Source organism: Streptomyces sp. ActVer (assembly GCF_027270795.1).
GTDB classification, from domain to species: Bacteria; Actinomycetota; Actinomycetes; order Streptomycetales; family Streptomycetaceae; genus Streptomyces; species Streptomyces umbrinus_A.
In genome coordinates this window covers 1-42,340 of the sequence record NZ_JAPWHT010000025.1, presented here as the reverse complement: position 1 = coordinate 42,340, position 42,340 = coordinate 1, and the positions used below count along the sequence as shown (strand labels likewise).

The window sequence follows — 42,340 nt, the reverse complement described above, 5'->3', positions numbered from 1 at the left end:
CTCTACCCCACCCCCGACCAGCACACCTACAGCCTCACGGCCTGATCAGGAACGTCCCTGCAAAAGAGCCACACCCATCTCCGCTTCCGAGCGGGGCCGCAGCCTCGGCTGGTGGATGCTGCGGCCGTCGGGATGGTCGGGGTAGTGCTCGTCGATGATCTGCGGAACACCCGGGGTGGAGAGGTGGTGGCGCCAAATCTCCGACAGATCACCGGAGTTGGTGCGGGCGGTGATGGAAAGTTCCTCGCCGACCACCCGGCACCACACCCTCGCGCCGGTATAACCCGGCGGGGTCGAGTAGCGCACCGAGTTGAAGCTGATGGTGCGGTCCGAGCCGACCAGCCTCTCCTCGCCCAGCGCGAGCGCGAGCGGCTCGATGGGCAGGATGTGCAGGGTGGTGCGTTCGATGTCCAGGCGGTCGGCGGGTATTTGCCCGGTCGCCCGGTGACGGCGCGAGTTCACCTCATCGCACCAGGTCAGGCAGGCATCGGCGAGCTCGGCGAAGGTGTCGTAGGCGGCCAGCAGATTCGCGCTGGTGGGCACCAGGTCGGCCTTCGCGATACGGACCGTGGCCTCCGCGCCGCCCTTCGATTCAGGATCATAAGGGACGCAGCTGACCACCTGGCAGCCGTAATGCCGGCCCGCGGCGACCATCTGCGGATGACGTACCGGGATCCCGGCGATGTGCTCGACGGTGACCGTCTTCGCGTTGTCGGTCAGGACATACGTCGGCGCTCCGCCGATCCGCCGCAGCGTGGTGTCCAGGCAGGCCACCAAAGTGCCCAACGTGCAGTCCCAGACCGGGATCACGACCCGGAACCGCGACCAGGACAGCCATGCGCAGAACAGCCAGGTCCGTCGGCCGCCGATCCGCGGGCCCTCGCCCCAGTCGAACTGCAGCCACCGGCCCGGCTCGGGAATCCACGGCCGATACGTCCGGCGTTTGCCCGCCTTCCACGCGCTCTTCGACGCGTTCACCGCCCGCCTCGTCGAACGCTCGCTGCCCCGATAGCCCATCTTCACGAGCTTCTCGTGGACCACATCGGCGCGGATCGTCGCCTTCGACTGCTCGACCCACTCCTCGACCTTCTCCCCGAACGCATCGATCATCTTCGGCCGCGGCTCTCGCTCATAAGGATTGCGCCCGCCGTTGCGGGCCTCGACATACCGCTTGACCGTCTTCGGGTCGTGCCCCGTCAAGGCCGCTGCCGACCAGACCGTCCCGGTCAGGTCGTACGCCTCAAGGATTTCCATAATCTCCGTGTCAGACTTCGTCACAGGACCTCTCCGGCCGGTAGCTGATGCGCGCAAACACCAGCAAACGGTCGGAGGGGTCTCCTCCAGTTAAGGAAGTGATCAGGAACACCACTGGTCAGACGGCCGCACACCTGGAATTCCGGGGCTCTTCCAAGATTTTCGTGAAGCCGGTCGTGCTTCTGTGCGCCGGTGACGCTCCGTCACTCGGTGGCGGACGCTCAACGGGTGTACTGAGCTGCTGAAGACGCTGTTGCCGCACCTCAACGGGGTGCTTGTGGAAGGTGTGGTGGTCGAGGAAGGTTTGCTACGCATCGTGGCGAGAAGTCGAGATGATCTCTCGGTCCCGTGCCCGGGGTGTCGGCTGGTTTCGGTGCGACGACACAGTCGGTACGGCCGTCTCCTCGCCGATGGTGCGATCGGCGGGCGATCGGTGGTCATTGCGCTGTCGGTGCGTCGGCTGTTCTGCGACAACGCCGGTTGCCCGCGCGTGACTTTCGCCGAGCAGGTGGCGGACTTGACCTTCCGGTACGGACGTCGGACGCCCGCCCTGCGTCGCATTCTGGAGGCGGTTGGGGTGGTGCTGGCGGGACTGCCTGGGGCCCGCATATCCTCGGTGCTATCTGCGCCGGTCAGCCGGACCACGATGTTGTCGCTGGTCATGGCTCTGCCTGAACCACCGGCCGGAACACCCCGGGTCCTTGGGGTCGATGATTTCGCCCTCAAGAAGGGGCACTGCTACGGCAGTGTCATCGTCGATTGCGAGAGCCACGCGCCGATCGACCTGCTGTCCGACCGGGACGCCGAGACCTTCGCAGCATGGCTCACCGAGCACCCGGGTGTGGAGATCATTTGCAGGGACAGAGCGACGGCATACGCCACTGCGGCCCGCGCCGCAGCCCCCGAAGCCCTGCAGGTCGCGGACCGCTTTCACCTGTGGAAGAACCTCTGCGAAGCCGTCGAGAAGGACATCTCCGCGCACCGATCCTGCCTGCTCAACGCCGCATTCAAGACTGAAGTTTCGGTCCCAGAGGCAGAACCCGAAGCAGAGGAGGCCGCGCCGGAGGGACGCCGTGAGATGCAGCGGCGGGAACGTCATGAGGCGGTCCACGCGCTCTACGACAAGGGGGTGGGCATCTGCACCATCGTCAAGGAGCTGAAGCTGGACTACAAGACGGTCCAGAAGTACGCGCTCGCTGCCCGCGTCGAAGACATACCCGTCAGCGACGGGCACCGTGACACCGCGATCCGCCCGTATCTCTCCTACCTGCACGAACGCTGGAACGAGGGTTGCACCGAAGCCAAGCAGCTCCACGCGGAACTCCGCGAGCAGGGCTATCTCGGCAGTGCCCGGACCGTCCGCCGTCATCTGCAACCACTCCGGGCTGCGGGCCGCAGCGCACCGCTGGTTCCCGACATCCCGACCGTCCGCCAGGCCACCAACCTTCTCACCCGCCACCCCGACACCCTCGACGCCGACCAGGCTCTCACCCGCAAACGGGTGCTGGGCTGCTGCCCCGAAATGGCCGAGGCCGCCGTCCACATCGAGGACTTCGCCAAGATGCTCACCCAGCTCGAAGGGCAACGCCTGCCGGACTGGATCGAAACGGTGCAGGCCAGCGCGTTGACCGCGCTCAGCGGCTTCGCCCGTAACCTGCGCAACGACCTCGACGCTGTCATCCGCGGACTGAGCACGACCTGGAGCTCAGGGGTAGTTGAGGGGCGCGTGACGGACATCAAGGCGATCAAACGGCAAATGGGAGGGCGCGCCGGACTTCCGCTGCTGAGAAAACGCGTCCTGCTCGTCGCCGCCAGTCGACGACCACACAGGGTGACGAGCATGACGGCCGCATAGCCGGCTCACGAAAATCTTGGAAGAGCCACTTTGCCACGGCCGCCGTCAAGGTGCGCCGTGAGTGTGTGCGAGGCCGATCGTGTAGGCGAATCCAGGACCGATCTCGTCCTCGGGAACCAACGGACGCAGCCAGGTGGGCTTGGAGCCACGCGGGGCCTGGACGAACAGGCGGGGCGCTACGGCTGGAGCGTCCATCCCCCCTTCGGCAGTCGGCTCGCGGTTGCCCCTTGTGTGATCAGCGACGAGCCTCCATTATCAGGAATCCTGATACTTTAAGTTTGTAGCGATAGGGTGTAGCCATGTCATTCAGGCCCAGGATCCAGGCCAGAGGGGTTCAGCTGTTGCTCGGCCGAATGATGAGCCGCGTGCACAAGGATCTGCGCTTCACCGACATCCCGAAGCGCACGGAATCCATCCGGGTGGAGACCGGCTCCGGACTGGTGACGTGCACCGTCTACCGCCCGTCGGCCGCCGCCGCAGCCCCTGCCCCCGTGTACGTCAACTTTCACGGCGGCGGGTTCGTGATCACCCGCCCCCAGCAGGACGACCACATCTGCCGCTACATAGCCGCCACGGCCGACTGCGTGGTGATCAACGTGGACTACGCCGTCGCCCCGCAGCGGCCGTACCCCGTACCCGTCACCCAGGCGTACGACGTCACCGCCTGGGTGGCCGAGAACGGCACCGGCAACAACTGGGACGGTTCGCGACTCGCCGTGGGCGGACACAGCGCCGGGGCCAACCTGACCGCCGCGGTCTGCCGCACCGCTCGGGACCGCGGCACCTTCACGCCCCGCCTCCAGATCATCGACTCGGCACCGCTCGACCAGCTCGCCGACCCGGCCACCAAGCAGTCACCCATCGTCAAGCCCCTGCTTACCCCTCAGCTCATGCGGGTCTTCACCGCTGCCTACGTCTCTGATCCTGCCGACCTGGCCCATCCGCTGGTGTCGCCCGGACTGGCCGACGACCTCGCCGGGCTGCCGCCCGCCCTGGTCATCACCGCGGAGAACGATCGCCTGCGCGACGAGGGCGATGCGTACGCCAAGGCCCTGGAAGCTGCCGGCGTTCCGGTCACCCACCGTTGCTTCGAGGGTGTCGACCACTACTTCACCCACACCGGCCCGGTACCGGCCGGGAAGGAAGCCATCGATCTGATGGCCACCACCCTGCGCACGGCACTCACCACCTGACCGCTGACAGGGGCCGACAGTCCTTGTCAACACGCTGCCTTGGTGACACCTATCGTGCTTCGGCTCACCACCGGACCACCGGACTCCACGAGTTCAACGTAACCCTGCCGCTGAGGTTCCTCGCGGCGACGGCCACGGTCCACGGGCGCTCGGCCCATCGCTCACACCTCCAGCACCAACCGCTCTCCTTCCGGTGCACGCGAGACGCAGGGCAGCATGGCGCCGGCCGCACGTTCGGTGGCCGTGAGCCGACGGTCACGGTGATCGACACGGCCATGCGCCACCCGCACCCGGCAGGTGCCGCAGAACCCCTGGCGGCAGGAGAACGGCAGGTCCGGCAGGGCCTCGTAGAGAACATCCAGGGCGGAGCGGTCGTACGGCACCGGCAGAACCCGGCCGGTTTCGCCCAGCTGAAGTTCGAAGGGACGGCCGTCCGTGATCGGGGCCGGGGCGAAACGCTCGAAATGCAGGGCTGACGCGCGGCTACCACCGAACGCGCGCCGAACGCCGTCGATCATGGGCGCGGGCCCGCAGCAGTACACCGCACCCGCCGCCGGACTCAAGCTCAGCAGTTCGGCTGCTTCGGGCACGCCGGACTCCTCGTCAGGACGGATGAAGACCCGGCCAGGGGCGGCGGCCGCGAGTTCGGCCAGCTCTGCCGCGAAGGGCATCGAGCCGCGGCTGCGGCCGGTGTGCACGAGCCTCCAGTCCAGCCCGCGCCGGGCGGCTTCCCGAGCCATCGGCAGGATCGGCGTGATTCCGATGCCGCCCGCGATGAGCAGGATGAACGCTTCGGCGGCGAAGGGGAAGGCGTTCCGGGGTTCGGTGACGGCGACCCGCATACCCTCTCCGAGGGCGTCGTGTACCTCGGCCGAGCCGCCTTGGCCGTTGGCGATGCGGCGCACCGCGATGCGGTACCGGTACCGGTCGGCAGGGTCGCCGCACAGTGAGTACTGCCGCTTGCGGCCGGAGGGCAGGTGCAGTTCGATGTGGGCGCCGGGCTGCCAGGGCGGGAGTATTGCCCCGTCGGGTGCTGCCAGCCGCAGGGAGACGACATCCTCGGCCTCCTGGTGCTTGGTGGCGACCACCAGTTCCCGGATCACGGGCATCTCGGTGGCCGGCGGGCGCCTGGGAAGAGTGCCGCGCCGCGCAAGGCGCGTGACCGCGTGGTCGCTGAAAGCCGCCAGCTTCTGCATGAAGGAGTCGCCGCGCGGCGTGCCGTACAGGTCCGGCGGCCGAGTAACGGGTGTGCTGATGTCCATGGGAGACCTTGCCGGTTGCTGGGTCATTGGGCAGCCGCTCGGGCAGCGGGGGACGCCGCCAGGTAGGCGACCGCCTGCTGGGTCGAGCCCTCCTGGGTCGGGTGGTAGCCGGGGCGGAAGTAACGCAGCACCGAGCGGGAGAACGAGCCCGGCGGGGGCAACAGGTCCTTGCGGGCCGCGGCCAGGTAGTCGCGGAAGCGGACCTTGACCCGGTCGTCGAGTTCGGGGTCGGCGCTCATCAGGAACCGGACTCCGCGGATCCACAGCCGGGTCAGCACCGGCGCGGTGACGAGCATGCCGACCACTCGGCGCCGGTACCGGGGATCGAGGTGCACCAGCAGGTCGAACGCGACCGAACGGTGTTCGACCTCCTCCGCGCCGTGCCAGCGGAACAGATCGAGCATCGCAGGGTCCGCGCCGGTCTGGTCCAGGTGCCCGTTGCTGAGAATCCAGTGACCCATGTACGCGGTGAAGTGCTCGAAGGCCGCTATGAGGGCGAGCCGCTGGAGCAGGTGCGCGTGTGCGGCGGCCGGCGTCAGCTCCGGCCGGTCCCCGAGCACCCTTCGGAAGATCCATTCGGACTGCAGGACGTACGGAGTGGGGTCCAGCCCCTTGGTGAGGAGGTGCTCCAGGACCTCCTGGTGCGCCTCGGCGTGCATCGCTTCCTGGCCGATGAAGCCGCGTACGTCCTCGCGTAGCCGGTCATCGGTGATCAGTGGCAGTGCCTGTTCGAAGGTGCGCACGAACCAGCGTTCGAGTTCGGGGAGCATGAGGTGGAGCACATCGAAGGTGTGGGTCGCGAAGGGCTCACCCGGCAGCCAGTGCAGCGGGGTGGTGCTCCAGTCGAAGGTGACGTCCCGGGGTTGCAGCACCAGGTCATGGTGGTCGATGGGTTCGGACCGACGCTCCGGGTGGGCATGTGCGGCTCGGAACATGACAGGTACCTCCATCAGCGATGGGTGTGGGGGAGGGGCGGTCAGGCAGTCGTCCAGTACCGCCGATGTGTCGGGCTGTCAGGTCGGGTGCGCGGTGTGGCCCGGATCGCGGCGGGAGCCGTCTTCGACGCGGAGGGCGAATTCCGCGATCCGGGTCGCGACCTCCTCGGGGTGGCTGAGCTGTACCCAGTGCCCGGCGTTGATCGGGCGTCGTTGTATCCGGCGCGTCCAGTGCTCCACTCCGTACGACAGGACCGGGGTGACGCAGAAGTCGCGGGTGGGGATGATGAGTTGAACCGGGACGGTGGTCCGCCGGTCCCGGGGACGCAGCAGGCGGGGCAGCATGTTGGCGCGATACAGCGCGATGCCCTTCACGGCGTCGCGGGCCAGCGTCGGCGCGGGGTAGGGGGTGGGGCCGGGCACGCCTTGGGAGCCGGTGAGGAAGGCGCGCCAGCGGTGTCCCAGTGCTCTCCAGGTCAGGGCGGGCAGCAGCGGGAGATGGAAGTAGGTGATGTACCAGGACCGTGCGGCCTGCCGCAGCATCTTCGGCAGGTCCGGATGCCGTGGCCGAAGGCGGGCCCGGATCAGGTGGCCGACGTGGTCCAGGCAGGGTCCGGAGATAGAGGTGAACGAGGCGATCCGCCCGGCCAGGCGGGTGCCGGTGACCGACTCCCAGGAGTGGATAGATCCCCAGTCGTGTCCGACCAGGTGCACCGGGCGGTCGGGGCTCACGGCGTCGAGAACCGCGTCCAGGTCGGCTTCCAGGCGGGACATCCGGTAGGCGCGCAGCCCCCTGGGCCGGTGGGAGGCGCCGGCTCCCCGCACGTCGAAGGCGGTGACGTGGAATTGGTCGGCCAGGCGCTCGGCGATCGGGCGCCACACGGCGCTGGTGTCCGGATAGCCGTGGACCAGCACCACCGCGGGAGCCGTGGACGCTCCCCATTGGTAGGCGGCCAACTCCCCGCCGTCCGCGGCGATCCGGCGGGCGGCCGGGCCGGTCACCGGTCACCACCGGCAGGGGTCAACTCGCCGTAGTTCAGACCGCCGTGGAAGAAGCTGGGCAGCACCGGCCACTGCCGTTTGAAGGGGGCCAGCTCCGAGGAGGGCAGGATCTGCAGCCAGCGCGGATCGCGTCGTCTGGGGTCGGCGAGGGTCTTCTCCTTGACCATGGAGTCGTACTGGTCGAGTGAGTCCTCCAGGGTGTTGGCGTTGGGCACCACCTCATGGCCGTGGAACGCGGCGTGGCGGCGAACCCCGGGGATGCGGGAGAGTTCGGGCTGCCAGTTGTCGGCCGAGATGCCGTTCTCGGAGGAGACCCACACTCCGTCGGGGGTGTTCAGCACCAGGGAGTGGTTGCCGTCCGTGTGGCCGGGGGTCCACAGCAGGCTGACGCCGACGCCGAGTTCGACATCGCCATCGAAGGCGGTGACGCGCTCGGCCGGTACCCCGTCCATGCCTCCGTCGACGTACCAGGCCCACTGCATCGGATGCACTGCTTCGAAGGTGCCTAGCTCCCTGCGGTGCACCAGCAGCCTGGCGCGCGGGAACAGGGCTTCGCGGGGTGCTCGTTCGCCGGGAATGATGCTGGTACTTCCCATGATCATGCGCACGTCCTGGACGTGCAGGTGGTCGAAGCTGACGTAGTCCACGTCCTCGGGTCGCAGACCGCAGGAGGGCAGGACGGTGTTCGGGTCGTGGTAGTAGCGGGCGAAGACGTGCTCGGTGAGGAAGTCCCCCGCCAGCCGCTTGAGCTGGGCGTAGAACGGCGCTTGAGTCGTTCCGGCGGCGACGGTCGGCTCCCACACCAGTGTTTTCGGCTCACCGTCGAAGCCGTCGAACTGCACGACGAGCATCCGGTTGACGATGCTCACGAACGGGTTGACGGCGAGCGCGGCGCCGTGGAAGCCGAACCGGGTCGGGTACGGGGCGGCGGCGATGTCGAAACTGCGGACGGCCTGGATGCGGCCCTGCTGGACGAACCGTTCACGGTAGGTGGCCGCGGCGCTGCGCACGGCGCGCAGCCGGTCACCGCGGGGCCATACGTCGTGGACACCTTCGAATTCGGGGATGGGACGCAAAGCGGCGGCGGCATGGGCCTTCTTCGCGCTGGGCGCCGGCTTGGGCGTGGTGGTCACGGGCTCATCCTTCGGGATGGCGGGCGGTCCGGGTGCGTTGCTCGTAGGCCGCGCGGACCGACCGGTCGGACAGGGCGGCGAGCTGGTCGGGGACAAGGAGGTGGTGCAGGGCGTCGCGGGCACGGCCCGGCAGCAGCGCGGCCAGCCGGGTCAGGGCGGCCACCTGGCGGGGAACGAAGACCTCGAACCGCGGGCGCAGCACGACGTCGAGCACCGCGTTGGCCACCTGATCCGTCGTCAGGCACCGGGTGGGGCCGGTCGCGGTGCCCACGGCCAGCTCGGTGTCCACGACGCCGGGCATCACCAGGGACACGTGCACGCCGGTGCCGCGCAGTTCGGCGCGGACGGCTGTGCTGTATCCGTGGAGGGCGTGCTTCGTCGCCGCGTAGGTCGCCTCGCCGGCCGGGGCGACCTTGCTGGCGGCGGAGGCGATGTTCACCACGTGCCCGCGACCGCGTTTCCGCATCCCTGGGATCACCAGTTTCATCCCGCGTAGTACGCCGTGGACGTTGACGTCGAACTGGCGCAGGGCGGCTTCCTCCGGTTCCTCCTCGAAGGGGCCCACCCACATGATTCCGGCGTTGTTGATCAGTACGTCGATCGGCCCCAGCTGGGTCTCGACGGTGCGCAGGAAGTCATTGAAGGAAGGAGTGTCGGTGACGTCGAGAGACAGCCCGAGCAGTCGGCCACCGGGACGCGCGCCGATGGCACCGGCCGTCTCCCTGGCAAGCTCCGCGTCGAGATCGCCGATCGCCACTGCGGCTCCGGCCGCGGCGAGCCGGGCTGCGACGGCACGCCCGATTCCGCGGCCCGCCCCGGTGACCGCGATCACTCGGCCGGTCAGCGGTTGTGTCCGGGGGAGCCTGTCGCGGTCTCTTCGGCTGAACGTGTACGGGTTCCTGGGCGGTGCTGCCACGGTCGAGCCCCTTTCTTGCTCTGAGCATGAGCGGAACGCCGAGCGGCCCCCACACATGTCTGACACGAAGCCATGTCAGATGAACTGACAAGCTAGAGTGTCAGTTCAGAGCACACCGGTGTCAACACCTCTGTGAAGGGGAAAAATGACCGGCACGCAGACCGCCGGGCGCCGCTACGGCGGACGCGATGCGGCGCAACGACAGCAGGAGCGCCGCACCCGCCTCATCCAGGCGGGCCTCGACATGTTCGGCACGGCCGGATACGCCTCAGCCTCCGTCAAGCAGGTGTGCTCCCATGCCGGACTGACCGAGCGCTACTTCTACGAGTCGTTCCGCGACCGCGAAGACCTACTCGCCGGGGTCTACAACGAACTGATCGCCACGATCACAGCCGAAACCGCGCAGGCTGCAGTCGCTGCCGCACCCGATGTCGACGCCCAACTGCGCGCCGGCCTCGAGGTGTTCATCCGCACACTGACCGGAGACGCCCGCAAGGCCCGCCTGGTACTCATCGAGGTCGTGGGCGCCAGCCCCCGCCTCGAAGTGCGCCGCCGTGAGGTCCTGCACGAATTCGCCGCACTGATCGCCGCCGTCGTCGCACCGCCCCCGGGATCGGAAGTCTCCTCCAACCGGCTCTCCATGACCACGATGAGCCTGGTCGGCGGAGTCAACGAACTCCTCGTGGACTGGACACTCGGCCACCAGAACGCCACCGTCGAAGAACTGATCGACCTGTGCTACACCCTGTTCATCGCGGCCTACCGAGCCATCAGCGATCAGTCCTGATCACGCGGGCCCGGATTCTTCAGGAGCTTCTGCACCGGACGGCAGCCCACACCCCTGCTCACCGGCCCGGCGCACTCGGCGGCCCTGGTTCGATCAGGCAGGCCGACGAGAAAGATTGCCCAGTGAATGCAGGTGCGGCGCACCTGCCGGCTATCGACTGTCGGACGGGTTCCATAGCCATCATCCATCCGGAAGCCGGCCTGGGTTTCGTCGGGCTTGACGACAGCGGTCCCGACGCCGGTCCGGCGGTGATCACCGGCTACAAGGCCGCCCGGAACCGGCCGCTGACGCGCGGGGAGAAGCTGTCCAACAAGGTCCTTGCCGCAGTACGGGGTCCGGTCGAGCACGGGTGCCCACCTGAAGAACTGGTGCGTACTCGGCACGGTACGCACCGACCCGAAGTCGGCGACCGCCCTGGTGAGGGCTCTGCTGGTCCTGACGAATCGTGAAGTCTCCCGGTGATCGACGATCTTCGCCGCAGCGTGACGGGCGCCGATGGTGCCGGGTCGCCGCCCGCCGCCGAGGGGGCGTTTTCTGACCCCGTCCTGTGCGTGAACCGGACCGATCCCCTGGCGTCGCCTCCTGCTCGACTACCCGCACAACGGCACACGGTAAGGTAGGTTATAGGTCGACCACTAACGCAGGAGTAAAAATGACAGTCAAGGAAGACGACGCCGCCCGCCGCGCCGCTGCCCAGCACGCCGTGGCCGAGCACCTGCGCCTCACCGCTGCCGGACACACCGAGGAGTGGGTGAAACTGTTCGCCCCGGACGCGGTGCTCGAGTTCCCGTACGCGCCGGCCGGCGTGCCCCAGCGGGTAACGGGGCGAGACGCACTGCGCGCGCACATGAGTAACTTTCCCGACACCTTTGACGTGGAGTTCGTCGACCTGGTGTTCCATGAGACGGTCGATCCGAGTCTGGTGATCGCCGAATTCCGCTCGAAGGGCACGGCGCTGCCGACCGGCAAGCCGTACGAACAGACGTGCATCTCCGTCGTCCGGACCGATGACGACGCGCGCATCACCCACTACCTGGACTACTGGAACCCGCTGGTGGCGATCGAGGCGCTCACGCCCCACGACGTGCCGTCCGGCTCCGACCGCAGCGTGGCTTTTGGAGGCTGAGAGGAGCCGTGTTTGACTGACGCCCATGCCTGCCGCCGGTACCAGCACGAAGAGCGACGAACGACGTCGGGCCATCGTGGCCGCCGCGGTCGACTGCTTCGCGCAAAAGGGTTTCTACGGTACGACGACGCACGAGATCGCAGACTGGGTCGGCATCTCTCAGCCGTATCTCTACCGCCTGTACCCGAACAAGGAAGCACTGTTCGCGGCGGTGGTCGACCACGTGTCCGTCGTCATGACCGACACGCTGGTCGCTCACTCGCCGACCTCGGGTGGGGCCGGGCCGGCGCCCGAGGCGGCATTGGACGCGGCGCGCGGCGCCTACGCCGCGCTCGTCGCGGACCGGAACATCCTGCGTTTCCTCATGCACGCGAACTGTGCCGCCGGCGAGCCGCTGGTGGAGCAGGCCGTGCGCCGGTGCTACGCCAAGCAGGTTGACACCGTTCGGCAGCTGCTGGGCGACGACGAGGCCGTGCGGCGCTGGTTCGGCGCCGGAATGCTCGACAACGTGGTGGCCGTGCTAGGTCTGGCCGACATCGATGAGCCGTGGGCGCACGTCCTCACCGCTCGATGACCCGACACTGGCAGTTCGGCGCCGACGGTCCCGAGTCCTCCTCGTAGGCCAACTCGGCCGATGGAACTCGGCTTCTTCAGCCGCGGGCGAGCTTCGTCCGGGTCAGCCTCCCGGGCGGGTATCGGGGCGACGGCCGCGGCGGCCTCCGCCGCGGCCCGGTCCTGCTCGGCCAGCCGGTTCAGGACCCGGCGATCACGAGCTCCTCTCTCTCGGCCTGGACCTCTTGCAGCTGCTTGGCCAACTGCGCAGCGAGCGTGTCCAGTTCACTGCGGCGAGCCGTGATCCGCTCCAGCTCCCTCATCCCCACCCTCCCACGCTCTCCCGGCGTACCGACCCGGCCCTGCCCGGCCACGGATCGTAGGAGCGGCACAGCGGTCGGCGCAGCACAAACCGAGGACCGCTCCGAACGACATGTCAGACGATCTTCGCCGTGGACACCGGCCGACGGCCAGCGCGAGTAGTTCTCCCGACCCTCACACCAGATCCGTGACCAGCAACTTCACGATGCACACCACTCAGTGGGCTGCCCACGGCGCGGTAGGCCGCTCGTGCCCGTCATCCTTTTGCCCACGCTCTCGAACGCCAGGCGGACGTCTTCCGTGCTCCGCGTCAAGGCGGTGGCGATCGCCTTCTCGCCCGGGAGGAGTCGGAAGAGGTACAGCTGCGTGACACCGGCACGCTTGGCAATCGCCTCGGCAGGGGTGTCGTAGTAGCCCTTGAGCGCCAACTCGCGATCGCGACGCGGAGATGGCGCTGTCGTGTTTCTCCTGCCTGCTCATCCGGCGCGTGCCGCCCTGCCGGCGGGCGCCGGTCAGCTCAACCTGAAGCAGGCTGGTGACGCGGCCCGGGAGCAGCTCCGTGCTTGAGCTTGCGCATTGGAAACCGACCGGTTTACAGTGAAATCAAGGGGAAACCGATCGGTTTCCCAGGCGAGTTCAGGAATGCAAGCCCGCCTTCCGTGACACGGTCAAGCGGCTCGACGGCACCATCGTGCTGGGCATTGCCGGGCTTCGCGTCATCTGTGAAGGGGGGAGATGTGGCTTCGGATGCGGAAGCGGCCGACGCTTGCGTCATCGGCTGGTGCCAGGTGAACTGCTACGGGGCCGGCAAAGGTGTATCCCTGCTCTGCTGCGTGGCGGCGGACTTGAGCCGCGAGGTGCCCTGCTACCTGGGCACTGTCATCGGTGAGTTGTCGGTGGGATTCCGGCGGGAGTTCGATGACGAAGGTGTTGGGTACCAGGGTGCGGCGACGGTCCAGGATCAGGGCGCGGTCGTCGCACTCGCGTCGGAGTATCCCGACCACCTCGGCCTGCTTCCTCTGGCGGGGGACCAGCGACTGCCACACGGTGGTGGACCATCGCTCCATGGTGTGTTCGAGGCCGGCAAGGAATCTCATCTGGTTCCGCTGCCCTGCGGAATGCGGGGCACACGCACCCATACGGGTGTCGGGTCAGAGGGTGCCCGGAGCACGCGGCAGCCGCATGGAGCCGGGCTGGCTTGAGCAGTACTGCTTGCGGGCGCTCGTTGGTCCGCATGGGGTGCCGACGCGCAGGGGCCGATTGTGACGGTCCTTAGTACGCCGGCCGGATGGAGGTGCGATGTCCACGCAGACCCATCGCCTGACCATCGCCGAGCTTGCCAGCAGCGACGACATCGCGGTCCTGCGGGTCAGTGGCGAACTCGACCACACCTGCGAGGAGTTCTTCCTTCGCACCCTCGGTGCCAGCGTCGACGCCGGGCATCGCTCCCTGGCGCTGGACGTGACGGCTCTCGTCTTCTGTGATTCGCGGGGGCTCAACTGTCTGCTCGCCGTCCGCTGGCTGCTGGAACGCAGGAACGGCAAGATCCTTCTGGCCGGGGCGGGGCGCCGCTTGACGGAGCTGCTGGTGCAAACGGGCAGCATTGAGCTGTTGCCTGTTTGGCCAACGGTCGGCCAGGCGCTCAGGGAGCTGCCCGCGGCCCATCGCCCCGCCTGGCCTCCCCAGCCGCACTGTGACGGGCCGCCGTGATCTCCGGGAGTCACCGCAGCCGCCTGCACCTTCGGCCCGGATCCGTGCACTCGAACAGGCCCGCATGTCGCGGGGCAGCTGGGTGAAGATGTCGGCTGGTCGTACGCCCTGGTCCGCCTCTTGGGCGACGGCACGCTCCCGCGCCGCCCTCTGGCCCTGCTGCGCCGGGTGTTCGCGGTGCCGCAGACGGTGGCGGAGACGGCGGAGAGCCTGGTGCGGTCCTGGCGTACGCCCACCGGCAAGTAGGGCGCGGAGTGGGAGCAAGCCCAAGCGGTGCGCACCGTGATCGACGCGTTCGGCAGTCAGTTCGTTAGCCAGAAGCGCTGGTGGCCTTCTGCGCGCCGCCGGTACTGCAGTCCGGACTGAGCCGTTGACGCTGAGCACTTGATCCTTGGGAGGGTCACCGGTCACCCGGTCGGTGTCGGTGCCCTCGGGCTACGGGTGAGGAGAGCGCTCACGGTCTTGCTTCCGCCCCGTCGCTGTGCGAGGCCGATTATCTCGCTGTCGAGCTCACGGAAATCTGTGTTGGCCGGAGTAGACATTGGGTGGTGGTGTGGTTATGGTTTCTCTCGTAGCCGAGATCGAGCAGGGCCCGGCAGACATGAACTGCCGGGCAGCAGTACGCAGTTGCAGTACCGCAGGACGGTGCGGTGGTGGAGTTCCGAAGCCAGGGTTGTTGCAGGACGGCGACGGGGCTGACGGCCGGACCGGGTGGCCCGCAGTGATCAGGGGCCGCCGTGAGCAGGACCGCAGTTGATGCAAGTGCAGGACCCGTAGATGCAGTACGCAGGACCCAGCAGCGAAGTAGGAGAGCAGCACCTCGGTGAAGGCGTCGGCTGCGGGCGCGCGTGCCGGGAGGTTCGGCAGTGGGGTTCTAAGCCAGAGCAGACGCAGGACGGGCGACGGGGCTGGCTGCCGAAGAGTGGCGCTCACTGAGGCCACCAGCGGTTCGTATCACCAGCAGTACAGAGCAGTTTGCAGGACCAGCAGTACGCAGTGCCCGTTGGCAAGTGTTGGTCAAGAGGGAAGAACGGAGGAGCCGAGCGCCATCAGGATCGCCCGGGCGGAAATGCTGAGCCCGGGTACCGCAGGACATCGATAGTGAGGTGGTCTCCGGTCAGGCAACCGCGATCCCCGCACGGCCCGTCCTCTCCCGGGTGGGCGTGCGGAAACAGAAGGCCGGCGCAGTACCAGGGTCGGCAGATGGTGTAGCAGTTCCTTCGGGGCCTTGGTGCCATACGGCACCAAGGCCCCTCCACGCGTTGTGCAGAGAGGTGCGATGACAGCAGACGACTCGTTCAGCCGGCTCGATGACGACGACTACCCCGCCTACACGATGGGCCGGGCCGCCGAGATGCTCGGCACCACCCAGGGCTTCCTGCGCGCCCTCGGCGAAGCCCGCCTGATCACCCCGCTGCGCTCCGCGGGCGGCCACCGCCGCTACTCCCGCTACCAGCTGCGCATCGCGGCCCGCGCCCGCGAACTCGTCGACCAGGGTACCCCGATCGAGGCCGCCTGCCGCATCGTCATCCTCGAAGACCAGCTCGAAGAAGCCCAGCGCATCAACGCCGAACACCGCCGTGCCGCCGAATCGGCCACCCCGACGAACGCAGCCTGAAGAGGCTGGACACCGCCGGCCTCTTGGGCGCGATCCGTCAGTGGAGCGAGGGCCGTTGAACCATCGGCCAGACAGGCGATGGACTGTCCTGACCCATCACGCGCGGGTGCTGGCAGCCATCGCACGTGAGCCGAGCGCGCGGCTGCGGGATCTGGCTGTTTCCTGCGAGATCACCGAGCGCGCCGTCCAGGCTGTCATGGCCGACCTCGAGGAAGGCGGCTACCTGCGCCGGGGACGGGTCGGACGGCGCAATCAGCACACCCTCAGCCTTGACCGGCCGTTCCGCCACCCGGCCGAAGCCAGACTCTGCGTCCGTGCTCTCGTGGAACTCGCTGCCGGCCAAGCGGACCGACACCGTGGCGACATACAGGTCCCTCATTGACCCGCCTCGCGAATCCGTCTGCCACCGACATCCTCGACCGGGACGACGAGCAGGCCATCTGCCCGCGCGTCGTGATGAGTACGTCCTAGACCAAGCGGCATGACGATCACCACGTGAGTGGTGAAGACTGGATAGGTGCTCGTGAAACGGGCCCAGGCGGCCGTGATCCGGGACCGTTCCAGGAATCTGCTGCGTTCTGCGGACATGGTGATCGCCGAAGCACGCCGCCGGGCCGCAAGCGGCGAACCGGTCATCGTCACGGTCGGAGCCGTTACCGGGGCGGCGTGCCAGCACTATGGGCTCTTCGCGGAGCGCGAAGAGGCAGCTGCCGCCCTCCGTCAGCGCTATGAGGTCGCCGACTGCCGACTGGACTGCATGACCGACGCTTTCAGCTGACTGCCTCCTGGCGAGTGCTTGATGCCGGAGGCCTCACCGAGTCCGACGTGTTCCGGCACCCGGCGTGCGCAGGGGTGGCGCGCTTGCTGTTCGGACGCCCTGGATGCGGGTCCAGCGCGAGGGGGTCGCGCTGGACGAGACACGAGGTGGCCATCTGAGCGCGTGTCGAGTACGAGGAGCAGCGACGGCGGGGCGACGCAGGTGGTTGATCTGCTGCCGGGCACCCATAGAGCAACCAATGGTTGCGCATGCGGGAGGAATGCCCTACGGTAATACGCAACCAAAGGTTGCACGATGAGGGAGTGGGATGGAATACGGCAGCATCGAACGGGAGATCCACATCGAGGCGACGCCTGAGGTGGTCTACGAGGTCATCAGCAGGCCCGAACACCTGCGGGAGTGGTGGCCGGACGAGGCGGAGCTCGAGCCGGTGCCCGGCGCCACCGGGGTCATCTCATTTGGCGACAGGACTACGCCGGAGGCGCAGGTCGTACCAGTCACGGTGGTGGAGGCCGACCCGCCCCGGCGGTTCTCGTTCCGGTGGGTGTACGACGAGGGTGAGGCCGCGACGTCTGCCAACTCGCTCCTGGTGACCTTCGAACTGGTCCCGTCGGGTGCGGGCACGCTGCTGCGCTTCACCGAGGCGGGCTTTCGGGAGAAGGGCTGGGAGGCGGCCGTGCTCGAGGAGCAGTACCGCGAGCACGTCACCGGGTGGGACTACTTCCTGCCCCGCCTCGTCACGTACGTCGTTCGGCTGGTGTCGACGCCATGAGCATCACCATCGACGACGAGCTCTGGTCGGCGGTGGGGGACCCCGTCCGGAGGCGGATGCTCGACCTGCTGCTGGCGGGCGGCGGGACGGCGACCACGCTGAGTGAGCATCTGCCGGTCACGCGGCAGGCGGTCGCCAAACACCTTGGCGTACTCGGCCGGGTCGGGCTGGTCCATGTCACGCCATCCGGACGCGAGCGCCTCTACGAGGTGGACGAGGCCCAGCTCGCCCGCGCGGTCGCGCAGTTGTCGTCGGTCGGGGCCACCTGGGACGCCCGGCTGCGTCGCATCAAGCAGATCGCCGAAGCAATCCAGCGAAGCCAGGAGGGCTGACCCCTCACGAAACGAACGTCGCCGCATCCGTGGCGGCGCTGATGAACCACGCCCGAATGCGGGCGCCTACACGGGAATGAGGTATCGAGATGGTGGACATCCTGCACAGGATCGGCGTCACGTCGTCTCCCGACGCTGTCTACGCAGCCTTGACCACGGTCGATGGGCTGGCGAGCTGGTGGACGCAGGACACGGACGGCGACGGCAGTGTCGGGGGAGTAATCCGGTTCCGTTTCGAGCCCGGCGGGTTCGACATGAAGGTCCTGGAGGCTCGACCCGCCGAGCGCGTGCTCTGGGAGGTCATCGACGGCCCCGAGGAGTGGATCGGCACGCAGATCCGCTTCGAGCTCAAGGAGGAGGACGGCTTCACGATCGTGTTGTTCCGGCACGAAGGCTGGAAGGAGCCGGTGGAGTTCATGTACCACTGCAGCACCAAGTGGGCGACCTTCCTGATGAGCCTCAAGAAGCTCGTCGAAACCGGCGAGGGAGAGCCGGCGCCGCACGACGTCAAGATCAGCAACTGGCACTAGGCAATGCCCGGCCCTGGCGGAGGCGAGGTTCCCGTACGGGAACCTCGCCGCTTGGTTGGCGCAATGCCCGGTTCTGGCGGAGGCGTACCGCGGCGGGGTGGCGGCTTCGCCGGGCAGGGCGAGGATGACCAGGATGTGGCCCAGGTAGAGGGTCCCGGACATCGTGCCGACGGCGATGACCGGAGTTGCCGGCCGCCGCAGCCACGGCAGGCGGTCCATCGCCACCGTCACGCACACGAGCACGGTGATCGCGGTCCCGGTGCCGCCGATGAGGTCGAGCGTGGAACCGGTGTGAGGCGTGGCGGTCGGCAACTCCCATGTGTCAGGGCCCCACAGGTCACCGCCGACCGGCATGTCGAAGGCTCCCGGTTCCAGGCCCGCGTCATTCATGGCACCGGGGTCCGTCGTGCCAGGCATCCCGGCCATGCCCCTCCGAGCGTCGCCGGACCGGAGCACCAGCCACGAGACGCCGTATCCGAACCCGATCAGCGCGGGACCGACCGCGGCCAGCCGCCGCTGCACCGCTCCGGAGGTTGGATCCAGCCGGTCCAACGCCATGCCGGTGACCTCGAACATCATCCAGGTGATCGCCGGGTAGAGGCTGGTGAGCAGGAAGTCGAGCACGCCCACGCCGGAGACTCGCGATCGGGTCGTGCGAGTCGATGGTGCTCACGATCGACTTGGTGAGCAGTGCCCTGAGGCCGAACGCCAGCTGCGGCGTGACAGCCGCGAGCACGACCACGATGATCGCGAGCGTCCTGCCCCGCATCCCCAGCAGGGGCAGGGCAGGGAGAAGGACAGCAGGAAGTACAGCGCGTAGAAGTTGAGGATTCCGGCGCCGCCGAAGTTCGTCATCGCCGACGCGCTGCCCAGCACCAGCAGGATCAGGGCCCGGATCACGATTCAGCCCCTCGCCTGCCTACCGGCCAGTCCGGTCTTCGGCTGATGCGGCAGTTCGCCCTGGAGTGAGTGGTCGCTGCCATGGGCGGGAGTCGGTCTCGAAAACCGGCGTCACGCGCTCCATGGCTGATTGGCCACCGCCCATCGTGGTGAGCTGGCGGGCGACCGCGACGGCGTGTCCGCCGCTCACTGGAGAGTCCACGACATGAGCGCCGTGGGCGGCGGCCAGCTGCGCGAGTTCGCGGGCGGCCTGCGGCAGACCGGTGCCATGATTGACCAGCACAGCGCCGTGGTGCATGCTCCGCAGCCGTCTGCCTCGGTCGGCGACCTCAACGGTGTCGGAATCCTCGCTCAGGCACAGTGCGACTACCCCGCTCGCCGCGGCGAGTTCGGCGACCGTCTCATGCGCGGTGTCGCGAGTAGCCGTCAAGCACTTTGAGGGACTGCGGACGACGGGCCCAGACATGGAGCGGGAAGCCGCCATCAGAAGGCGTGCCGGCCGTCGGCGCAGGGCGCTACCAGGCGATGGTCCCCTTGGCGTCGAAGAACCCACCCGTGGGGCCGTCAGGGCCGACCTGCGCCATCCGCACGATGATCTCCGCCCCCTCCTCGACAGTCTGGTGACCGGCGTGGTGGTTGAGGTCGGTAGCGGTGAATCCCGGGTCCACAGCGTTGATCCTCACGTCGGGGTAGGCCTTCGAGTACTGGACCGTGAGCATGTTGACTGCGGCCTTCGAGGACGGGTAGGCGATGTCGGGATAGAAGTGTGCCGGCGAGTTCGGGTCCACGAGTTCACGCATGAGCGAAGCCCCGCTGCTGACGTTGACCACGACAGGGGCGGCGGAACGCTGCAGCAGAGGCAGAAACGCATGGAGCATCCGGACCTGGCCGAACACATTGGTCTCGAACACGGTCCGCACCGAATCGGCGTTCACCTCAGCGGGGGGCACGAAACCGCCGTCCGCCGTACGCGGTTCGATGCCGGCGTTGTTGACCAGAATGTCGAGCCCGCCGTCGGCTTCGATGGTCTTTGCCGCGGCAGCGACCGAGACGTCGTCGGTGACATCGAGTTGGACGAAGCGCGCGCCCAACTGGTCTGCGGCGCCGCGGCCCCGTTCGAGGTGCCGGGCACCGATGTAGACCGTGTGACCTGCGGCCACGAGCTGGCGGGCGGTCTCGAACCCGAGCCCCTTGTTCGCACCGGTGATGAGCGTTGTCGTCATGGCTTTGTTCTCCTGCCGTACGAGATGAGCGGAATCAGCAGCGTGCACGCAGCGAAGAGGATCTCGCGCCGTCCTACTCAGGCACCTTTCGAAATACTTGCAACAAAGAAGACCATCGCCTGGTGAGGGTCGCATTCCACTGAACTTTGGGGCGATTGCAGTCCATGAGAACAGCCGCGACGCCAGGCCGCATTTCAGCCAATGGCGGCGACCCGTTGAGCATGGTCCAGATTCACCAGGGCCGGCCATCCGGTAGAGGCCGGATTTTCGAAAACGGTTGTCGAACCGAATTTCCGAAGCACGACGCAGGTCACATGGTGAACGGTCTTGTCGCCGGTCATTGGGATCACGGCCCTTCGCCTGGAAGAGGTGTCGCCGCCGCCGCGGGGTGACAGCGGTTCGCTCCGGTATGTACCGAGTCCAGTGAAACACCGACGGCTGCCGTCGACTCCGGGGAGCATGCCCTCGCGGAGGGAGGTCTCGCCCGGCCGGTTCAGGGCCTCGCAGGCCGCCACGGCTGCGGGTTTGCTCAACGAGGGTGACGGTGGCGGTGATCTCGGCGACCTCCTCCAGGAGATGGTCGGGGGCCATGCCGGAGACCGGGCTGGCCCGCTCGGCCTCGACAGCGCCGCGCGTGCGCCCGGTCAGGATGAGGCTCATCGTCTTGGCCTGGCCTTCCACAACACTCCTCACAGTGTGGTTGCGAGGCAGAGCGACGTCGTTCAGTGGGTCTGTCGACGTTGAGTTGATACGTGATGCCGAGTGTGGCCAGAGCGTGGGTGGCGTCGCGCGCGTGATGACGAAGGCCTGTGGCCGCCGCGCGTACGCGGCTACCACACCCTCGTCGCCACCACCCACGACGCCCCGTACCTCGATCGCGAAAACGGCGACGTCCTGCTCGAACGCCGCGTCGACTGCCTCGTACTCACCACCGCCCGCACCAACGGCGGCTTCTCCCAGGACCTCGCCCACAAGGGCATCCCGCACGTCCTGGCCCTGCGAATCCACGGGGACAGCGCCGCGGCACTGGGCGACGACCGCCTCGGCGGCTACCTCGCCACCCGACACCTCATCGACCTCGCCCATCAGCGCATCATCCTGATCGTCGGCCCCTCCTACGCCTCCAGAGCCCTCGGCCGCCGCGCCGGATACGAGGAAGCACTACGAGAGGCCGGCCTCCCCATCGACGAGACACTCATCATCCGCTCCACCTTCAGCATGGAAAGCGGCGAAGACGCCGGCCAGCACCTGCCGGGCCTCGTCTGACGCCCCACTGCGGTCTTCGCCGTCAACGACAACACCGCGATCAGCGTCCTCGCCGCCGTCCAGCGCGCCGGTCTCCACGTTCCCGAGGATCTCTCCATCGTCGGCTACAAACGACATCCCTCTCGCCACCCGGCTGGCCGTGCCCCTGACCACCGTCCGCGTCCCCTTCGACGCCATCGCCGCGGCAGCCGTCGACCAGCTCATCGACCTCATCGCCGGTGTCCCCACGAGCGCCCGGACCTTCGCCCCCACGCTCATTCCCCGGCGCACCACGGTCCGCACGGCGGGACTGCAGGCGGCGACACCGAACCGTCATCCCTCACAGTCCACAGGTCAGGTAGTTCGCTTGGATCAGTCGCTCGTTGGTCCGGGTGTGCCGTTGACTGACGTGCAGTGGGCGCGGATTGAGCCGTTGCTTCCGGACCGGACGCCCAAGCGGGGTGGCCGGTCGCGGGATCACCGTGAGGTGATCGAGGCGATCGCCTGCAAGTCCCAGACCGGCATCCAGTGGATCCACCTGCCGGAGAAGTATGAGCCTCATGCCAGGGGCTACCGCCCCAGGGCCGTTCCCTGCGGCAGCACTGCACGACACCGCGCCGACGACCAAGACGTGATCATCAGGCCCGGCACGGACATACCGTTGTCAATCGTCGACCTGCTCAACCTGCCTCGGTCCTGTTCACGGTCAAGGCCGACAAGAGCCGCAAGCTACTAGCGAATGTCATGGACGCGATCCGGGGTGAGCGCGCGGTCCGCCCTTCGTGCCGGTAGCGTCGCTGTACTGGCTATGCACCGACGCGGGCCAGCGTCTCCAGAGGGCCGACCAGGATCTCGGAGAAGGCGAGTTCGGCGGCTCCGATGAGCACCGCGTCGTCGCCGAGTTCCCCCACTCGCAGCCGCAGGTTCTCGCGGGAGGCTGTGAGGGCAAGGCGGTTGAGCCGGCTGCGGATCTGGGCGGCCGAGCCGAGGAACACCTCGCGGAGTGTCCCGCCAAAAATGACCGTGCGCGGGTTGAGCACATTGACCAGGTTGGCGACGCCGATGCCGAGCCAGTCGCCGACGTCGCGCAGGGCAGCGCGGGCGGTGATGTCGCCCCGGTCGGCCGCTTCGATGACGGCGCGTACGGCTTCCCGGCCGGTGGCCGACGGGTTGCGCTGCGCGGTCTCCAGCAGGGCGCGCTCCCCGGCCTCGGCTTCGAGGCAGCCGCGCGCCCCGCAGCCACAGGGCCTGCCATTTCGCGGGTTGACGACCATGTGCCCGATCTCGCCGCCGTATCCGCAGTCGCCGCCCAGCAGTTGGCCACCGGTGATGACACCTCCGCCGATGCCGATGTCGCCGTGCAGGTACACGAGGTCCTGGCATCCGGTCCCGGCACCGCGCAGGTGCTCCGCGAGCGCACCGAGACTGGCCTCGTTGCCCACCGAGACGGGAAGGCCGAGGCCCAGCCGGCGCCTGAGATCCTCGCCGAACTCCTCGTCCTCCCAGCCGAGGTAGGGGGCGGCGCGGACGAGGCCGTCGGGTCGGCGCACCATCCCGCGGACGGCGGCGGCCACGCCGACACAGTAGGTGCCGTGCCGTGCCGTGCCCACCATTTCCAGCGCAGAGGCGGCGAGGACCTCGGCCACCTTGCCGGCGTTGCCATGGCCGGGAAGCACGGGGATCTCCCTGTGGTCGAGGAAGACCCCGCCCAGGCCGATGCGGGCGGCGGCCAGCCGGTCCACGCCCACGTCGAAGGCGAGGACATACACGCGGTCGGACTCGGGGCGTACGACCAGGGACGGCCGACCGGCCCTGCCGGTCTCACGGGGCAGTTCCTCACGGACCAGGCCGGCCGAGCCCAGCTCGCTCACCAGACCCAGGATGGTGCTGCGGTTGAGTCCCATGCGCTCGGCCAGGACGGCTCGCGACATGGATCCGCCGATGTGCACATGACGGAGCAGGGTGCCGAGGTTGTGCCGGCGAATCTCCTCCTGCGAGGGACCGGCTTTCATGGAACCCCAGACCTCATCGTTGTACGGCCCGGCGACGGGACAGCGCATCCACGCCTGCGGCCACCAGCAGAACCGAACCCGTGACAGCGTACTTGACCCCTGAGCTGTACCCCATCAGGCCCATGCCGTTCTGGATGACCGCGACCACCATGCCGCCGAGCACGGCGTCAACGACCCTGCCCCGCCCGCCGAACAGGCTCGTCCCGCCGATCACGGCGGCGCCGACCGCCAGCAGTAGCACGTTGCTGCCACCAGTGTTGGGGTCGACCGAGTTGCCCCGGGACGCGGCGATGATGCCGCCGACCGCGGCCAGGGAGGAGCAGATGACGAACGCGGAGATCCGGATGGCGGCCACGTTGATGCCGGCCCGGCGGGCCGCCTCGGCGTTACCGCCCACTGCGTAGATGTGCAGGCCGAACGAGGTGCGTTGGAGTAGGAACGTACCGGCCACGAGCAGGGCGGCGATGACCGGCACCACGATCGGCACACCCTTGAGCGAGTCGACGATGACGTTGCGGCTGCGCTCCTGGTTGAGCAGGTGGACGGCGATTGCACCGAGCACCGCCAGACCGCCGATCCTGACTGCGAGCAGGGTGAGTGGAGCGGGGGCGAGCCTGCGCCGCCGGCGGTTGCGGTTCTGCCGGAGCTGGATCGCCGCGTACACCCCGACACCGACGGCGAGCAGTACCCAACCCAGCGCGGGAGAGAGGTTGTTGTTGGCGACGGCCAGGATCGTCTCGTCCCGGATCGAGATGTTGGTGCCTTCCTTCAGCAGCATCAGCACGATGCCCTGGAACCCCAGGAAGGCGGCCAGTGTGACCACGAATGAGGGGATGCCGACCTTCGCGACCAGCAGGCCGAGCAGCAGACCGATGACCGTGCCGGTGAGGATCGCCGCGCCGGCCGCGCCGTACCAGGGCCATCCGTGGTCGGTGAGCAGGATGGCGAGTACGGCGGCGCAGACCCCGCTGGCGTACCCCGCGGACAGGTCGATCTCGCCGAGGAGGAGGACGAAGACCAGGCCCATGGCAATGGCGATGCTGCCCGCGCCCTGGGTGAGCAGGTTGGCGAAGTTCAGCTCGGACAGGAAGACCGGGCGCAGTGCGGCGAAGAACACGCACAGGACGATCAGACCGAGCACGGCGGGGAGGGCGCCCAACTCACCGCCGCGTACCCGATCGACGTAGTTCCGGGCGACCGAGCGCAGATTCGCGGCTCCGGCCGCACCGTTCTTCTTCGGCGTACCGGGACCGCGCGGCAGTTCCGGCTTCTCGGGGGCGACTGCGGCGGTCATGCGGTGACTCCGTTGCTGTGGGCGAGGCCGAGGTCCCCGCTGCGGCCCGAGGTGATGAGTTCGACTACCTGGGAGTGCGTCACGTCCGACGTGCTGACGTGGGCGGCCATCCGGCCCAGGTAAAGGGCGGCGATCCGGTCGGACACGGCGAAGACGTCGTTCATGTTGTGCGAGATCAGGACCACGGCGAGACCGTTGTCGGCCAGCCGCCGGACCAGTTCGAGGACCTGTGCCGTCTGGGCGACACCGAGCGCGGCGGTCGGCTCGTCCAGGACGACGACCTTGCTGTTCCACAGCACGGCCTTTGCGATGGCCACGGTCTGCCGTTGGCCGCCGGAGAGGCTGGAGACCTGTTGACGGATGGACTTGACGGTGCGGACCGACAGCCCTTCGAGGGTCTGGGCGGCCATCTCCTCCATAGTCGCGTCGTCCAGAACGAGCCCTCGGCGTTTCTCGCGGCCGAGGAACATGTTCTGCACGATGTCGAGGTTGTCGCAGAGCGCCAGGTCCTGGTACACGATCTCGACGCCCAGGGCCGCCGCCTCACGCGGGCTGTGCACCTGGACCTGTTCACCCTCGAACCAGTACTCGCCGCCGTCGATCGGATGGATCCCGCCGATGCACTTGACCAGGGTGGACTTGCCTGCGCCGTTGTCTCCGACGAGGGCGGTCACCTCGCCTGGATGGACGTCGAAGGACACGTCGTGCAGTACCTGCACGGCGCCGAAGCTCTTGTCGATCCCGCGCAGTCGAAGGATCGGGGTCGCTGTCATGGAAGACGGCTCCTTACGGTCGTGAGGCCGCGGGTCCCGGGGAGGTGGGAGCCCCGGGACCCGCGATCGGGCCGGCTGGACAAGGGGTGACGGTCCGGTCGGCCGGTGAGGGCTACTTGATGCCGGCCTTGGCGCACAGGGCGGCGTACTTGCCCGTGCACAGCTCTTCCTTGGTGACGAAGCCGTCGTCCACGACGTCCTTGACGTTGTCCTTGTAGATGGCCACCGGCGTCTCCAGCACGGACGGGACCTTGCGCTTGCCCTCGGGGTCCTCGACGGTTGCGTTCGTCTCGCCCTTCTCGGCCTTGGCGAGGGAGATGGCGAGCTTGGCCGTGGCGTCGGCCTCCTTCTTGACCGCCTTGTAGACGGTCATGCACTGATCGCCCGCGAGTATGTTCTGCAGTCCCTGCACGGTGGCGTCCTGGCCGGTGACCGGGACCTCGCCGTTGCGGTTCTGCTTGCGCAGGACGGCGATGGCCGCGTTGCCGAGACCGTCGTTGGCGGCAAGCACGCCACCGATCTTGGGCTCGCTTGTGAGCATCTGCTCGAAGATGGTGCCGGCCTGGGCGTTGTCCCAGTCCGGGACGGACTGGTCCGGGCCTTTCACGTAGTCGCCCGACTTGTACTTCGGGTCGAGGATTCCGTTGTAGCCCTCGGCGAAGAGAGTGGCATTGTTGTCCGTCGGTGAGCCGTTGAGCGTGGCGACGATGGGCTTCTTGGCCTTCATGTCGCTCAGGCACTTGCTGAGGCCTTCGCCCTGCAGCTTGCCGACAGCGGTGTTGTCGAAGCTCACGTAGTACTGGGCGGAGCCGCCGAGAGTGAGCCGGTCGTAGTCGATCGTGGCGACGCCCTGCCCCTTGGCCTTGTCCAGAACTGCCTTACCCGTGCCGCTGTCCAGGTTCACGATCACCAGGACGTTCACACCGCTGGTGATCATCTGGTCTGCGATGGTCTGGAACTCCTGCTTGTCGCCCTGCGCGTTCTGGATGTCGAACTCGACGCCCGCCGCCTTGAACGCCTCGGAGAGGTACTTGCGGTCCGCGGTCTCCCAGCGGGCTGAGGACTTGCTGTCCGGGAGGATCACACCGATCTTCGGCTTGGCGTCGGACCCGGAACCGGAGTCGCTGTCGCCCGACGAGGAGTCGCCGCAGGCAGTGAGCGAGCTGACCAGTGCCACCGAGGCGGCGGTGAAGAGGAGTCCCTTGCGCATGGGCAGGGTCCTTTCTGGTGTTACGGCCGGACGACCGGACGTACGAGGGTGGTGAGAAGGAAGCCGAGAAGCGCGCTCTCGGGGGAATTGCCGGGTGTCGGGTGATCCGCCCGGCTGAATGTTGTGAGCGGGAACTTACGGCGCTACGGACCCCGTGCCCAGAGTGCGGGAGGCGCTATTTGTCATCCGCCATAACAATTAGGTGACGCTGTCGCAACGCGGCGACCTCGCTGCCTCCTGTGCGCCCGGAGAGAGCATGAGGCCGTACGGTGGCCGGCCGTGCAGTAGTTGCCCAAAGGGCCGTATGGCACCAAGGGTTCGCGCCGATGGTGCTTCCACGGCCGTGACCGCGTCCGTGCCGCGCGCATTGGAGGGCGCGTGTGCATCACGACCGGACCGGAGCTGGGCCCGTACCGGGAGCCGGACGGCGGGAACTCCGTGGAGTGATCCAATTTCCGGGCAAGGGTGACGATGCGCCGAGACAGAGGAGCGGTGCAGGCGAACGCGATTCGACCTGACGATCAGCGGTGGGGTGCCGCTATCGTGCCTGCATGGTCGACCCGGACCGCGACCATCTGCGTCGGCGTCGCGCCGAGGAGCGCGGCGTGCTGGTCGAGCACCTCTTCGACGAGATCCGAGCGCTGGGCTGCACCGGCAGCCTCAACTTCCTGCACACGTACCTCAACCAAGCTTACCGAGTCAACCAATTGAGATGATGCTGTGCGGTCGGTGCCGTCACCAGCCTGTCGGCAGACCGGCGATGAAGGCGAGCCGGTCGGAGACGAGTCGGTCGTCGCGGGCCGAGTAGTGCCAGTCGCAGCCGAGGAGGTCAGGCTCGAGTCGTCGAGGAACCAGTAACGGACCCGGCTGTCGTCGGCGTCGTTGCGCTTCCTGACCATTTGCTGGACATGGCCGGCGTACTGGCCGTCGCCTACCGCCACGATGGTCGCATCGGCCCTGTGGCGAGTGCGCAGCTTCTGGACCGGCACAGCGGCGGGGGCGGGTCGCTCTTGGCCCGTCCCTCGGCTCATGCCCCGTGTCGTTCAAGAACAAGGCGGGCCGTGCGCGCCATGGCCTCGTCGACCATCTCGCCTTGGAAGGTCACGGCGCCCGTCCCTTCTCTCTGTGCCGACTCGACCGCCGCGATCAGCTCTGCGCAGCGGGCGAGTTCGGCGGAGCTGGGAGAGAACACCTCGTTGATCACGGGGACATGGGAGGGGTGGATCGCCATCATGCCCTCGTAGCCGAGGGAGCGGTTCTGTTCGGCGAAGGCGCGAAGCCCTGGCAGGTCGCCGACCCGCGTCCACAGTCCGCTGACCGGGCATGGCGCTCCGGCTGCCCTTGCGTCCAGGAGTACGCGGGAGCGCAGTGCGACCGTCTCGGTTCCCTCTGGGCTCCAGCGGTAGCCGACGGCGCGTTCCACGTCGCCGCCGGGGGCGCTGAGAGCGCCCATGTAGGCGATGCGCGAGGTGGCCCGGGCGATGTCGTAGGCCTCGCGCAGGCCACGAGCCGTCTCCAGCAGGGGCACCAGCGCGACCCGTCCCGGCGGCAGGCCCTGTTCCTGTTCGCACCAGCCCAGCAGCCGGTCGGCGAGCTTCACGTCCTGGACGGAGTGGACCTTGGGAAGGACGATCCCGGCGAGTCCGGGCCGTACGACCGCCCGCAGGTCCTCAGCCCCGGCCCAGTCGTCCAGTGGGTTGACACGGACGAACAGCGCCATCCGTCCCGCCTGCTCGGCCGACATGGCGGCGGCCCGTGCAAGGGCATCAGCCACCTGCGCCCCGGCGGCGAGCTTGTCCGCGGTGGGCACCGCGTCCTCCAGGTCGAGGATGGCCGCGTCGGCGCCCGCCGCCCGGGCCTTGGGCAGCCAGTCGGTTCTGGTGCCGGGGACGAAGAGCAGGGAGCGCAGTGGGGGCCGGTCGACCACTCCCGTGTCCGCCTCCGCAGGGCTCTGCGAAGACTCCTCAGATGACATCGCTCTTCTCCAGATCGGCCAGTTCGTCCGCGCTGAGTCCGAGCCACTGCCCGTAGACCAAGTGGTTGTCCTGCCCGAGGGAGGGCCCGGTCCGCCAAACCCGCCCGGGGCGCTGCCGGAAATGCGGGATCACCGCTTGCATACGTACCGGGCCGAGATCGGGGTCGTCGACGGTGACGATGTCTTCGCGTTCGGCGTACACGGGGTCGGTGGCGATGTCCGCGGCGTCGAACACCCGTGAGGCCACGACTTCGGCACGGGCGAACTCCTCCAGGCACTCGCCGGTGACGCGCTCCGCCACCCAGTTCCGCAGGTTCTCGTCCAACTGTTCGCGTTGGTCGTACTGTTGCTGAGCGGTGGTGAACTCCTTCTCGGGGAGTCCCAGCAGGCGGGCGATGTTGCGGACCGATCGCAGCGTCGCGGAGGTCACTGTGATCCACTCGCCGTCGCGGGAGCGGTAGGTGTTGATCACGGCCCCTGGGGCGACCGCCAACTGGTTGCCGGAGCGTTCGGGTACTCGTCCCAACTGGTCGTGGACGATGACCTGCCACTCGACCAGACGAAACAGGGACTCGAAGAGTGCGAGGTCGATCCACTCGCCGTCGAACCCGGGGTCGTGGTCGCGGCGGTGGAGGGCGGCGAGGACGGCGTAGGCGCCCATCAGGCCGGTCACGGCGTCGCCGTGCGAGAAGCCGGTGTGCACGGGTGGGCCGTCGGGAAAGCCGGTCAGGTGGACCACTCCGCTGCGCGCCTCTCCCACCTTCCCGAAGCCGGGGGCGTCCGCCTGTGACGAGGTGGCGCCGAAGCCGGAGATCTGCAGCAGCACGGCCCGGGGGTTGATCCGGTGTACGGAGTCCCAGTCGAGTCCCCAGCTGCGCAGGCGTCCTGCGCGCAGGGTGACGATGACGACGTCCGCCCAGGCGACGAGCCGGTGGGCGACGAGTCGGCCGGTCTCGTGGTGCAGATCGAGGGTGACGGATCGTTTGTTGCGGCCGGCGACCTTGAACCACAGGGGAACACCGTCACGTTGAGGCCCCATGGCGCGGGCCGCGTCTCCGGCGCCGGGGGGTTCTACGTGTACGACGTCGGCTCCTTGGTCGGCGAGCATCGAGCCCGCCAGCGGGCCGGCCACCACGTGGGCGAACTCGACCACTTTCAGTCCGCGCAACTGCCCGCTTCCGGTGGTGTTCCGCTCGTCGTCCGACACTGCTGAGCTCCCTTGCCCTGCTGTTCCGCGTGGGTCTCCGACAGCGTCGTCCGCGTTGGTGCGGCGCGGCCGTCGCCGTTGTGTTCAGACTGCCGGAGTGGAGAAATGCCTGTCGAGCAACAGAAGGCCATCAATCAATGCGAAAAATGCATGAGTGGGGGAGGGTGGTGCGCGGCCTCAAGCCCACGAAACCCCGGGAGGAAGCGGACGCCCCTGGAGGCGGAACTCTTCGAGCGTCTCCAGGAACCGCTCCGTCACGGTCGGGAGCGTTCGCCGGGCGCGCAGCGCGATGTCCAGGCGCCGGTCCACCACGGGGTCCACCAGAGGACGGCAGACGACGGGTCCGGCACCCATCAGCGGGAGCACCAGGGCGGGCATCGCCGACACCCCGAGGCCGGCGGTCACCAGTCCGCCCACGGTCGCGATACTGCCAGCCTCGGCCGCCGGTAGCGCGTGCGCGTCGATCTGGGCGAACGCCGCGTCGGTGAGCCGGCGCACGCTCGAGTCGCGCCCGACGGCCAGGAACGGCTGACGAGCCAGGTCGTCCCAGGTGATCTCGTGGTGGTCGGCGAGCGGGTGGCCCACCGGCAGCACCGCGACGAAGCGGTCCCTGACCAGAGGGCGGTGCTCCAACTGCTCCGGCGGGTTGCCGACGGTGGTGATCGCGAAGTCGGCGTCGCCGGACAGGACCCGGTCCAGTACCGACCGCTCCAGGCCGTCGAGGAGTCGTACCGCCACCTGTGGGCGCCGCTCGCGGAAGTCGGAGATCACCTGCGGCAGGAGTACCGCGGCGACGGAGGGAAGGGTGGCCACGGCGACCGTTCCCGACTCGCCGAGCAGGTATCGCCTGAGCTCCTTCATGCCGGCTTGGTGAGCGGTGACGATCTGCTCGGCGACACGCAGGGCCTCAAGGCCGGCCGCGGTCAACTGCACGTTGCGGGTGTCCCGTTCCAGGAGCTGGACGCCCAGGTGTCGCTCCAGATCCGCGACCGCGCGGCTGAGTGAAGACTGGGACACATGCATCTCCGCGGCGGCCGCGGTGAAGCTCGCGGCCCGGGCGACGGCCGCGTATGCCGACAGCTGACGCAGGGTGGTGGCCTCCATGGGAGGCGAGCATAGGGCGCCCCGCTTGAATTGATGCGCTTAACGCATGAACAGATCTCGGTTTGATGCTGGACACCGATCCGCCGGTGCTCCGAAACTCTCGCGTAACACCTCGGCCTGCCTCTCCCCGCTCAGTCCCGCCCACCGCCGCCGAGGGCCGTCCTCGAGAAAGCGAGCGCCGCCATGCTGGCAGCCCTGGGCTTCGCCACGATCGCCGTCCTCCTGCTGCTCACCATGACCAAACGCGCCTCGGTACTGGTCGCTCTGATCCTGCTTCCGGTGCTGGCTGCGCTCATCGGCGGTTTCGCGGGCGATCTGGGCGAGTTGATTCTCGGTGGGCTGTCCAAAGTGGCCCCCACCGGCATCATGATCGCCTTTGCGGTCCTGTACTTCAGCCTGATGGTTGACGCCGGGCTCTTCGACCCTCTGATCCGCGGCTTGTTGCGCGTGGCACGTGGCGACCCGTTGCGGATCACCGTCGCCACGGCCGTCCTCACCCTGTGCGTGGCCCTGGACGGTGACGGCGCCTCCACCTTCCTCATTACCGTCTCCGCACTGCTGCCGGTCTACAAGAGGCTCGGCATGAACCCCCTGGTGCTGTCCGGAGTGGTCTGCCTGGGCGCGGGCGTGATGAACATGGTTCCCTGGGGTGGCCCGACCGTACGCGCCATGGCGGCGCTGAAGCTGGACAGTTCCGAGGTCTTCAACCCCGTGCTGCCCGCGATGGGCTTCGGTGTCGTCTGGGTGCTGGCGGCCTCATACCTGCTCGGCCGCCGGGAACGCAACCGTCTGGCCGCGCTGTCCCCGCAGGGCCCGGACACGGACGGGCGCGAGGACGAGCGGGGTGACGACCGTGAACCCGCCGCTTCGACGACGCTCACGGCGACCACGGAACCCGAGTCGAGCCGGCACGCCACTCCCGCGAGGGCCGACGGGGAGGGCCAGGCCCTCCGGGCTCCCGGGGACGGGCCCGGCACCGTCCGGGTCCCGCCGTTGCCACGGACCTGGCTGAACGTCTTCAACCTGCTGCTCACCGTCTCCCTCGTGGTCTGCCTGATCCAGGAAGTGATGCCCCTTCCGGTGCTGTTCGTCCTCGGGTTCGCGATCGCGGTGCTGGTCAACCACCCCACGTGGGAACAGCAACAGGCGCTGCTCGACAAGCACGCCAAGAGCGTGGTCCTGGTCACCACGATGATCTTCGCGGCCGGCGTCCTCACGGGGATTCTCACCGGCACCAAGATGATCGACGAGATGGCCGAGGCGCTCGTCTCCGTCGTCCCCGACTCCTTCGGATCCCACCTGCCCGTCGCGGTGGCAGTCACCGCCATGCCGCTGAGCCTGGTCTTCACCCCGGACGCCTACTACTTCGGCGTCCTGCCCGTACTAGCCGAGACCGCGCACGGCTTCGGCACGGACCCGGCCGAGGTCGCCCGGGCCGCCATTCTCGGCCAGATGACCACGGGGTTCCCGCTCAGTCCGCTCACCGCCTCCACGTTCATCCTGGTCGGCATGAGCGGCGTGTCGCTCGGCGAACACCAGCGCTTCATCTTCCGCTGGGCCTTCGCCACCACCCTGGTCATGACCGTCGGCGCCCTGCTGACCGGCGCGTTCCCCTTGTGACCGGCGACCCGGGCCGGAGCGTATTTCCCTTCCGGTCGGGGACTCCCGGAAGCCACCGCCGTGCCGCTGAGACCTCCAACGCGGCGCCCGCGCCCGGGAGTCCGGAGCAGGGCGACCGCCTCCACACACACCAGGCACCAAATCCGCGCGACCCAGTTCCCCATAGGCCCGAGACGAGGACGCACATGAGACGGATCACCAGACGTACGGCGCTCGCAGTCACCGCAGCCGCGGCAGCGGCGCCGGCCGTGACTACGGCAACCGCCGCGGCCGCCGACACCAGCACAGGCACATCCGAGGGACAAAAGGCGACCGGGGGGCGTAATCCGGTCCTGCGAACGGACCTGGTCACGCGGGTGACGCCGAGGAACAACTGGCTGGTGACAGCCGTCGCCCTCCAGTACGCGCACCGCATCGACCTGCGCGGCGGGCAGATCCCGCCCTCGGCCTTCCAGGTGAGGGCCACCGTGGGCGGGCAGACAGCGGCTCGCACGGTGACCCGGGTCTACTCCAGCACCACCGCCGAAGTGGACGACCGGTCCCACCCAGGACGGCCGGGGGACCGACTGATCATCGAGCTGGACCCGACCGACTCCAACGCGCGGGCCTCGGGCATCGACCCCCTTCCACTGGACCGTGCGTACTCCGTCAGACAGGTGACGGACGTGCACACCCCGGAAGGCGAACCAGTGCTCAGGGCTGGTCCGTTCGCGGTCCGGAACGACAACGTCACCACTCCCGTGGTCGACGACTTCGCCGCGGGTTCTTTCACCGACTCCACGGGCTTGGAACTGGACTTCCGGCTGTACAGGCCCGAGGGATTCGTACGGAACCCGCGGACCCGCACGCGGTACCCAGTCGTCGTCACCCTGCACGGCGGTGGTGAAGTCGCGGACAACAACATGACCCAGCTCACCTCCAACCGGATCGCCGTCACATTCGCCAAACCGGAACGACAGCGCCGCGACCCCGCGTTCGTCCTCTCTCCGCAGATCCCCCTGCCCCGTCCCATGGACGGACCCGACGGAACGGACTGGACCGACGCCAAGGTCCAGGCCGCTCTGATCGAACTCATCGACACCTTCGTGAGCGAGAACGCCCGTAACGTGGACACGGCCCGGCTCTATCTCGCCGGCCTGTCCTCGGGCGGGCGCGGTATCTACAGCCTGCTGGCGAAGCAGCCCGACGTGTTCGCGGCCGCCCTGCCCACGGCAGGCTGGGGCGACTCGGCCACCATGGACAGGATCACGCACATCCCGATCTGGGCCGACCACTCCGTCGACGACCCGGTCGTCCCCTACCGGGAGGGCCGGTTCGGCAAGCCCGGCACCTGGACACTGATGAACGCGCTGGAGACCGCCGGTGCCCGGGTCAGCCGGGGGGAGTGGGCGAACGACCTGCCGAAGGCGCAGTTCGAGGCCAGGTCCCGGGAGCTCCTACGGCAAGCCAAGGCCACGCGCAGCCACGTCCTGTTCACCAGCTACACGCCAGGCACGACACCGGTGAACCCACACCTCGCATGGGCCCAGACGTACGAGAACGACGTGGTCATCGACTGGCTCTTCGAACAGTCCCGGTAGCCGCCGCACGCAGCTCCCCTTTCTCTTTCTTCCGCACGGGGAGAGATCAGCCGCCGGCCAATCCGCCCAGCCCTCACAGCACAGGCGCACCTCGCTGTCCGGTAATCGCGCTCTCACCACAATCCGGAGGTAAAGCAATGCGTCCATCCCGTCGCTCTACTCACACGGCCCCGCCGTTACGGAACCGGCCCCGTGCCATGACGGCATTGATCTCCCTGGCAACCACCATCGGCCTGACGCTGACTCTGCTGACGGCCGCCGCCCCGCCGGCGGCCGCCGCAGACCTGCTGTCCCAGGGCAAACCCGCGACCTCCTCGTCCACCGAGAACACGGGCACTCCCGCCTCGGCGGCCGTGGACGGCAACACCGGGACGCGCTGGGCGAGCGCGTTCAGTGACCCGCAGTGGCTGACCATCGATCTGGGCGCCGCTGCCACCATCAGCCAGGTCGTGCTGCGCTGGGAGGCCGCGTACGCCCAGGCGTTCCAGATCCAGACCTCCACCAATGGCACCGCCTGGACCACCGTCTACTCGACCACGACCGGCACCGGCGGCGCGCAGACCCTCGACGCGAACGGCAACGGCCGGTACGTCCGCCTGCTGGGCACCCAGCGCGGCACCGCCTACGGCTACTCGCTGTGGGAGTTCCAGGTGTACGGCTCGGGGGGCGGCACTCCTCCGGGCAACGGCGTCCCGGACCCGACGGCCACCTCCCTGGAGGCCTCCAACGGGCCGCTGACCACCGCCACTTACACCGTTCCCGCCCCGAGCGGATACGGCTCAGGCACGGTCACGTATCCCACCAACAGTGGCTCGTACCCGGGTGTCGTACTGATGCCCGGTTATCAGGGCACACAGCAGAACCTGCAGTGGCTCGCACCCCGCCTCGCCTCCTGGGGCTTCGTCGTCGTCAACGTCGCAACCAACACGCTCACCGACGATCCCGAATCGCGCGGCCGGCAGATCACCGCCGCCGGCACCCAGCTGATCGCGCTCGGCAACACAGCCGGCAACCCGCTGTCCGGGAAGGTCAACGGTACGCTCGGCGCGGTCGGTCACTCGATGGGCGGCGGTGGTGTCATGGCGGCCCTCCGGGACGACGCGCGCTTCCGGGCGGGCGTGCCCACGGCCCCGTACCACCCGAACGCGAACTTCTCCGCGGTCACCGAGCCCACGTTCTTCCTGACCTGTCAAAGCGACTCCGTCGCCCACGGCAACACGTACGCGGTGCCCTGGTACAACTCCATGTCCCAGGCAGAGAAGCTCTACGTCGAGGTTCCGGGCGACCACCTGTGCCCGATGACGGGCTCCGGCAACAAGGCCAAGCAGGGCAAGTGGATTGTGTCGTTCCTCAGTCTCTGGCTGCGTGCCGACACCCGCTTCAGCTCGTTCCTGTGTGGCCCCGTACGTGACCCGGACAAGAACAATCCATCCCTGGTCACGCGCTGGATGGACACCTGCTCGTTCTGACCGTCTCGCTGAGCGCTCCGCGGCCCGCCGACGTGGCGCTCCGAGCCTGCTGCCGGAGCCTTCGAGGGCCAATGCCACGACATCGAAGCCTCCATGCCGTGAGGAGTCGCTCTTCGGACGAGTCCAGCTGGAGGACGACCGCCACCGTGCCCACTGCCGGCACGGTGGCCGGTACGGTGCTCTCCGGTTCCAAACCGATTTCATGCGGCGTCAGACCGCGGTGGTTGATACGGAACGCTGTGCCGACGTCGAGCGGAGTGCTGACGCGGCAGGTGACCGGGGCGCGCGCCAGGGACTGCAGGCGGATCATGAGCTGTCCCTCGTTCGGGATGGTGAGGCCCACAAGCCGTACCTGGGGGTGGTCCACGGTCAGGAACCGTGTCTGTGCCGGCAGTTCGGCCCGGGTTTCGGCGCGGGCGCGGACTGGGACCAGCGGATGGCTGGTGACGGCGGCGGTGCGCGCCGCCAGCTGATCGACGAGCCCTGCGGCGTTCTCGTCGACCTCCGTAACGGCGATGCTGTAGCGGAATGTGGTGGAACGCCTGCTGGGCGGGGAAGTTCGTGTCCCCGATGTTGTTGTGCACCCAGGAGAACACGGTGCCCGATTCCTGTTGCGGGAGCGACTGTGGGTAGGGCGCGTAGGGAATCATGATTCCGCCGAGCTGGACGAGCGGGGCGTCGGCCGTTGCCAGCGCGGCGTGATGAGTGTCGTCATTCAGGCTGATCCAGCGCCGGATCGCCCGCATGTGGGTGGCAGACCCCGGCACGGTCTCCCGGTCGGTGCCGAGGACGCCGCCTGTGGCCTCCGTATGCACTACAGGGTTGTCCAGGGCGAACGGGAAAGCGAAGAACGCACTCTCCTTGGCGAGCGTCGCGGTCTTGTCGATGCGGTTCTCCACGTCGACGCGGGCTGCGTCGCGTGGGAGGTGCACCTTGACCCGGAGCCGACGGGTTCCGGCCGGGGCGCACTCGTGGACGAGGGTGTGGCCGGTGGTTTCCGTGGTGCGGCCGACGAGGGCCGCCGGTGGTGCGGTGCGGCGCGAGGCGAGCAGGTGCATCGAGTCGTCGGCGACGGTCTTGCTGGACTGATGGTTGAACGCGCCGGCTTTGGCGTACTCGTCGTACACATAGCCGTTGAAGCCGATCACGGCATCCTGCCGGACCAGTTCGCGTCCGGTGCGCTGGTCGATGACGGAACCGATGCACGCCTGGCGCAGCGACACACACTTCCTTGCAGGCGAGATCATCTCGCTCCGTGATCAGAGACGATGGTGCAGTTGACACACCTGCGGCGAACCGTCGCTGCAAGTAGGGCTTGTAGGGATCCAGCCTGCTGGGCCGGGGCCGGTTCTCGCGGAAGGCGTCCTGCCAGCGCGCGGCGGTCGCATACCGGAGCACGGCGTTGAGGCCCCAGGCCGGGTGCCGGGCACGGTCGGCACACAACGCGGATCTGTGCCAGGCCCACCCAGTCGCCGCGGAGCCCGCTCTGCCGGTGCACAGCAGCGCCGATTCGGCACGGCGAGAGGCACAGTGCACGGTGGCTCGACCGCCGTCCCCGGAGGGTCGGCACCGAACGCGTTCCGTGGCGGCATGCGGCCTCGCGGAGTCGAGCGGACGCCGCCGACCGGTACTCGCAGCTCACGCGGCACACCGGATTCGGAGAACCGCGGCCTGTGGCGCCGCAGGCCCGGCAGGTTCCGATTCTGGCGCGGTACGGCTGTGACCTCTTGTGCCTCGCGCACAGTCCCGCCGAAGCAGTTGTGGGGTCGCTGACTATGAACACACCTCATCCAGACGTAACTTACTCAACCGTAACTTCGCACCCAACCGATTCCGAGGGAGCCAGCCTTGCGGAAGGCAACAGCGAAACGGAAGAAGAAGCCGCTGGTGATGCTCGGGATGGGCTCCCTCGTGGCGGCGGGGCTCACGGTTCCGGCCTACACCGCAGGAGCATCCGAGCCGACCGCCGGCTGTGACGCCGCGGACGACGCGATCTACACCCCGCCGGCCGCCGCCTCCGGCACGCCCGGCCAGGTCGTCTCCTGCCGCCCGACCAAGCTGCCGCACGTGCCGGGCAACATCCCCATGAACGCATGGAAGGTGCAGTACAGCTCGACGAACAATGCCGGCGGGCGGGTTGCCGTCTCCGGTACGGTCGCGGTGCCGAAGGCCGAGTGGCGGGGTCCGGGGCCGCGCCCGATCGTGGCGTTCAACCCCGGCACGCTGGGCCTCGGCCCTCAGTGCGCCTTCTCCAAGCAACTGGCCGGCGAGTACCAGGACGCGTACGAGGGCGACAACATCTCCGCCGCCCTGAAGGCCGGTTACGCCGTCGCCGCCACGGACGGGGCCGGCTATCTGACCGGGCAGACCCACCCGTACGTCTCCGGCCAGGACGCCGGGCACGCACTGCTGGACATCGCCAGGGCCGCGCCCGCCGTACCCGGCAGCGGCCTGGACGGCAAGGCGCCGGTCGGCCTCTGGGGCTACTCGGAAGGAGGCGCGGCCAGCCTCTGGGCGGCGCAGCTGGCGGACTCGTACGCACCCGATGTAAACGTCGTCGCCGACGCCGCCGGAGGTGTCCCCGGTGATCTGAAGGTCGTAGCGAAGGCCCTGGACGGCGGTCCCTTCGCGGGCTTCCTCACGGACGCCCTGGTCGGCCTGGCGGCCGCGCACCCGCAGATGCCGTTCGACGAAATCATGAACGGCACCGGCAAGGAGGCAATCGATAAGGCCAAGTCCCTGTGCTTGGTGGGAACCATCGCGAACTTCGCGGGACAGAAAGTCGAGAACTACAGCACGGACCAGCTTTCCCTCGACCAGATTTACGCCCTGGAGGGCGGTGACGGCACCACGTGGGGCGAGGTCGTGGACCGGCAGAAGCTGGCCACAGGCATCGGGCCGAGGGGCTCGGGCGCCAAGTACGAAATCGGCTTCCCCGTCATGCAGTACCGCGGGCTGTTCGACGAGGTGATCCCGACCGAGACCGAGGACGCGACCCGGCGGGCGTACTGCTCCGCGCAGGTGCCCACCCGCTGGAAGACCTATCCGGGCGAGCATCTGACCGCCGACAACCAGGCGGTGAATGACGTCGTCGCCTGGCTGGGCGACCGGTTCGCGGGGAAGAGGGAATACGGCAACTGCTGATCCTTCTGGCACCGTGCCCGGGCGCTGTCACCTGTCAATCAGGTGACAGCGCCAAGATGTCTGTCCGCAGACCGTGCCGGTGCCCTGATCGCACAGTACGTTCACCGGCACGTCCAAACGGCGGACGGCGGGCCCTGGGCGCGGAAGGATGGCAGACATGACATTGCCTGCCCTCCCCGAGGAGTCCTTCCAGCGCGTGCTCTGTGTCGTCGCGCACCCTGACGACATGGAGTACGGCACGTCTGCGGCCGTCGCTCGCTGGACCGCGGGCGGCATCGAGGTCGGCTATCTCCTGCTCACCCGCGGCGAGGCCGGCATGCCGAACCCTCCTGAGGAGACGGCACGCCTGCGCGTCGCCGAGCAGCAGGCCGCCTGCGCCGTCGTCGGTGTCGAGCACCTGACCGTCCTCGAACATCCGGACGGTGTGCTCGTCTACGGCCTCGACCTGCGCCGGGACATCTGCCGGGAGATCCGCCGGTTCAAGCCCGACGTCGTGCTCGGCACCGGTTATGAGGTCGAAACGCCCTACGGCTTCGACCAGGCCGACCATCGCGCGGCCGGGCTCGCGACGCTCGACGCGGTGCGCGACGCGGGGAACCGGTGGGTCTTCCCGGAGCAGGTCGACGACGAGGACCTACAGCCGCACTCCGTGCGCTGGTTCCTCGTCCCCGGCCTCGCCGGTTCCGGTGCGACCCACGGCGTCGAGGTCACGGGGGGAACTTCACGTGCCGCCGACGACGGCCGTACGTACGGAGACCTCGGCACCATCGTCGCGGTGCTCACTCTGACGAGCGCAGCACTCCAGACCTTCACCGCTTGGCTTCAAGCACGCCAGGCGAAGCATCTGGGGCGGACCGAACCGCAGCCGGAGCCATCAGGTCAGGGCTACACCTTGGAGTTGCGGTCCGACGGAACTGTCGTGATCACGCTGCCCCCGCTCGGCGGGACGGACGGGGAGCGTTCGGGTGATCCAGCACTCTCCATCCAAGAACTGCGCGTACAGCTTGAAAGGCTCTTTGGCCCCTGAAGTTTCGCCATTTTCTTGATCGGCTGGAGGCGGGCGGGTCACGCTGCGCGAAACCGACTGAGAGGGCATTTGATCTAGGTATATTACCCTTTTTGCCCTAGTAGGTTCCTCGCCAGGTTGGCGTGGTCTCATCTGATATGCGTCTGGCAAGGTTGTCGATCGACGCGATGTGGATCACGGCTTCGGAGCTGGTCGTCACAGTCCGTGACGACCAATCGGCGCGTATCCGACGCGCACCGCTCAAGTTCGAAGACCCCCCATGCAAGCCGTCCTGTTCTCTGGCAACCACGGACAGGTTGACGTGACCGACTTGCAACTCGATCCCCCCGGAGGTACGCGTCCAGATCGCGGCCACCTGCGGCACGCTGCAGCGTCGCGATGAACCTCGTCGCCCCCCGCGGAGTCCGCCAGGGCGCTACCTCACGCATCCGGCAGTCCGGCGAGCAGATCTACCACTACTCAGGGCGTCTCCTCCTTCGCGGAGGAAGCCATCGTGCCGGCCACAGGTGCGATCCGGATCCGCAAGGACGCGCCCCTCGACGTGGCCTGCCGGATCGGCATCTCGCGCTCGACAACTGACCCTGCCCACGAACGACTCAACAATCCACGGAGATACAGATGCCCAGCCCCAGCTTCCAGGTCGTGAACCCGGCAACGGGCGAGGAGAGCGCACCTCACCCGTTCATCACCGACACAGAGCTCGAAGCGGTCCTCAGCACTGCTCGCGACATCCAGCGCGAGTGGGCTTCGTGGGCCGCTCCCGCCCGAGCCAAGATTCTCAACGACGTAGCCAGGTACACCGCAACAACCTAGAGGAACTCGCCACCATCGCGGTCCGTGTGATGGGCAAGCCCATCACACAGGCTCGTGCCGAGGTCGAGTTCAGCGCGGACATCTACGACTACTACGCCGACAACGGCACGGCGTTTCTGGCAGACGAGCCGATCGCAGTCTCCGGCAGCGGCTCCGCGCTGATCCGCAAGCAGCCGATCGGCACAGTGCTCGGCATCATGCCCTGGAACTTCCCCTACTACCAGGTGGCCCGTTTCGCCGCGCCCGCCCTCATGGCTGGCAACAGCGTGCTGCTCAAGCCCGCTCCTCAGTGCCCTGACTCATCCGCCTCGATCGCGTACGCCTTCTCCGTCGCACCCCAAGGGGTCTTCACGAGGATCCTCGCCTCGGAATCCGCCATCGCCAACCTCATCGAAGACACCCGTGTCGCCGGTGTCAGCTTTACCGGTTCAGAACGAGCGGGCGCGATCATCGGAGGCCTCGCCGGTGCTGCAGTGAAGAAGACTGTCCTCGAGCTCGGGGGCTCCGATCCCTTCCTGGTTCTCGACGTCACCTCCGTGGACACAGTCGTAGAAGCCGCCGTCGAAGCTCGCCTCGACAACAGCGGCCAGTCTTGCAATGGCGCGAAACGCATCATCGTCATCGACCGGCACTATGACGACTTCGTGCGCCAGTTCATCGAACGCCTCAGCGAGATCACGCCCGCAGATCCGATGCTCGACGACACCGTCCTTGGCCCACTGTCGTCTGCCGACGCCGCCGAGAGGCTCGCAGCCCAGGTACAGCGCGCGATCGCCAACGGAGCAACCGCTTTGCTGGCGCCTGAGCGACGGCGCGCGTTCCACGGGTGCGGGGTACTGGCCGATGTGACCGCAGACAACCCGGTCCACCGCGAAGAGCTCTTCGGGCCGGTCGCGGTCCTGTATCGGGCGGCCGACGAGGGCCACGCTGTCGAGATCGCCAACGACACGCCCTTCGGCCTGGGCTCGTACGTCTATACCGACGACCTGAACCAGGCAAATCGCGTCGCCAACGCTCTCGACACCGGGATGGTCTACATCAACGGGGTCGGCCAGGATGCTGTCGAACTGCCCTTCGGTGGCACGAAGCAATCAGGCGTTGGAAGGGAATTGGGGTCACTCGGCATTCGCGAGTTCGTCAACCACCAACTGACCCGAACCGTCACGTACTAATCGCGGGAGCGGCTGAGTTGAACGGCTCAGGCATCTACCTGAGACGGCGGAAGGCTCACCGGTCAGAGAACACAGCCTCTGCCGCGAGCGGCGAGACCCTGCAACTTCCGCCACCCGCGCGCCGCTGGCCGGTACCGGGGGGTCCAACTGCTTGAAGACCAGCCCCTCCAGGCCGACCGCCGACCACGTCAGCCACTCACGGGCGGTGTCCGGATCCGTGGTCGACGGACACAGCGCCCACGGCGCCGCCGGTACGGCCACGCCACGGTGTTGGTGCCTGCCAGACGCAGCACGTCGAAGGCGGAAGTGGGCAGGCCACCCGCTGGCAAGCCGCGCCGCCGTGGCGCCCCGCCGTTGTAGCCGACCCTGAAGGCGCTCGAAAGCGAGCCGGCCCGCTTCCCACACCACCAGTTCGACGTTGGGTGTGGCTCTTTTGCAGGGACGTTCCTGATCAGGCCGTGAGGCTGTAGGTGTGCTGGTCGGGGGTGGGGTAGAG

At 68.1% G+C, this 42,340-nt stretch carries 41 protein-coding genes and 2 pseudogenes; 22 read left to right on the top strand and 21 right to left on the bottom strand.

Annotation, left to right across the window (positions count from 1 at the left end; all coding sequences use genetic code 11):
- Positions 1-45 precede the first annotated feature (45 nt).
- Positions 46-1,278, bottom strand: coding sequence for an IS21 family transposase (istA, locus tag O3Q52_RS06900; protein WP_269647899.1), 1,233 nt, complete (start codon positions 1,276-1,278; stop codon positions 46-48).
- 229 nt (positions 1,279-1,507) lie between these two features.
- Between istA and O3Q52_RS06895 the strand changes: the two genes are divergently transcribed.
- A complete protein-coding gene (locus O3Q52_RS06895; protein ID WP_269647898.1) occupies positions 1,508-3,109 on the top strand; it encodes an ISL3 family transposase in 1,602 nt (533 codons plus the stop codon).
- 299 nt (positions 3,110-3,408) lie between these two features.
- Positions 3,409-4,302 (top strand): alpha/beta hydrolase, encoded by an 894-nt coding sequence (locus tag O3Q52_RS06890; protein ID WP_269647897.1) that lies wholly within the window; start codon positions 3,409-3,411, stop codon positions 4,300-4,302.
- Positions 4,303-4,463: 161 nt separating this feature from the next.
- On the opposite strand, the gene O3Q52_RS06885 is transcribed toward O3Q52_RS06890, so the two are convergent.
- The 5 genes from O3Q52_RS06885 to O3Q52_RS06865 form a co-directional block, all read right to left on the bottom strand.
- On the bottom strand, positions 4,464-5,564 hold the full coding sequence (locus tag O3Q52_RS06885; RefSeq protein WP_269647896.1) for a PDR/VanB family oxidoreductase: 1,101 nt from the start codon (positions 5,562-5,564) through the stop codon (positions 4,464-4,466).
- A 23-nt stretch (positions 5,565-5,587) separates the two neighbouring features.
- Complete coding sequence (locus O3Q52_RS06880; protein ID WP_269647895.1) at positions 5,588-6,499, bottom strand: metal-dependent hydrolase; 912 nt, start codon at positions 6,497-6,499, stop codon at positions 5,588-5,590.
- Positions 6,500-6,577: 78 nt separating this feature from the next.
- Positions 6,578-7,501 carry an alpha/beta fold hydrolase gene (locus tag O3Q52_RS06875; RefSeq protein ID WP_269647894.1) on the bottom strand — a complete coding sequence of 308 codons (924 nt, stop codon included), beginning with the start codon at positions 7,499-7,501 and terminating at the stop codon, positions 6,578-6,580.
- Positions 7,498-8,634, bottom strand: coding sequence for a hypothetical protein (locus O3Q52_RS06870; protein ID WP_269647893.1), 1,137 nt, complete (start codon positions 8,632-8,634; stop codon positions 7,498-7,500). Before O3Q52_RS06870 ends, O3Q52_RS06875 begins: the two co-directional genes overlap by 4 nt.
- Positions 8,635-8,638: 4 nt before the next feature.
- Positions 8,639-9,550, bottom strand: coding sequence for an SDR family oxidoreductase (locus tag O3Q52_RS06865; protein WP_269647892.1), 912 nt, complete (start codon positions 9,548-9,550; stop codon positions 8,639-8,641).
- Between the two features lie 145 nt (positions 9,551-9,695).
- Here O3Q52_RS06865 and O3Q52_RS06860 point away from each other — a divergent pair, with 145 nt between their 5' ends.
- A complete protein-coding gene (locus O3Q52_RS06860) occupies positions 9,696-10,337 on the top strand; it encodes a TetR/AcrR family transcriptional regulator (RefSeq protein WP_269647891.1) in 642 nt (213 codons plus the stop codon).
- On the opposite strand, the gene O3Q52_RS06855 is transcribed toward O3Q52_RS06860, so the two are convergent.
- Positions 10,328-10,684 carry a hypothetical protein gene (locus O3Q52_RS06855; RefSeq protein WP_269647890.1) on the bottom strand — a complete coding sequence of 119 codons (357 nt, stop codon included), beginning with the start codon at positions 10,682-10,684 and terminating at the stop codon, positions 10,328-10,330. The two genes, O3Q52_RS06860 and O3Q52_RS06855, sit on opposite strands and share 10 nt — an antisense overlap.
- A gap of 305 nt (positions 10,685-10,989) precedes the next feature.
- On the opposite strand from O3Q52_RS06855, the gene O3Q52_RS06850 reads away from it, so the two are divergent.
- Together O3Q52_RS06850 and O3Q52_RS06845 are read left to right on the top strand one after the other, a co-directional pair.
- Positions 10,990-11,463 carry a nuclear transport factor 2 family protein gene (locus tag O3Q52_RS06850; protein ID WP_269647889.1) on the top strand — a complete coding sequence of 158 codons (474 nt, stop codon included), beginning with the start codon at positions 10,990-10,992 and terminating at the stop codon, positions 11,461-11,463.
- Positions 11,464-11,488: 25 nt separating this feature from the next.
- Positions 11,489-12,037 (top strand): TetR/AcrR family transcriptional regulator, encoded by a 549-nt coding sequence (locus O3Q52_RS06845; protein WP_269647888.1) that lies wholly within the window; start codon positions 11,489-11,491, stop codon positions 12,035-12,037.
- Between the two features lie 178 nt (positions 12,038-12,215).
- Here O3Q52_RS06845 and O3Q52_RS06840 read toward each other — a convergent pair whose 3' ends face one another.
- Together O3Q52_RS06840 and O3Q52_RS54360 are read right to left on the bottom strand one after the other, a co-directional pair.
- The gene (locus O3Q52_RS06840) at positions 12,216-12,338 is read right to left on the bottom strand and encodes a hypothetical protein (protein WP_269647887.1); all 123 of its coding nucleotides are present in this window, start codon (positions 12,336-12,338) and stop codon (positions 12,216-12,218) included.
- Between the two features lie 714 nt (positions 12,339-13,052).
- Positions 13,053-13,433, bottom strand: a complete 381-nt coding sequence (locus O3Q52_RS54360; protein ID WP_369124163.1) for a DUF3662 domain-containing protein — start codon at positions 13,431-13,433, stop codon at positions 13,053-13,055.
- A gap of 202 nt (positions 13,434-13,635) precedes the next feature.
- Here O3Q52_RS54360 and O3Q52_RS06835 point away from each other — a divergent pair, with 202 nt between their 5' ends.
- The 3 genes from O3Q52_RS06835 to O3Q52_RS06825 all read left to right on the top strand — a co-directional run bounded on the left by O3Q52_RS06835 (position 13,636) and on the right by O3Q52_RS06825 (position 15,664).
- On the top strand, positions 13,636-14,046 hold the full coding sequence (locus tag O3Q52_RS06835; protein WP_269647886.1) for an STAS domain-containing protein: 411 nt from the start codon (positions 13,636-13,638) through the stop codon (positions 14,044-14,046).
- Positions 14,047-14,166: 120 nt separating this feature from the next.
- Complete coding sequence (locus O3Q52_RS06830) at positions 14,167-14,292, top strand: hypothetical protein (protein WP_269647885.1); 126 nt, start codon at positions 14,167-14,169, stop codon at positions 14,290-14,292.
- Positions 14,293-15,325: 1,033 nt separating this feature from the next.
- Positions 15,326-15,664, top strand: coding sequence for a MerR family transcriptional regulator (locus O3Q52_RS06825; protein ID WP_269647884.1), 339 nt, complete (start codon positions 15,326-15,328; stop codon positions 15,662-15,664).
- A gap of 37 nt (positions 15,665-15,701) precedes the next feature.
- On the opposite strand, the gene O3Q52_RS06820 is transcribed toward O3Q52_RS06825, so the two are convergent.
- The gene (locus O3Q52_RS06820; RefSeq protein ID WP_269647883.1) at positions 15,702-16,043 is read right to left on the bottom strand and encodes a hypothetical protein; all 342 of its coding nucleotides are present in this window, start codon (positions 16,041-16,043) and stop codon (positions 15,702-15,704) included.
- Between the two features lie 138 nt (positions 16,044-16,181).
- On the opposite strand from O3Q52_RS06820, the gene O3Q52_RS06815 reads away from it, so the two are divergent.
- The 5 genes from O3Q52_RS06815 (at position 16,182) to O3Q52_RS06795 (ending at position 18,674) form a co-directional block, all read left to right on the top strand.
- Positions 16,182-16,442, top strand: a complete 261-nt coding sequence (locus O3Q52_RS06815; protein ID WP_269647882.1) for a hypothetical protein — start codon at positions 16,182-16,184, stop codon at positions 16,440-16,442.
- A gap of 307 nt (positions 16,443-16,749) precedes the next feature.
- A complete protein-coding gene (locus O3Q52_RS06810; protein WP_269647881.1) occupies positions 16,750-17,214 on the top strand; it encodes an SRPBCC family protein in 465 nt (154 codons plus the stop codon).
- Positions 17,211-17,546, top strand: a complete 336-nt coding sequence (locus O3Q52_RS06805; protein WP_269647880.1) for a metalloregulator ArsR/SmtB family transcription factor — start codon at positions 17,211-17,213, stop codon at positions 17,544-17,546. The genes O3Q52_RS06810 and O3Q52_RS06805 overlap by 4 nt, the downstream gene beginning before the upstream one ends.
- An 89-nt stretch (positions 17,547-17,635) precedes the next feature.
- Positions 17,636-18,076 (top strand): SRPBCC domain-containing protein, encoded by a 441-nt coding sequence (locus O3Q52_RS06800; protein WP_269647879.1) that lies wholly within the window; start codon positions 17,636-17,638, stop codon positions 18,074-18,076.
- Between the two features lie 424 nt (positions 18,077-18,500).
- The gene (locus O3Q52_RS06795; protein ID WP_269647878.1) at positions 18,501-18,674 is read left to right on the top strand and encodes a hypothetical protein; all 174 of its coding nucleotides are present in this window, start codon (positions 18,501-18,503) and stop codon (positions 18,672-18,674) included.
- 321 nt (positions 18,675-18,995) lie between these two features.
- Here the strand turns inward: O3Q52_RS06795 and O3Q52_RS54355 are convergent, their stop codons facing one another.
- Positions 18,996-19,442 carry an NAD(P)-binding domain-containing protein gene (locus O3Q52_RS54355; protein ID WP_369124162.1) on the bottom strand — a complete coding sequence of 149 codons (447 nt, stop codon included), beginning with the start codon at positions 19,440-19,442 and terminating at the stop codon, positions 18,996-18,998.
- A 49-nt stretch (positions 19,443-19,491) separates the two neighbouring features.
- Positions 19,492-20,199, bottom strand: coding sequence for an SDR family NAD(P)-dependent oxidoreductase (locus O3Q52_RS06785; protein ID WP_269647876.1), 708 nt, complete (start codon positions 20,197-20,199; stop codon positions 19,492-19,494).
- Positions 20,200-20,961: 762 nt separating this feature from the next.
- On the opposite strand from O3Q52_RS06785, the gene O3Q52_RS06780 reads away from it, so the two are divergent.
- Together O3Q52_RS06780 and O3Q52_RS06775 are read left to right on the top strand one after the other, a co-directional pair.
- The gene (locus tag O3Q52_RS06780; protein WP_269647875.1) at positions 20,962-21,465 is read left to right on the top strand and encodes a hypothetical protein; all 504 of its coding nucleotides are present in this window, start codon (positions 20,962-20,964) and stop codon (positions 21,463-21,465) included.
- A gap of 139 nt (positions 21,466-21,604) precedes the next feature.
- Positions 21,605-22,180, top strand: a complete 576-nt coding sequence (locus O3Q52_RS06775) for a transposase (RefSeq protein WP_269647874.1) — start codon at positions 21,605-21,607, stop codon at positions 22,178-22,180.
- Between the two features lie 70 nt (positions 22,181-22,250).
- Here the strand turns inward: O3Q52_RS06775 and O3Q52_RS06770 are convergent, their stop codons facing one another.
- The 4 genes from O3Q52_RS06770 to O3Q52_RS06755 all read right to left on the bottom strand — a co-directional run bounded on the left by O3Q52_RS06770 (position 22,251) and on the right by O3Q52_RS06755 (position 26,733).
- The gene (locus O3Q52_RS06770; RefSeq protein ID WP_269647873.1) at positions 22,251-23,456 is read right to left on the bottom strand and encodes an ROK family protein; all 1,206 of its coding nucleotides are present in this window, start codon (positions 23,454-23,456) and stop codon (positions 22,251-22,253) included.
- 13 nt (positions 23,457-23,469) lie between these two features.
- Positions 23,470-24,750: a sugar ABC transporter permease gene (locus tag O3Q52_RS06765; protein ID WP_269647872.1), complete on the bottom strand. Its 1,281-nt coding sequence runs from the start codon at positions 24,748-24,750 to the stop codon at positions 23,470-23,472.
- Positions 24,747-25,523 carry an ATP-binding cassette domain-containing protein gene (locus O3Q52_RS06760; RefSeq protein WP_200401163.1) on the bottom strand — a complete coding sequence of 259 codons (777 nt, stop codon included), beginning with the start codon at positions 25,521-25,523 and terminating at the stop codon, positions 24,747-24,749. Before O3Q52_RS06760 ends, O3Q52_RS06765 begins: the two co-directional genes overlap by 4 nt.
- A 112-nt stretch (positions 25,524-25,635) precedes the next feature.
- Positions 25,636-26,733, bottom strand: a complete 1,098-nt coding sequence (locus tag O3Q52_RS06755; RefSeq protein WP_269647871.1) for a sugar ABC transporter substrate-binding protein — start codon at positions 26,731-26,733, stop codon at positions 25,636-25,638.
- A 551-nt stretch (positions 26,734-27,284) separates the two neighbouring features.
- On the opposite strand from O3Q52_RS06755, the gene O3Q52_RS06750 reads away from it, so the two are divergent.
- A complete protein-coding gene (locus O3Q52_RS06750) occupies positions 27,285-27,449 on the top strand; it encodes a hypothetical protein (protein WP_269647870.1) in 165 nt (54 codons plus the stop codon).
- Positions 27,450-27,760: 311 nt separating this feature from the next.
- On the opposite strand, the gene O3Q52_RS06745 is transcribed toward O3Q52_RS06750, so the two are convergent.
- The 3 genes from O3Q52_RS06745 to O3Q52_RS06735 all read right to left on the bottom strand — a co-directional run bounded on the left by O3Q52_RS06745 (position 27,761) and on the right by O3Q52_RS06735 (position 31,019).
- Positions 27,761-28,708, bottom strand: coding sequence for a CoA ester lyase (locus O3Q52_RS06745; RefSeq protein WP_269647869.1), 948 nt, complete (start codon positions 28,706-28,708; stop codon positions 27,761-27,763).
- A complete protein-coding gene (locus O3Q52_RS06740) occupies positions 28,698-29,915 on the bottom strand; it encodes a CaiB/BaiF CoA-transferase family protein (protein WP_269647868.1) in 1,218 nt (405 codons plus the stop codon). The genes O3Q52_RS06745 and O3Q52_RS06740 overlap by 11 nt, the downstream gene beginning before the upstream one ends.
- 177 nt (positions 29,916-30,092) lie before the next feature.
- Positions 30,093-31,019: a LysR family transcriptional regulator gene (locus tag O3Q52_RS06735; RefSeq protein WP_269647867.1), complete on the bottom strand. Its 927-nt coding sequence runs from the start codon at positions 31,017-31,019 to the stop codon at positions 30,093-30,095.
- Between the two features lie 183 nt (positions 31,020-31,202).
- Between O3Q52_RS06735 and O3Q52_RS06730 the strand changes: the two genes are divergently transcribed.
- The 3 genes from O3Q52_RS06730 (at position 31,203) to O3Q52_RS06720 (ending at position 35,688) form a co-directional block, all read left to right on the top strand.
- Positions 31,203-32,639 carry a CitMHS family transporter gene (locus O3Q52_RS06730; protein WP_269647866.1) on the top strand — a complete coding sequence of 479 codons (1,437 nt, stop codon included), beginning with the start codon at positions 31,203-31,205 and terminating at the stop codon, positions 32,637-32,639.
- 185 nt (positions 32,640-32,824) lie between these two features.
- Complete coding sequence (locus O3Q52_RS06725; RefSeq protein WP_269647865.1) at positions 32,825-34,219, top strand: PHB depolymerase family esterase; 1,395 nt, start codon at positions 32,825-32,827, stop codon at positions 34,217-34,219.
- 197 nt (positions 34,220-34,416) lie between these two features.
- Positions 34,417-35,688, top strand: a complete 1,272-nt coding sequence (locus O3Q52_RS06720; protein ID WP_269647864.1) for a discoidin domain-containing protein — start codon at positions 34,417-34,419, stop codon at positions 35,686-35,688.
- 200 nt (positions 35,689-35,888) lie between these two features.
- Here the strand turns inward: O3Q52_RS06720 and O3Q52_RS06715 are convergent, their stop codons facing one another.
- Entirely contained in the window at positions 35,889-36,911 is a 1,023-nt protein-coding gene (locus tag O3Q52_RS06715) for a hypothetical protein (RefSeq protein WP_269647863.1), read from the bottom strand.
- A 625-nt stretch (positions 36,912-37,536) separates the two neighbouring features.
- Between O3Q52_RS06715 and O3Q52_RS06710 the strand changes: the two genes are divergently transcribed.
- Together O3Q52_RS06710 and O3Q52_RS06705 are read left to right on the top strand one after the other, a co-directional pair.
- The gene (locus O3Q52_RS06710; RefSeq protein WP_269647862.1) at positions 37,537-38,832 is read left to right on the top strand and encodes a lipase family protein; all 1,296 of its coding nucleotides are present in this window, start codon (positions 37,537-37,539) and stop codon (positions 38,830-38,832) included.
- A gap of 157 nt (positions 38,833-38,989) precedes the next feature.
- The gene (locus tag O3Q52_RS06705) at positions 38,990-39,859 is read left to right on the top strand and encodes a PIG-L deacetylase family protein (protein WP_269647861.1); all 870 of its coding nucleotides are present in this window, start codon (positions 38,990-38,992) and stop codon (positions 39,857-39,859) included.
- A 97-nt stretch (positions 39,860-39,956) separates the two neighbouring features.
- Here the strand turns inward: O3Q52_RS06705 and O3Q52_RS06700 are convergent.
- Positions 39,957-40,091, bottom strand: a pseudogene (locus tag O3Q52_RS06700) (IS5/IS1182 family transposase); the annotation flags it as partial.
- A gap of 386 nt (positions 40,092-40,477) precedes the next feature.
- Between O3Q52_RS06700 and O3Q52_RS06695 the strand changes: the two are divergent.
- A pseudogene (locus tag O3Q52_RS06695) lies at positions 40,478-41,844 on the top strand (aldehyde dehydrogenase family protein).
- Positions 41,845-42,340: the final 496 nt, after the last annotated feature.

Bases quoted from the DNA above. Each gene is read 5' to 3' on its own strand.
- O3Q52_RS06735 (WP_269647867.1), bottom strand. From the start codon at position 31,019: ATGGAGGCCACCACCCTGCGTCAGCTGTCGGCATACGCGGCCGTCGCC.
- O3Q52_RS06825 (WP_269647884.1), top strand. From the start codon at position 15,326: ATGACAGCAGACGACTCGTTCAGCCGGCTCGATGACGACGACTACCCC.
- O3Q52_RS06835 (WP_269647886.1), top strand. From the start codon at position 13,636: ATGTCCACGCAGACCCATCGCCTGACCATCGCCGAGCTTGCCAGCAGC.
- O3Q52_RS06820 (WP_269647883.1), bottom strand. From the start codon at position 16,043: ATGAGGGACCTGTATGTCGCCACGGTGTCGGTCCGCTTGGCCGGCAGC.
- O3Q52_RS06755 (WP_269647871.1), bottom strand. From the start codon at position 26,733: ATGCGCAAGGGACTCCTCTTCACCGCCGCCTCGGTGGCACTGGTCAGC.
- O3Q52_RS54355 (WP_369124162.1), bottom strand. From the start codon at position 19,442: ATGTCTGGGCCCGTCGTCCGCAGTCCCTCAAAGTGCTTGACGGCTACT.
- O3Q52_RS06730 (WP_269647866.1), top strand. From the start codon at position 31,203: ATGCTGGCAGCCCTGGGCTTCGCCACGATCGCCGTCCTCCTGCTGCTC.
- O3Q52_RS06705 (WP_269647861.1), top strand. From the start codon at position 38,990: ATGACATTGCCTGCCCTCCCCGAGGAGTCCTTCCAGCGCGTGCTCTGT.
- O3Q52_RS06840 (WP_269647887.1), bottom strand. From the start codon at position 12,338: ATGAGGGAGCTGGAGCGGATCACGGCTCGCCGCAGTGAACTGGACACG.
- O3Q52_RS06805 (WP_269647880.1), top strand. From the start codon at position 17,211: ATGAGCATCACCATCGACGACGAGCTCTGGTCGGCGGTGGGGGACCCC.
- O3Q52_RS06725 (WP_269647865.1), top strand. From the start codon at position 32,825: ATGAGACGGATCACCAGACGTACGGCGCTCGCAGTCACCGCAGCCGCG.
- O3Q52_RS06800 (WP_269647879.1), top strand. From the start codon at position 17,636: ATGGTGGACATCCTGCACAGGATCGGCGTCACGTCGTCTCCCGACGCT.
- O3Q52_RS06745 (WP_269647869.1), bottom strand. From the start codon at position 28,708: ATGTCATCTGAGGAGTCTTCGCAGAGCCCTGCGGAGGCGGACACGGGA.
- O3Q52_RS06760 (WP_200401163.1), bottom strand. From the start codon at position 25,523: ATGACAGCGACCCCGATCCTTCGACTGCGCGGGATCGACAAGAGCTTC.
- O3Q52_RS06890 (WP_269647897.1), top strand. From the start codon at position 3,409: ATGTCATTCAGGCCCAGGATCCAGGCCAGAGGGGTTCAGCTGTTGCTC.
- O3Q52_RS06750 (WP_269647870.1), top strand. From the start codon at position 27,285: ATGGTCGACCCGGACCGCGACCATCTGCGTCGGCGTCGCGCCGAGGAG.
- O3Q52_RS06810 (WP_269647881.1), top strand. From the start codon at position 16,750: ATGGAATACGGCAGCATCGAACGGGAGATCCACATCGAGGCGACGCCT.
- O3Q52_RS06860 (WP_269647891.1), top strand. From the start codon at position 9,696: ATGACCGGCACGCAGACCGCCGGGCGCCGCTACGGCGGACGCGATGCG.
- O3Q52_RS06880 (WP_269647895.1), bottom strand. From the start codon at position 6,499: ATGTTCCGAGCCGCACATGCCCACCCGGAGCGTCGGTCCGAACCCATC.
- O3Q52_RS06720 (WP_269647864.1), top strand. From the start codon at position 34,417: ATGACGGCATTGATCTCCCTGGCAACCACCATCGGCCTGACGCTGACT.
- O3Q52_RS06850 (WP_269647889.1), top strand. From the start codon at position 10,990: ATGACAGTCAAGGAAGACGACGCCGCCCGCCGCGCCGCTGCCCAGCAC.
- O3Q52_RS06770 (WP_269647873.1), bottom strand. From the start codon at position 23,456: ATGAAAGCCGGTCCCTCGCAGGAGGAGATTCGCCGGCACAACCTCGGC.
- O3Q52_RS06885 (WP_269647896.1), bottom strand. From the start codon at position 5,564: ATGGACATCAGCACACCCGTTACTCGGCCGCCGGACCTGTACGGCACG.
- O3Q52_RS06845 (WP_269647888.1), top strand. From the start codon at position 11,489: ATGCCTGCCGCCGGTACCAGCACGAAGAGCGACGAACGACGTCGGGCC.
- O3Q52_RS54360 (WP_369124163.1), bottom strand. From the start codon at position 13,433: ATGAGATTCCTTGCCGGCCTCGAACACACCATGGAGCGATGGTCCACC.
- O3Q52_RS06765 (WP_269647872.1), bottom strand. From the start codon at position 24,750: ATGACCGCCGCAGTCGCCCCCGAGAAGCCGGAACTGCCGCGCGGTCCC.
- O3Q52_RS06795 (WP_269647878.1), top strand. From the start codon at position 18,501: ATGCCCCTCCGAGCGTCGCCGGACCGGAGCACCAGCCACGAGACGCCG.
- O3Q52_RS06785 (WP_269647876.1), bottom strand. From the start codon at position 20,199: ATGACGACAACGCTCATCACCGGTGCGAACAAGGGGCTCGGGTTCGAG.